We start from the raw sequence: 43,443 nt of genomic DNA, 5'->3' as shown, positions 1-43,443 counted from the left end.
CCGCTCCCGGCGCGCGTGGGTGGGCCCCCCCCGCGCGCCGTCGTCCCCCACACGACCGGGTCGTCATGACCGCTCGCTGTCCAGGAACGCCATCTGCGCCTCGTCGTACCGGCTGCCGGCCACCGCGTCGGCGGGGACGGCGGCCTCGATGGCGGCCAGGTCCGTCTCGGTAAGCGTGACCGCAGCGGCGCCGAGGGCCTCGGTGAGCCGGTCCCGGCGGCGGGCGCCGATCAGGGGTACGACGGTCTCGCCCCGGGCGAGCACCCAGGCGATGGCGATCTGCGCCACGGTGACGCCCCGCGCCTCGGCGATGGCGCGCAGCGCGTCCACGAGGGCGAGGTTGCGGTCCAGGTTCGCGCCGGCGAAGCGCGGCAGATGGCTGCGGAAGTCGGTGCCGGCGGTCTCCCGCCCCGCCGTCCAGTGGCCGCTGATCAGCCCTCGGGAGAGCACCCCGTACGCGGTGATCCCGACGCCCAGCTCACGCGCCGTCGGCAGGATCTCGGCCTCGGGGGCGCGGGAGATCAGCGAGTACTCGATCTGGAGGTCGCTGATGGGGTGCACGGCGTGCGCCCGGCGCAGCGTCTCGGCGCTCACCTCGGACAGGCCGATGTGCCGGACGTGACCCGCCTTGACCAGCTCAGCCAGGGTGCCCACGACCTCCTCCACCGGCACGTCCGGGGCGAGCCGGGCGGGGCGGTAGATGTCGACGTGGTCGGTGCCGAGCCGGCGCAGCGTGTACGCCAGGAAGTTCTTGATCGCGACGGGTCGGACGTCGTTGCCGTTCCAACCGCCGTCGACGTCGCGCAGCGCGCCGAACTTCACGCTGATCACCGCGTTGTCCCGGTTGCGGCCGCGCAGCGCCTCCCGCAGCAGCATCTCGTTGTGGCCCATCCCGTAGAAGTCGCCCGTGTCGAGCAGGGTGATGCCGGCGTCCAGTGCGGCGTGGATGGTGGCGACGCTCTCGGCCTCGTCGGCGGGGCCGTAGAGGTCCGACATGCCCATCAGGCCGAGCCCGAGCGCGGAGACGGTGGGGCCGGAGGTGCCGAGGGTGCGGGTGTCCATGAGGTCTTCCTCTCCTGGGTGACCTGCCGACCATACACACTTCGGCTGACAGATTCCAGATTCTGTCACTCGCCAGTCAGAGGGGTCACTCACGCTCGGTGACGATGACTACTCGCCGTCGACGCGGCGGTCGCGCTTGCGCTGCGACTGGCGCTTCTTCTCGGCCAGCCGACGTTCCTTGGCGCCCCGGGACGGCCTGGTCGCCCGACGCGGCGGCGGGGGCGGGGCGGCCGCCTCGCGCAACAGCGCAAGCATCCGCTCGCGGGCCGCCTCCCGGTTCGCAAGCTGCGCCCGGTGCTCGCTGGCCGCGATCGTCAACACACCGTCCACCAGTCGGTTGGCGAGCCGTGCCAGCGCCCGCGCCCGCAGCGACTCGGGCACGGCCGGAGAGTTGGCCAGGTCGTAGCTCAGCTCGACCCGGGAGTCGGCGGTGTTCACGCCCTGCCCGCCGGGGCCGGACGAGCGGGAGAAGCGCTCCCGCAGCTCCCCGGCGGGGACGACCCACCGATCGGTCACCCGCAGTCCGTCGTCCACGCCCCGAGGCTAGCCCGCCGCGGCCCGCCCCGGGTCACCGGCGCGGAGGCTCACTCTGCGTGGTGGACGGGCTCGGCGCCGGACCGGCGGTCTCGTCGTCCGAACCGACCGCGGCGTACGCCACGGCGCCGAACAGCAGCAACCCGATCACCGCGGCCTTCAGCGCGACCCCGCGGATCAGCACCCACGCGCCGCGGCGAGCGCCGGGCACCGATTTCTTCGCGGTCTGGTAATCGGTCCACCCGCGTCGCGCCCGGGCGTACGCCGACCCCACCGCACATCCGATGACCAGGCCCACCAGCAGGAGGACCGTGAGAAGAGGACGCTCCACCTCCGCCAGTATCCATATCGAGCGTCATATTTCCATGGCCCGATGACGTGTGGCCGGATATCCGACAATGGAGGCGACCCGACGGGCCGTCCGGGCAGCTCAGCCGCCCTTGCCGATGATCGTGTCGGCGGTCTGCTGCACCTGATCGATCGGGATGGCGAAGCCGATGCCGATCGACCCGTTGCCGTCGATGGTGGCGATCGCGGTGTTCACCCCGACCACCTCGCCTCGGGCGTTGACCAGCGGCCCGCCCGAGTTGCCGGGGTTGATCGACGCGTCGGTCTGCACCGCGCGGTGCCGGTTGTTGCCCAACCGCACCTGGCGGTCCAGCGCGCTGACGATGCCCGCGGTGACCGTCCCGGGCAGCCCCAGCGGTGAGCCGACCGCCAGCACCGGCTCACCGACCCGGGTGGCGCCCGGCTTGGCCAGCGGCAACGGGGCGAGGCCTGCCGACGGTGGCACCTTCAGCACCGCCAGGTCGCTGCGCGGCTCCCTGCCGATCACCTCGGCCTCGTACCGGCGGCCGTCGGGCAGCTCCACCGTGACCGGCCCACCACCGGCCTTGGCCAGGATGTGGTCGTTGGTGACCAGGTGCTGCTGGTCGTCGATGGCGAACCCGGAGCCGGTCGCGGACGCGCCGTTCGCGCCGCCGGCGAGCACCGACACCACACCGGGCACGGTCCGCTCGGCGGCGGTGACCAACTCCGCCGGCACCGGTGCGGCGGACGCCGCGGACGGCCCCGCGCCGTCCCGGCTGGCCACCACGCCGCCGGCCAGGGCGCCCGAGACGGCCGACACCGCCACGATCGCCAACGCGGCGAGCAGCCGGCCGGGGCGTCGCCCGCCGGGGTCCCGCCCCGAGCCGGGCGCGTCCCACCACCCGCGCCCGTCCGGGTCGAGCTCCGGCGAGATGAACCAGGGACCGCGCGGTTCGCCCAGTCCGGTCTGCACTGCCATGCGTACTCCTCACGGTCGACGTCGGCGCGGTGGATCAGGGCAGTCGGGAGAACCAGCGCATCGAGCCAGCGGCGGCACCCATCGCGAACACCAGTCCGAGGCCGATGAACCGGGCCGAGACGTCCTGACGTTCGGTGCGGTAGCCGACCGAGCTGCCGATGTCGTCGTAGACGGCGCGCAACTCGTCGACGGTGCTGGCCTCGTGGAACATTCCGCCGGTCTCGTCGGCGACTGCCTTGAGGGTCTGCCCGTCGACCGGCACCTGGATCGGCCGTCCGCCCCGGTCCACGAATCCCGACGGTGTGCCGAAGGAGATCGCGTGCACCGGCACCTTCGCCGCGACCGCCTCCGCCGCCGCCTCCATCGGGTCCATCCCCGACGTGTTGGCTCCGTCGGAGAGCAGGATGATCCGGGCCGGCGGTGGCTCCTTGGCGGCCTCGCTGTCCAGGCTCTTGACCGCGCCGAGCGAGGTGTTGATGGCCTCACCGATCGCGGTGCCCTGCACCCCGGTCACCCCCTCGGCGAGGCGACCGATGCCCTCGTCCAGGGCGTCCCGGTCGGTGCCGGGCGGCACCAGGACGGCGGCGCTGCCGGCGAACGCGACAAGCCCCACGTTGAACTCGTCGGGCAGACCCTCGACGAAACGTCGGGCCGCCTGCTTGGCCGCCGCCAGCCGGTCCGGCTCCACGTCGGTGGCCAGCATGGAGGTGGACACGTCGACGGCCACCATCACGGTGGCGCGTTCCCGGGGGACCCGGACCTCGGCGGTGGGCCGGGCGAAGCCGACCACGAGCAGCGCCAGCATGGCCAGGAACAGTCCGGCCGGAACGTGCCGGCGCCAGGCCGGACGAACGGGTGCCACCCGGTCCAGCAGCCGCAGGTTGGTGAAGCGGACGGCGTATTGGCTGCGTCTGCGCTGCATCACCAGGTACGCGCCGACCAGCGCGAGCACGCCGATCAGCAGCCAGAGCCGCAACGGGGACTCCCAGGTCACGCGGCACCTCCCCGGACGGCTCCGGCCGGCGCCGCGGCCATCCGCCGCTGGGCGTGCACGTGTCGGACGATGTCGGCGCTGAAGTCCCGATCGGTGCGCAGCGCCAGGTGTGTCGCCGCGCTCCGGCGCAACGCCTGGCGGACCTGGTCACGCTGGACGGCGGCGGCCGCGGCGTAGCGCTCCCGCAGGCGGCGGTCCGATGTGCACACCTCGCGGCGACGGCCGGTCTCCGGGTCGACAAGCGTGATCAGGCCGACGTCGGGAAGTTCCAGTTCGCGCGGGTCGGTCACCTCGATCGCCAGCACCTGGTGGCGGGCGGACAGCCGACGCAGGGTCCGCTCCCAGGGCGGCGGCTCGTCGGGGTCGTCGGGCAGGCCGTCGAGGAAGTCGGAGACCACCACGACCAGCCCGCGCTGGTTGGCGACCCGGTGCACCGCGTCCAGCCCGTCCGCCAACTCCGCCGCCGCGACCGGCTGCGGGGTCGCCAGCCGGGACCGGGGCCGGTCGTCGGGCTCGGTCGCGCGCGGCGCGGTCAGCAGCGCGCGGAGCAGACCGAGCAGATGGGTACGCCCGCTGCGGGCGGGAAAGCGTCGTACCCCGTCGGCGCCCAGCACCTGGGCGCCCAACCGGTTGCCGATGCCTGCGGTCAGGAAACCCACCGCCGCCACGGCGGCCACCGCCAGCTCCCGCTTGTCCAGCTCGGCGGTGCCGAACTCCATGCTGGCGCTGGCGTCGACGAGCAGCCAGGTGGTGAGTTCCCGGTCGGCGTCGACCTGTCGGACGTGCGGCACGGCGGTCCGGGCGGTCACCGCCCAGTCCATCCGGCGGACCTCGTCCTCCCCCGGCCGGTACTCGCGGCTGCCGGCGGGTTCGCTGCCCGGCCCGGGGAGCAGGCCACGGTACTGGCCGTGCAGCAGACCGTTGAGTCTCCGGGTGACGGTCAGTTCCAGTCGGCGCAGCCGCTGGTCGGGGGTCAGCTCGGCCAGGCCCGGGTCGGGCGGCGTGGCCACCGAGGTGCGGCCGGCGCGTCTCACGCCGCCGCCAGGTCGGGGGTCTGCTGGGGGTGCCCGGTGGCCACCCGGGGCGGCGGCACCGCCTCCACGAGCCGCCGGACCAGGCTCTCGGCCGAGACCCCGTCGGCCACGGCGTCGAAGGAGAGCACCAGCCGGTGGGAGAGGACGTCCACCGCCAATTCCCGGACGTCCTCGGGCAACACGTACTCCCGTCCCCGCAGCAGCGCCTGCGCGCGGGCGGCGGCGACCAGACCGAGCGTCGCCCGTGGGCTGGCGCCGTACGCCAGCAGCGGCGCGATCTCAGCCAGCCCGAACCGGCCCGGGTCGCGGGTGGCGAGGATCAGCCGGACCACGTACTCGGCCAGGGCGTGGTGGACGAAGACCCGCTCGGCGTGCGTCTGCAGGAGTCGCAGGCGTTGCGGGTCGAGCACCTGACGCGCGCTGGGCCGGTCGGTGCTCATCCGGTAGAGGATGGCCAGTTCGTCGGCGTCGCTGGGATAGTCGACGACCACCTTCATGAGGAACCGGTCGCGCTGCGCCTCGGGGAGCTGGTAGACCCCCTCGGACTCGATCGGGTTCTGGGTGGCCAGCACCAGGAACGGCGTCGGCACCGGCCAGCTGCGCCCGCCGATGGAGACCTGCCGTTCGGCCATCGCCTCCAGCAGCGCCGACTGGACCTTGGCCGGTGCCCGGTTGATCTCGTCGGCGAGCACCAGGTTGGCCATGATCGGGCCCAGCTCGATGTCGAAGGTCTCCTTGGAGGCCCGGTAGATCCGGGTGCCGACGATGTCGGAGGGGACCAGGTCCGGGGTGAACTGGATCCGGGAGAAGGTGCCGCCGACCACGGTGGCGAGAGTCTGCGCCGCGAGGGTCTTGGCCACGCCGGGCACGCCCTCCAGAAGGCAGTGCCCGTTGGCGATGAGTGCGGTGAGCAGACGTTCGACGAGCCGATCCTGCCCGACGATCACGCGTTTGACCTCGAAGAGGGTCTGTTCCAGCTCGGCGCCGGTCGGCTCGGGATCGACCGAGGTGGGCAGGCTGGCCAGGGTGTCCGAGATGTCCGTCACGGTGCTTGCTTCCCGGGCCGGGGCCCCGGCAAACGTGGGATTGTCGGGGCCGGACCGGGCCGTTGTGGTCCGCACGGGGATGGGTCGCCCGAAAGAGGAGCACCGGCACGAGCAGGCCGAAGCGGGACGCCCGGGCCGGGACGTGGACCGGCCCGCACGCGCGGGCATGGGGGCCGGTCCGGTCGGTTCGGTCAGAAGGTGTGCGTGAGCAGGGTGAAGCCCCGGTCGGCCGGGGTGCCGGACGAGTTGCGGGTCTGGATGAAGACCGAGTTGGGCGTGCCGAGGCGGGGCGCGACGGAGATCTCGCCAGCGGGCGGGATGCAGCAGGAGTCGGACCGCGAGATGGTCGCCAGGAAGGCGCCGGTCGAGACGTTCACGCCGAGTTGCACCTCGTACTGGCCGGGGCCGAACTTGATGACCGTGCCGTCGCCGCGGGCCTTGGTGCCGTTGGCGTTGACGACCGTGTAGAAGTTGGCGGTCGCCAGCGTGCTGGCCTTGCCGGCCTCCAGCGCCGCCTTGGCGCTGCGGGCCGACTGGGCCGTGACCGGCGGCTGCTGGGCGTCGCCCGTGGCGCGGGACGCCGGCTGGACGGCCTCCTGCGGTGCCTTCGCCGACGGCTGGGCGATGGCGATCCCGCCACCGGCCAGGGTGAGCGCCAGGACAGCGAACGTGACCGCCGCCGCCTTACGTCGGAAGGATGTGTTCATGACAGGTCCCCCTTGTGTGACCGGGTGAATTCGGCCGACCCGCGGGGCGGGACGGATAACTGCCGAAAATGAGATGTACGGCGGTGCTGAGAGCCCCGGGAGATTCGGTTTCTGGACGATCTATACCCATCTTGAACTGGGATTACTACTCAGCGTTGCGTCGTTTTGACCAGGTGGAACGTAGCACCGCAAAAAGCTTGACGTCAATAGTTGACCTCGCATTATGGCGGTGTCTTCCACCCGTCAGATAATTGTGAAAGGTGAGCCCATCGGCATTCACGAAATATGCGCGACGCCGACCGCTAGGCTGAGCGCCGTGATCATCGACGTGCCACCCGCACCCACCCGCCGTCGGCTGCCGATCGGCACGGCGCTCTGCTGGGCGGCCGTCGGGCCCACGGCCGCCTGGGCCACCGTGCGGCTGGCCGGGCTGGACCGGGGGCCGCTTGTGCAGGCGCTCGCCTTCACTCCGTACGTCGCCGGGTTCAGCGTGCTGGCCCTCGGCCTCACGGTCGCCCTGCGGCGCTGGTGGCCGGCGGCGGTCGCGGCCCTGGCCGCGGTGGCACTGCTCGGCGTGGTGGCGCCCCGGGCGCTGGCCGCGCCACAGCCGGCGGCGACCGGCCCGACGATCCGGCTGCTCACGGCCAACCTGCTCGCCGGGGCCGCCGACACGGGGGCGCTTGTCGAGCTGGTCCGGCAGCACCGGGTCGACGTGCTCACCGTGCAGGAGTTCACTCCGGAGGCGCAGGCGAGCCTGGACCGGCTCGGCCTCGACCGGCTGCTGCCCTACCGGCAGCTCAACGCGCACGTCGGCACGCCCGGGTCCGCGCTCTACTCGCGGTGGCCGATCAGCGACGCCGGCATCCGCAACAACCGCGGTGGCTGGGGGTTCACCCAGGCGTACGGCACGCTCGCCGTCCCCGGTGGCCCGCCGGTACGGGTCGAGTCGGCCCACCCCGCGGCGCCGTCCGCGCTGGACCAGGTCGGCGCCTGGCGTGCCGACCTGGTCGCCCAGCCACCGGCCACCCCCGGCGGCGGCCTGCGGATCCTCGCCGGGGACTTCAACTCCACCCTGGACCACGGGCCGCTGCGCGCACTGCTGCGCACCGGCTACGTCGACGCCGCGGACGCCACCGGCGAGGGCCTGACCGGCACGTGGGGCCCGTACGACGGTGACCTCATCCCCCCGGTCACGATCGACCACGTGCTTGTCGACCGCCGCATCGCCGCCGACAAGGTGACCGTGTTCGACCTGGCCGGCAGCGACCACCGCCCCGTCCTGGCCACCCTCCGCCTGCCCGCGGCCTGACCCCTACCGACCCGTCCCGACGTCCGGGGCACAAGCCGCAGACCGTCGACACACCGTGCAGGATCGCGGAGGTCAGGGAGTTGGCGTCGTGGCGGAGGCGGGGGCCAGGCCGTAGGTGAGGGCGTCGACCAGGGCATGCCAACTGGCCTCGACGACGTTGGGGTGCACGCCCACCGTCGTCCAGTCGCGGCCGCTGTCGTCGGCTGTCTCCAGGAGCACCCGGGTGACGGCGCCGGTGCCGTGGCTGCCCTCCAGGATGCGCACCTTGTAGTCGGCCAGCTCGAACTCGCGCAGCCGCGGATAGTGCCGCGCCAGCCCCACCCGCAGCGCCTCGTCCAGGGCGTTGACCGGGCCGTTGCCCTCCGCGGTGGCGATCACCCGCTCGCCGCGTACCCGGATCTTCACGGTCGCCTCGGAGACGACCGCGCCGTCCTCCCGGTGCTCGACCAGCACCCGGTACGACTCCAGGGTGAACGGCCGGGCCGGGCCGCCCTCCGGCAGCTCGGAGCGGACCAGCAGCTCGAAGGAGGCGTCCGCCGCCTCGAAGGACCAGCCGTCGGCCTCCAGCTCCTTGACCCGCTTGGTGACCCGGGTCAGCGCCTCCGGACGGTCGGTCAGGTCCAGGCCGAGCTCACGGCTCTTGAGCTCGACGCTGGCCCGACCGGCCATCTCGGTCACCAGGATCCGCATGTCGTTGCCCACCACCGACGGGTCCACGTGGTTGTAGAGCAACGGGTCGACCTTGATCGCGCTCGCGTGCAGCCCGGCCTTGTGGGCGAAGGCGGCGGCCCCGGCGTACGCCTGGTGGGTGTCGGGGGCGATGTTGGCGATCTCGGCGATGGCGTGCGAGACCCGCACCATCTGCGCCAGGCAGCCCTCCGGTAGGACGGGCATGCCGAGCTTGAGCTGGAGGTTGGCGACGACCGCGAAGATGTCGGCGTTGCCGGGGCGCTCGCCGTACCCGTTGGCGGTGCCCTGCACGTGGCGGACACCGGCCTCGACGGCGGCGATCGTGTTGGCCACGGCGCACGCGGTGTCGTTCTGCGCGTGCATGCCGAACAGCGCGGGGTCGACGCCGAGTCGGCTGGTCAGGTCGACGATCGCGGCGGTCACCTGGGACGGCAGCATGCCGCCGTTGGTGTCACAGAGGACCATCCGCTCGGCGCCCGCGGCGAGCGCGGTCTGCACCACTGCCGCGCCGTACGCCGGGTCGTGGCGGTAGCCGTCGAAGAAGTGCTCGCCGTCGACGAACACCCGGCGCCCCTCGGAGACAAGGTGGCTGACGGTGTCGTGGATCATCGCCAGGTTCTCCGCGCCGGTGGTGCGCAGCGCACGCTCGACGTGGCGGATGTCGGCCTTGGCAACCAGCGCGACGGCCGGGGTCTGCGCGTCCAGCAGAGCACGCACCTGGGGGTCGTCGGCGACCGCGAGGCCGGCCTTGCGGGTCGCGCCGAAGGCGACGAGCACCGCGTGCCGCAGAGTCAGTTCGGCGCGCGCCCGGCGGAAGAACTCGGTGTCCTTGGGCACCGCGCCCGGCCAGCCGCCCTCGATGAAGCCGACACCGAACTCGTCGAGCAGCCGGGCCACCGCCAGCTTGTCGACCACCGAGTAGGTGAGCCCCTCGCGCTGGGCGCCGTCGCGCAATGTCGTGTCGAAGACCTGGAACGTCATCAGGATCCTTTCTCGGAGCAACAAAAAGACCTCCCGCGGATGCGGGAGGTCTGCGCGCTCGGCGGAGGGAGAGCCGGCGCGCTAGGTCGCAATAATCAGGGTGGTGCTGGTCACGGCCTTTATTCTGCCACCGTCCCCTGGTTTTGGGAGAACCTATCCACATCGCGGGATGGTGACGGAACGTGGCCGTCCGCGCCGGTCGTGGCGCTCGTGATCGACTTCACAAGTCACCTGACCACTGACCGGCAGAAACACGCGTACGGGAGCATCTGGAACCGATCCAGTTACCGGCCCTCGTGCCGCTCTCAAGGAGGACATGTGCTCACTGTCGGTGACGGCTTCCCCGAGTACGAACTCACCGCCTGCGTGTCGCTCGACGCCGACAAGGCATTCGAGACGATCAACCACAAGTCCTACGAGGGCAAGTGGCGGGTGGTCTTCTTCTGGCCGAAGGACTTCACCTTCATCTGCCCGACGGAGATCGCCGAGTTCGGCCGGCTCAACGGCGAGTTCGCCGACCGGGACGCGCAGGTGCTCGGCGCGTCGGTGGACAACGAGTTCGTCCACTACGCGTGGCGCAAGGACCACCCGGACCTGCGGGAGCTGCCGTTCCCGATGCTCAGCGACATCAAGCGCGAGCTGTCCGAGGCGTGCGGCATCCTCGGCGCGGACGGCGTGGCCCAGCGCGCGACGTTCATCGTCGACCCCGACAACGAGATCCAGTTCGCCATGGTCACCGCCGGCTCGGTCGGCCGCAACGTCTCCGAGGTGCTGCGGGTGCTCGACGCCCTGCAGACCGACGAGCTGTGCCCGTGCAACTGGAACAAGGGCGGCGAGACCCTCGACGCCAACGCGCTGCTCGCCGGCGCCGGGGTCTGATCGTGGGCCTGGATGCGATCAAGGCGGCCCTGCCCGAGTACGCCAAGGACATCAAGCTCAACCTGGGCTCCACCGTCGGCACGTCGACGCTGACCCCGACGCAGGCGTGGGGCACGGCGCTGGCCTGCGCGGTCGCCGCCCGTAACCCGCTGGTGCTGCGCGAGATCGCCGCCGAGGCGGTCGAGCACCTCGGGCCCCAGGGCGTCGAGGCGGCCAAGGGCGCCGCGGCCATCATGGCGATGAACAACATCTACTACCGGGCCAAGCACCTGATCGGCGACGAGCAGTACGCCTCGATGCCGGCCCGACTGCGGATGCAGATCATCGCCCGACCGGGTGTCGACAAGGGCGACTTCGAGCTGTGGTGCCTCGCCGTCTCCGCGGTCACCGGCTGCGGGGTCTGCCTGGAGTCGCACGAGAAGGCGTTGCGCGGCAGCGGCTTCACCCGGGAGCAGGTGCACGAGGCACTGCGCATCTCCGCCGTGGTGCACGCCGCGGCGGTCACCCTGGACGCCGAGGCGGCACTGGCCTGAGCCAGGTACGCCCCGACGGGCCGACGCCGTGCCACGGCGTCGGCCCGTCGCCGTTTCCGGACCCCGACCGCCGGGTAGCTCCTGCGGGGACGCACCCAGCGACGCCGAGACGATCGGCGACAGTCAGGAGTGAACGGCATGGACAGGATCGACCCGCACGCCGCCCACGCCGGGCCCGACCCGCTGCACGGCGGTGATCAGGGCGCCGTGGCGGGCGGCGCACCGACCGGCACCTTCGACCCCTGGCGCTACCGGGATGCGGCCGGAGTGGCCGACGCCGACCTGGTCGGCTACAAGGTCGAGGCCACCGACGGCGGAGTCGGCAAGATCGACAGCGCCAGTCACGAGGTCGGCGGCAGCTACCTGGTCGTGGACACCGGGCCGTGGATCTTCGGCAAGAAGGTGATGCTGCCCGCCGGCACCGTCAACCAGGTCGACCACGACCAGCGCACCGTCTCCGTCGACCGCACCCGGGACCAGATCAAGGCCGCCCCGGAGTACGACGAGACCAGCCACAGCGACCCGACGTACCGGGACCAGCTGGGCGGTTACTACGACGAGACGTACGGCGCGCTTCCGCCGGGCACCGCGCGCTGACCGATCGGACCCAACGGCCGGTGGGGCGAAAAGCCCGCCGGCCGTTACCGTGTGAACGTGGACGCCATCGACGACACACGACCCATCCCGCTGCCCGCGACCTTCAACTTCCGCGACGTCGGCGGCTACCCCGGCCACGACGGCCGCACCGTACGCCGGGGTCGCCTCTACCGCTCCGACTCCCTGCACCGCCTCGACGAGCAGGACCGGGACGCGTTCGCCGCGATCGGCATCCGCACCGTCATCGACCTGCGCCGCCCCACCGAGGTGGAGCGCGACGGTCGGGTGCCGGCATACCAGGGGCTGACCTACCGGCACATCCACCCGGAGCACGAGGACTGGTCGGGTACGCCGCACGAGAAGGGCACCGACCTGGCCCGCTACCTCGCCGACCGGTACGCCGACCTGGCCCAGACCGGCACCGCGGGGCTGGCCGAGGCGATCGGACTGATCGCGGATTCCGCGAATGCCCCGGTGGTGGTGCACTGCGTGGCCGGCAAGGACCGCACCGGCATCGTCTGCGCCCTCACCCTCGCCGTCCTGGGCGTCGACGACGCCGACATCACCGCCGACTACGCGCTGAGCAGCGAGGCGTCGGCCCGGTTCAGTGCCTGGCTGGCCGCCACCATGCCGAACGCGGCGGAGGTGCCCGCGCCGTTCTTGGCGTCACCCGCCGAGGCCATGCAGATGTTCCTGGACGAGCTGCGCGAGGGGCACGGCTCGATCGAGGCGTACCTGCGCCACGCCGGGGTGACCGACGAGCAGCTCGCGGCCCTGCGCGACCACCTGCTCGACGAGGTCTAGCGGGCCGCGCTGACCGGCCCGTGGGAACGGGCCGGTCAGCGCCGGACGTCAGAGGACCCGGTGCACCCAGCCGTGCGGATCGGCGGCCTTGCCCCGTTGGATGTCGACCAGTTGCTGGCGCAGCGACATGGTGACCCGGCCGGGCTCGCCGCCCCCGATCAGGAACTCGCCGTCGGGGAAGCGCACCTGACCGATCGGGGTGATCACCGCGGCGGTGCCGCAGGCGAAGACCTCGCGGAGCCGGCCGCTGGCCGCGTCGGCCTGCCAGTCGGCGAACGTGACCGGCCGCTCCTCCACCCGGTGCCCGGCCTTGCCGGCCAGCGTCATGATCGCGTCCCGGGTGATGCCCGGCAGGATCGTGCCGGTCAGCGGCGGGGTGACCACCGAGTCGTCGTCGTAGACGAAGAAGACGTTCATGCCACCCAGCTCGTCGACGAAGCGGCGCTCCACCGCGTCGAGGAAGACCACCTGGTCGCAGCCGGCGTCGATGGCTTCGGCCTGGGCCGCCAGCGACGCGGCGTAGTTGCCGCCGCACTTGGCCGCGCCGGTGCCACCGGGCGCCGCCCGGGTGTAGTCCGGAGAGACCCAGACCGTGACCGGCTTGACCCCGCCGCTGAAGTACGCACCGACCGGCGAGGCGATCACCATGTAGAGGTATTCGTTGGCCGGGCGGACGCCGAGGAAGACCTCACTGGCGAACATGAACGGCCGCAGGTAGAGGCTGCCGTCCTCGCCGGTGGGGATCCACTCCCGGTCGATCTCGATGAGCTTGTGCAGCGAGTCGACGAACACCTCGGGCGGCAGCGCCGGCATCGCCATCCGCTGCGCCGATTCGACGAACCGGGCGGCGTTGGCGTCCGGCCGAAACATCGTCACGCCGCCGTCCGCGGTCCGGTACGCCTTCAGCCCCTCGAAGATTTCCTGCGCGTAGTGCAGCACCGCGCTGGCCGGGTCCATCGGGATCGGCCCACGCGCCTCCACCCGGGCGTCGTACCAGCCCTTGCCGTCGGCGTACCGCACGGTGACCATGTGGTCGGTGAAGACGCGGCCGAAACCCGGGTTGGCCAGCAGGGCGGCCCGGTCGGCGGCGGATACCGGCGCGGGATTCGGACGGATCTCGAAGTCGAGCTTGTCACCACCGCTCATCGCGCTGACCTCCCTGGGGAACAACGGCATGCGGGATCGCACACCGACATGGTTGTGCCAGAAACTTACCCCGAACGGTCGTTCAGCGGGTAGGGCCGCTCGGGACCGGGTGGACTGCCCGGACCGGCGGATGCCGCCGGTGACCCTGGCGGGTCGGAGGGGTCAGGCTACGGCGTGGGCGGCGAGCCGGTCGCCGACCTCGGCGGTGCGCAGCGCCGCGCCCGGGGTGCGGCCGGCCAGCTCGGCGGCGACCGCCGCGTTGACCCGGGCCGCCGCCTCGGCGTGCCCGAGCTGCTCCAGCAGCAGCGCGACGGAGAGCACCGCGGCCACCGGGTCGGCGACGCCCTGCCCGGCGATGTCCGGCGCCGAGCCGTGCACCGGCTCGAACATCGAGGGGTACGCGCCCTCGGGGTTGATGCAGCCGCTGGCGGCCAGCCCGATCCCGCCGGTGACCGCGGCGGCGATGTCGGTGAGGATGTCGCCGAACAGGTTGTCGGTGACCACCACGTCGTAGCGCTGCGGCTGGGTCACCAGGAACATCGCGGCCGCGTCGACGTGCTGGTATTCCGTCGTGACGTCCGGGTGCTCGGCGGCGACCGCCTCGAAGGCGCGCGCCCACAGCGACCCGGCGTGGGTCAGCACGTTGGTCTTGTGCACCAGGGTGACCTTGCGCCGCTCCCGGCGGTCGGCGCGGGCGAACGCATCACGGATGACCCGCTCCACGCCGTGTCGGGTGTTGAGGCTCTCCTCGGTGGCGACCTCGGCGGGCGTGTCGCGGTGCAAGGAGCCGCCGGCACCGGCGTAGAGCCCCTCGGTGCCCTCGCGCACCACCACCAGGTCGACCTCGCCGGGCTTCACGTTGCCCAGCGGACCGGCGACGCCGGGCCAGAGCCGCGACGGGCGCAGGTTGACGTACTGGTCGAAGGCGAACCGGAGCTTGAGCAGCAGGCCTCGTTCCAGGACACCCGGCGGAACCGTGGGGTCACCGACCGCGCCGAGCAGGATCGCGTCGTGCCCGGCCAGCTCGGTCAGCACCGAGTCGGGCAGCACTTCGCCGGTACGATGCCAGCGGGCGGCGCCGAGGTCGTACTCGGTGGCCTGCACGCCGGAAAGCACCGCGTCGAGGACCTTCCGAGCCTGCGCGACCACCTCGGGCCCGATGCCGTCCCCGGCCACCACAGCGATCCGCGCCACGCCCGTACTCCCCACGCTCGACTGCCCCGTCTCGGCAACGGTACGTCGGTGTCCCGCAACCCGGTACGATGCTTCCAACATTTGGGACAGCCGGATGCACAGCACCCTCTCAGCTGGGATTCATGGGGCGATCATCTCCGCTGCCTACGGTGGGGGCAGCGGGTCAGGGGGCCCGCGAACGGTGGTCGTGACGACGCGACGTCAACTGCGAGGGGGCAGGTGCCATGCGCATCGACGAGCAGCCGCGGACCCGCTGGCCGGATCCTTCGGCGTTCCGGAACCGCCGGCCGGACCTGCGGCTCGGCAGCCGCCGGCACCGGATCGACCCGACCGCCGCCACCGATGGCCGGATCGCCGTGCAGCACACCGTACGCACCGCGACCGCCGAGTACACCCTGCTGCTCAACGCCCCCGAGTGGCTCGGCCGTCGAGGCGTCGGCGAGGCGCTGCGGGACAGCGTCGCGGAGCTGCGCGCCGTCGACCTGACCTACGGCCCGAACCGCCCGGAGAGCCTGGTCTCCATGCTGCGGCGGGGAGAGGTCAACCCGGAGTCGTACCCCCCGCTGGCCGACCTGGTGGACCGCTGCACGGCCATGCGGGCCGCCACCGACGGCTGGTTCGACGCCTGGGCGGTGCCCGGCGGCTTCGACCCGGGCGGCCTGCTGGGCGGCTGGGCCGTGGAACGTGCCGCCGCCCGGCTGCGCGCCGCGGGCATCCACGACTACGCCGTACTCGCCGGCGCCGACCTGGTGGTCCGCGGCCGGGCGCCGCACGGCGGGCCGTGGCGGGTGGCGGTGCACCACCCGACGGCACCCGAGCGCGCGCCACTGGTGCTGGAGATGACCGCGGGGGCCGTCGGCACCTCTGGGGTGACCGGGCGTCAGGGGCACGTGGTCGACCCGCACACCGGCGAGCCGGCCAACCAGCTCGTCGCCGCGACGGTCGTCGGCCCGGACCTGACGGTCGCCGACGCGTACGCCACCGCGCTCTACGCCGCCGGGCCCACCGGCCTGGCCTGGTTCCGTGGCGGCTCCGACTATCGCGCGCTCTTCGCCCACCGGCGCTGAACCCGTCGCACGGAACTCCGGCTCGATTCGCACCTCGGCCGCCCGGATGGTCGGCTGGTCGGGCCGCTGCGATCGGCCCCCACGGCCTCGGCAACGGCCGTGGGGGCCGATCAGCGACGAGTGCGCGTGGCTCGCACAATCGAGGGGTGCGGACCGGTCGGGCCGGACGTCGGCCGCGCCACCCGAAGACGGGCCGGCGTCGCGACCTGCGGCCAGTAACCGCAGTCGTACGCTAGCGAATCGACGCAACTCGACGCAAGAGTCTCCACAGCGGACTCTCTTGACCGGAAAGCGGCGGGTCGGCGATTGGCCTGCGGCGAGGCAGTTTCGACATGGTGAACGACGGATGGCACGCTGTCCGCCGTGAGTTTCGATCTGAGTGTGTGGGCCCTGGAGGACGGGGCGACGCCCGAGGACGTGCGGGCAGCGGTCGACGGTTGCCGGCAGGGGCGGCACGTGGACCGTTACCCGGACCCGCGCGTTGTCGGCTTCTACCGGGCGATCACCGCGTCCTATCCGGACCGGCACCCCGGTCCGGACAGCCCGTGGGCCGTGGCGCCGCTGCACGCCGCCCACGACCACGTCGAGCTGAACCTGCACCCGACCTGCGCGGACCAGGTGCTGCTGGACATCGAGCGACTGGCCGGGGAGCACGGGCTGATGCTCTTCGACCCGCAGGACGGCTCGGTCTACCCGCCCCCGGCCCGACTGCCCCACTGACCCCGGGCGGGGCGGGCCGGGCATTCCGGCCGCGGGGCGCGCCGAGGGCCGGGCATCCCCCCGCCCCCGGGGTACGACAGAGGGGCCCGGCGCGTCGCCGGGCCCCCCGTGGTGCTGCCGTCTGTGCCGCCACGGCCGGTCGTGCGCGGCCGGTGGCGTGACCGCCGACTACTCGTCGCGCAGGTCCGCCGCGCTGGCGGCGGTCGCGCCGATCGAGTCGGCCGCCGAGGTGAGCAGGTCGGCGCCGAGCGCCTGGTCGACGGTGAGCGTCATCAGGGTCTCGCCGCCCGCCTCACGCCGGGCCACCTGCATCGCGGCGATGTTGATGCCCGACTCGCCGAGCAGGGTGCCGACGGTGCCGACGACGCCCGGCCGGTCGGCGTACCGCAGGAAGAGCAGGATGCCCTCCGCGGCGATCTCCACGTCGAAACCGTCCACCTCGGTCAGCCGGGGGACGTCGCGGGCGCCCGAGTGGGTGACCGTACCGGAGACGCTTACCGTCCGGCCGTCCGGCAGAGCGCCGCGCACCGTCACGAGGGTGGGCTGGTCGGCCGTCTCGGCCAGGCTGTCCAGCGTGACCTCGACGCCGCGCTCGGCGGCCAGGTGCGGGGCGTTGACGTAGGTGACCTGCTCCTCGACCACGGAGCTGAACAGGCCCTTCGTCGCGGCGAGCTTGAGCACCGACACGTCGTGGCTGACGATCTCGCCGCGCACCTCGACGGCGACGCTGGCGGCGACCCCACCGGCGACGGCGGTGAACGCGCGGCCCAGCTTCTCGGCCAGCGGAAGCAGCGGCCGGACGTCCTCGGCGACCACGCCGCCGGCCTGGACGTTGACCGCGTCCGGGACGAACTCGCCCTGCAGCGCCAGCTTCACGCTCTTGGCCACCGCCAGGCCCGCCTTGTCCTGCGCCTCGTGCGTCGAGGCCCCCAGGTGCGGGGTGGCCACCACGTTGTCGAAGGCGAACAGCGGCGAGGAGGTGCAGGGCTCCTTGGAGTACACGTCCACGCCGGCGCCGGCGACCCGGCCTTCGGCGATGGCGTTCGCGAGCGCCTGCTCGTCCACCAGGCCACCGCGGGCGGCGTTCACGATGCGGACGCCGGGCTTGACGATCGCCAGCTCCTTCTCACCGATCAGGCCCACCGTCTCCGGCGTCTTGGGCAGGTGGATGGAGATGAAGTCGCTCTCGCGCAGCAGCTCGTCCAACCCGACCAGACGGACGCCGAGCTGCGCCGCGCGGGCCGGCTGGATGTAGGGGTCGTACGCGATCAGCCGGGTGCCGAAGGCGGCGATGCGAGACGCGAAGAGCACCCCGATACGACCGAGCCCGACCACGCCGACGGTCTTGCCCTGCACCTCGACACCGGTGTACTTCGACCGCTTCCACTCCCCCGCCTTGAGCGCGGAGCTGGCGCTCGCGGTGTTACGGGCCACGGCGAGCAGCAGTGCGACGGCCTGCTCGGCGGCGGACACGATGTTGGAGGTGGGCGCGTTGACGACCATGACGCCCCGGGCGGTGGCGGCCGGCACCTCGACGTTGTCCAGCCCGACGCCGGCCCGGGCGACCACCTTGAGTCGCGGCGCGGCGGCGATCGCCTCGGCGTCGATCTGGGTCGCGCTGCGCACGATGACGGCGTCGGCCTCGGAGAGCGCCGCGAGCAGGGCCGGACGGTCGGTGCCGTCGACGTGCCGGACGTCGAAGTCGTGGGCGAGCACCTCGATGGCGGCGGGGGCGAGTTCTTCGGCGATCAGTACGACAGGATTCATCGGTCCTCGTAGAGGTCGTGTTTGCGATCGGCCCGGGCGGCGGGGCGCCGCACTGCGCCCCACGCTGATCCGTGCCGTGGCCGTCAGGTGCCGGCTCAGCGCACCTACCCGCGATCGTAGGGGCCGCGCTGGCCGGCGTGTTCGGGTCTTCAGGGTGAGTGCCCTCACACGCGCGGTCGAGCGATGGACATCACCCGTTCACCACAGCGAAACCGCTGTCGCGCGCCGTGCGCACGGGTCGGGCTTACCACTGCGGTGAGCGACATACCTCAGAGGTATGAATATGACTCTCAGGTATACGGCTCACCAGCGACACTCCCACCCGAGCACGTGCCGAGGCCGCTACCGGCGTCGGCGCATTGCCGACGGCCCCGGGTCGCGCTGGGGAGAGCGCGGCCCGGGGCCGTCGGAGACTGTCGTCTGGCCGAGCGATCAGGCGGTCTCGGTGATCGGGCGGTCGACCCAGCTCATCATGCCGCGCAGCTTCTTGCCGGTCTCCTCGATCGGGTGCGCCGCACCCTCGGCCTGCCACTTCTTGAAGTTCGGCCGGCCGGCCTCGTCCTCGGCGACCCACTCGCGAGCGAACTCGCCGGACTGGATCTCGCCCAGGATCTTGCGCATCTCGTCCTTGACCCGGGAGTCGATGATGCGCGGGCCACGGGACAGGTCGCCGTACTCGGCGGTGTCGGAGATGCTGTACCGCATTTTCGCGATGCCGCCCTCGTACATGAGGTCGACGATCAGCTTCAGCTCGTGCAGGCACTCGAAGTAGGCCACCTCGGAGGCGTAACCCGCCTCGGTGAGCACCTCGAAGCCGGTCTGCACCAGGGCCGCCGCACCGCCGCAGAGCACCGCCTGCTCGCCGAAGAGGTCGGTCTCGGTCTCCTCGGTGAAGGTGGTCTTGATCGCGCCGGCCCGGGTGCCGCCGATCCCCTTGGCGTACGCGAGGGCGAGCGCGAGCGCGTTGCCGCTGGCGTCCTGCTCGACGGCGACGAGGCAGGGCACGCCCTTGCCGTCGGCGTACTGGCGGCGGACCAGGTGACCCGGGCCCTTCGGTGCGACCATCGCCACGTCCACCTCGGCCGGGGGCTTGATCAGGCCGTACCGGATGTTGAAGCCGTGACCGAAGAAGAGCGCCTTGCCCGGGGCGAGGTGCGGCTCGATCGACTCGGTGTAGAGCTTGCGCTGGGCGGTGTCCGGCGCCAGCACCATGATCACGTCGGCCTCGGCGGCGGCCTGTGCCGGCGTGAGCACCCGCAGGCCCTGCTCCTCGGCCTTGGGACGGCTCTTCGAGCCCTCCGGCAGACCGATCACCACGTCGACGCCCGAGTCCCGCAGCGACAGCGCGTGGGCGTGACCCTGGCTGCCGTAGCCGATCACCGCGACCTTCCTGGCCTGGATCAGGCCGAGGTCGGCATCATCGTCGTAGTACACCTCAACGCTCATGAGAAACTTCCCTTTCGTACGACGGCCTGAGTGGCCCGTCGTGGTCTGTGCGGATGGGTCAGGCGGCGCGCAGCGCGGGGCCGGCGGTGATCGAACGCGAGCCGCGCCCGATGGCCACCAGCCCGGACTGGACCATTTCCTTGATGCCGAAGGCCTCGAGGTCGCGCAGCAGCGCGTCGAGCTTGTCCGGTGTGCCGGTGGCCTCGATGGTCAGCGTGTCCGGTGCGACGTCGACCACCCGGGCACGGAACAGGTTGACCGTCTCCAGCACCTGCGACCGCGCGGACCGGTCGGCGCGAACCTTCACCAGCAGCAGCTCGCGGGCAACCGAGACCTGCGGATCCAGCTCAACGATCTTGAGCACGTTGACCAGCTTGTTGAGCTGCTTGGTGACCTGCTCCAGCGGGGACGACTCCGCGTTGACCACGATGGTGATCCGGGAGACGTCCGGGTTCTCGGTCTCGCCGACGGCGAGGCTGTCGATGTTGAACCCGCGCCGGGAGAACAGGCCGGAGACCCGGGCGAGCACGCCGGGCTTGTTCTCCACCAGCACGGACAGGGTGTGCATCGTCATTAAATGTCATCCTCGTCGAAGACCGGGCGGACGCCACGGGCGAACATGATCTCGTCGTTGCTGGTGCCGGCGGCGACCATCGGCCAGACCATCGCGTCCTTGCCGACCACGAAGTCGATCACCACGGGCGCGTCGTTGATCTCCATGGCGGCGGCGATGGTCTTGTCCACGTCAGCCGCGCTCTCGCAGCGCAGCCCGACGCAGCCCAGGGCCTCGGCGAGCTTGACGAAGTCCGGAATGCGGTGCTTGTGGGTGCCGAGCTCGGTGTTGGAGTAGCGCTCGTTGTAGAAGAGCGTCTGCCACTGTCGGACCATGCCGAGATTGCCGTTGTTGATGACGGCGATCTTGACCGGGATGCCCTCCAACGCGCAGGTGGCCAACTCCTGGTTGGTCATCTGGAAGCAGCCGTCCCCGTCCACCGCCCAGACCACCGTGTCCGGCTTGCCGACCTTGGCGCCCATCGCCGCCGGAACCGCGTAGCCCATCGTGCCGAGACCGCCGGAATTCAACCAGGTGTACGGCTTCTCGTAGGAGATGAACTGCGACGCCCACATCTGGTGCTGGCCCACCCCGGCCACGAAGATCGCGTCCGAGCCGACGATCTCGCCCAGCCGCTTGATCACGTACTGCGGGGACAGGGTCCCGTCGACCGGCTCGTCGTAGCCCAGCGGGTAACGGTTGCGCAGGTCGTCCAGCTGCGTCCACCAGTCACCGAGGTCGGCGGTGTGCCCCGCCGACCGTTCAGCGGTGACCGCAGCGATCAGCTCGTCGATGACGTGCTTGGCGTCGCCGACGATCGGCACGTCCACGTGCCGGTTCTTGCCGATCTCGGCGGGGTCGATGTCCGCGTGCACCACCGCCGCGTCCGGGGCGAACGAGTCCAGTTTGCCGGTGACCCGGTCGTCGAAGCGTGCGCCCAGCGCGACGATCAGATCCGCCTTCTGCAGGCCGTAGACCGCAGCGACCGTGCCGTGCATGCCGGGCATCCCCAGGTGCTGCTGATGCGAGTCGGGGAACGCGCCGAGCGCCATCAGCGTGGTGACCACCGGGATGCCGGTCAGCTCGGCCAGCCGGCGCAGCCCGTCGGTCGCGCCGGCCTTGAGCACCCCGCCGCCGACGTAGAGCACCGGCCGCCGGGCCGCGGCCATCAACCGCGCCGCCTCCCGGATCTGCTTACCGTGCGGGTGCAGGGTGGGCCGGTAGCCGGGCAGGTCCAGGGTGGGCGGCCAGGAGAAGGTGGTCGACGCCTGGAGCACGTCCTTGGGGATGTCGACCAGCACCGGGCCGGGCCGGCCGGTGCTGGCCAGGTGGAACGCCTCGGCCAGCACCTGCGGGATCTCCTCGGCGGTCTGCACGAGGAAGTTGTGCTTGGTGATCGGCAGCGTGATGCCCTGGATGTCCGCCTCCTGGAAGGCGTCGGTGCCGATCGACGGGCGGGCCACCTGGCCGGTGATCGCCACCATCGCCACCGAGTCCATGTACGCGTCGGCGATCGGCGTGACCAGGTTGGTCGCACCCGGGCCGGAGGTCGCGATGCAGACGCCGACCTTGCCGGTGGCCTGCGCGTAGCCGGTGGCCGCGTGCCCGGCGCCCTGCTCGTGGCGGACCAGGATGTGCCGGACGGTGGAGTCGTAGAGCGGGTCGTACGCCGGCAGGATCGCGCCGCCCGGGATGCCGAAGACGACGTCGACGCCGAGCGCCTCCAGGGACCGCACCAGCGAGCTGGCGCCGGAGACCTGGGCCGGGGCGGCTGTCCGTACGGCCGGGACAGCCGGGGTGGCCGCGGCGCGCGCGGCGGCGGGGTCGACGGTGCCGGCCGGGTCGGCGGTCGCGCGGGCCCGCCGGGCGGTGTGGGCGAGGGTCTCGGGCGTGGGTCTCGTCATGGTGGTTCTGGCCTTCGGCTGGAGTGGCTGGGGCTTGTTCAGCGATGCGAGGCGGGCGTGGGCCCGTCGCGACAGGTTCCGACGGCAATAAAAACGGCCCTCGTGCAGATGCACGGGGCCAGCGCACTCTCGATGAGGGAGAGTGCGCTCAGGTAAGTACTCGCAGCGACCGGTACGACGACATGCGGCTAAGCCTGACGCATCTCACGCGATGAGTCAACTGATCCCACATGTTGGTTGACGGAGGGCGGCGAGTCGGCTGACACCGCGCCACCACCAGACGGCGTGACCTGCCCGGACCCGCCGGCAACCCGGCGCGGAGCGGGCAGCGGGGAGGGCCGCGCACCCGGCGAGGTGGCCGCCTCCAGCATCGCCTCCAGGTGCTCGGCCGGCACTCCCCAGCCGAACAGCGCGCCCTGCCCGAACCGGCAGCCCGCGGCGACCACCGCGGCCAACTCGGTAGGCGTGGTGACCCCCTCGGCGATGACCTCCAGGCCCAACTGGTGGCCCAGCCGCATCACGATGTCGACCATGGGCGCGAACGCCGGACCGTCCTGGCCCACCGGGCGGACCGGCTCGTGCTCGGCGACCAGGCTGTGGTCGATCTTCAGAATGTCGATCGGCAGTCGGCGCAGCTGCCCCAGGGACGAGTAGCCGGCACCGAAGTCGTCCAGCGCGATCCGTACGCCGGTCAGCCGCAGCGCGGTCAGCCGCCGGATCAGCTCGTCCAGGTCGGTGGCGACCGCGTGCTCGGTGACCTCCAGCACCAGCCGCTGCGGCGGCACGTGGTGGGCGCGCAGGGCCTCGGCGACCTGGACCACGTACTCCGGGGCGTGCAGCTCGCGCGGCGAGACGTTCACCGAGACCCAGACGTCATGCCCGTCGGTCAGCCAACGGGAGAGCTGGTAGCAGGCCTGGTGCAGCACCCAGGCGCCGAGTGTGGCGATCATCCCGCACTCCTCGGCGAGCGGGATGAACTCGTCCGGGCGGATGTTGCCCAGCTCGGGGTGGTGCCAGCGCAGCAGCGCCTCGGCGCCGACCGGCCGCACCGACGGCAGCGAGGCCACCGGCTGGAAGGCCAGCCGCAGCTCGTCGCGCTCGATCGCGCCCCGCAGCTCGTGCTCCAGCGTGGTGCGGCGGCGCAGCAACTGGTCGTACGCGGCGTCGTAGCGCTCGATCCGGTTCTTGCCGCGTTGCTTGGCGTAGCGCAGCGCCAGATCGGCGTGGCGCAGCAGCAGCTCCACGTCGGGTTCGCCGGCCCACCCGGCCACGCCGATGCTCACGGACAGGAAGACCGGGCCCTCCGGCTGGTCGTACGGCCGGTTGAGCACGCCGAGCAGCCGCTCGGCCACCCGGTCCGCCTCGGTCGGTCGGGCCGGCATGAGTACGGCGAACTCGTCGCCGCCGAGCCGGGCCGCCACGTCACCCGGGCGCAGGTTGCCGCGCAGCCGGCGGCCCACCTCGGCCAACACGGCGTCGCCCACGTCGTGGCCCCGCATGTCGTTGACGTTCTTGAAGCCGTCCAGATCCAGACCGAGCAGTACGCACGGGGTGCCGGCCGCCGCGCCGTCGTGCAGCGCCCGCAGCAGCCCTCGCCGGTTGGCCAGCGACGTCAGGGGGTCGGTGTGCGCCAGCTCACGGAAGTGCGCCTCCCGCTCGGCCAGCCGGCCGGCGTAGTCCCGGACGTCCTTGAGGGTGAGGTACTGCCGGGCCACCAGGGCGAAGCCCTCGACGCTGCCGGCGACGATGCCGGGCGCCGTGAACCGCCCGTCCTGCAGGAGGTGGTACATCGCCGAGGCCGCCATGGCCAGCATCGGGGCGACGGCGTACTCGCCGTCGCGACCGATCAGGTCCAGCTCGACGTGCCCGGGCCGGTCGGCCTGGTGGACGGCGAGCGCGACGGTCAGCAGACCGGCGGCCAGCACCGCCGCGCCGGCGAGTGCCATGGTCGGCCCCGCCTGGCAGAGCCCGGCGCTGAGGCCCAGCCCGCCGCAGCTCACCGCGCTGATCCCGGCCGCGAGCACGGCCAGCCGCTGACGCGGGGCGGCGGCCCGGAAGACGACGATCACGGCGAGGCCGGCGCCGAGCGCCGCGCTCACCGTCGCCACCAGGATCGCCGGGCAGGCCATCGGCGTGGCGGCGCCGAGCAGCCGGGTCGGCTCGGAGAAGAGCACCCAGCCGACGAACCACAGCGCCGCCGCCATGGTCAGACCGTCCAGGGCGAGCCGGGCGGTCCCCGCGGCGGTGGCGGCGACCCCCGGCAGCCGGAGCAGCCCGGCCGCGAAGGCCAGCCCGCTCACCGCCGTACCGATCGCCGCCACGGTGGCCCAGCCGGTGCGCTGGCTCTGCTCGTGGGCCCAGTGCTCGTTGGTGGAGAGCACGGCCACCAGACCGACCAACAGGCTGGCCAGGGACGTCCCGGCGGCCGCCGCGAGCAGCAGGTGCGCCGGCCGGCGCGGCCCGCTGCGCCGCCGCGCGACCATGGTCAGCAGCACGGTGGCCGCGGCTGCGACCACGCCGCTCAGCGCCGCGACGGCGACCATGCCCGGGGGGAGATGCACGCCATCAAGAGTGCCGGATGAGTGCACGCCGTGGGAGACCGGATGTGCATCTGTTGGGACACGGCGGATACTCCGGATGCCTGACGCGGCGGCGGTGTCATGCTGGTACACATGCCTGAGCTGCGATCGAGGACTTCCACACACGGTCGGACGATGGCCGGCGCCCGGGCCCTCTGGCGGGCCACCGGGATGACCGACGACGATTTCGGAAAGCCGATCGTCGCCATCGCCAACAGTTTCACCCAGTTCGTGCCCGGTCACGTCCACCTGAAGGACATGGGCGGTCTGGTCGCCGACGCGGTGGCCGAGGCCGGCGGCGTCGGGCGGGAGTTCAACACGATCGCGGTCGACGACGGCATCGCGATGGGCCACGGCGGCATGCTCTACTCCCTGCCCAGCCGCGAGTTGATCGCCGACGCGGTGGAGTACATGGTCAACGCGCACTGCGCGGACGCCCTGGTCTGCATCTCGAACTGCGACAAGATCACCCCGGGCATGCTGCTGGCCGCGCTGCGGCTCAACATCCCGACCGTCTTCGTCTCCGGCGGCCCGATGGAGGCCGGCAAGACGACGGCGATCGAGGGCGTCGTGCACAGCAAGATCGACCTGATCGACGCGATGATCGCCTCCTCGAACGAGGCGGTGACCGACGAGCAGCTCGGCGAGATCGAGCGCTCCGCCTGCCCCACCTGCGGCTCCTGCTCCGGGATGTTCACCGCCAACTCGATGAACTGCCTCACCGAGGCCATCGGGCTCGCGCTGCCCGGCAACGGCTCGACGCTGGCCACCCACGCCGCGCGCCGGTCGCTCTTCGTCGAGGCCGGCCGCACCGTCGTGAACATCGCCAAGCGGTGGTACGACGGCGACGACGACTCCGTGCTCCCCCGTACGGTCGCCTCCAAGGCCGCCTTCGAGAACGCGGTCGCCCTGGACGTGGCGATGGGCGGCTCCACCAACACCGTGCTGCACCTGCTCGCCGCCGCCCGCGAGGCGGAACTGGACTTCGGCGTCGCCGACATCGACGCCATCTCCCGGCGGGTTCCGTGCCTGGCCAAGGTCGCCCCGAACTCGCCGAAGTACCACATGGAGGACGTGCACCGGGCCGGTGGCATCCCGGCGATCCTCGGCGAGCTGGACCGGGCCGGGCAGCTCAACCGGAACGTGCACGCCGTGCACTCCCCTTCGCTGGCGCAGTGGCTCTCCGACTGGGACGTGCGCGGCGGCTCGCCGACGCCGACGGCGGTCGAGCTGTTCCACGCCGCTCCCGGCGGGGTCCGCACCGTCGAGCCCTTCTCCACCACCAACCGCTGGTCGACGCTGGACACCGACGCGACCGAGGGCTGCATCCGCGACCGTGAGCACGCGTACTCCGCCGATGGCGGCCTCGCCATCCTGCACGGCAACCTGGCCCCGGACGGCTGCGTCGTGAAGACCGCCGGCGTGCCGGACGACTGTCTGACCTTCCGCGGCCCGGCGAAGGTCTACGAGTCGCAGGACGACGCGGTGACGGCGATCCTCGCCAAGGAGGTCGTCGCCGGCGACGTCGTGGTGATCCGCTACGAGGGCCCGAAGGGTGGCCCCGGCATGCAGGAGATGCTCTACCCCACCTCGTTCCTCAAGGGCCGCGGGTTGGGCCGCTCGTGCGCGCTGCTCACCGACGGCCGCTTCTCCGGCGGCACGTCCGGCCTCTCCATCGGGCACGCCTCCCCCGAGGCCGCGTCCGGAGGGCTGATCGCCCTGGTCCGCGAGGGCGACGAGATCGTCATCGACATCCCGGGCCGGTCGATCTCCCTCAACGTGGCCGAGGACGAACTGGAGGCGCGACGGGTGGCCGAGGAGAAGCGCGACAAGCCGTACACCCCGACCAACCGGCAGCGGCCGGTGTCGGCGGCACTGCGCGCGTACGCCTCGATGGCCACCTCAGCCAGCGACGGCGCCTACCGCCGCGTCCCGGAGTGAAGGCGAGGAATTTCCGAACGCCGCAGGAACATTCACATAGTGACATCGGTACCATCTCCCGGTGCCTCTAGACGTCACGCCTCGCGATCTCAGGAGCAGCTGCTCGCGCCTTCGTGAAGCCGCCCAGGCAACCAACGCTGAGGTCTCTTACCTGCTGCTGTTTTATGCCGTTGAGTGCGGTTTGAAGGCCGCAGCACTGCGACGCCGCAACTTGAAATCGATCGCGGGGTTACCGAAAGATCTTGTAACACACGACCTCAGGCGACTGGCGAAGGAGTTGCACCTGAACCAGGCGACTTATCAGAAGCTGCTTGCCTGCAAACGGAGGGCTCACGGAGACTCGTCAACAGCTCCGGTCTCAGTCCCTCAACTGCACGAGGCATGGAGGTATGGTGCGTCGTTGGACGTTCAGGACGAGCAGAACTCTGTGGCAGGCTTGACCGTGCTGAGTCAATGGGTCCAGAAGGAGCTGGGGCAATGAACCATCAGCCAGACACATCCCCATCTACCCACCCGGACCATCTCTTCACTTGGCTGGACGTCAACCAGTACTTCGCTGACCTCGCCCGCCAGAAGGCGTGGCCCACGTGGCTGAGGGAAGTAGACGCTTACTGGGACGGCGTGCGTCTTGCAGTGGATCCAGGGATGCCGGCGGAGCCAGTCTGGGTCTGGCTACGCTCTGTTCTTGGCCCACTTACAGTTGAGCCCGACCGCAGCCTAATACTTCTGGACGACGCTGGGAATGAGCGACCACTACCAGTTGAAATAGATTCTTTCGATCAGGCTCCGCCAGCCGACCGTCGGCCAAGATGGGGCGACCGCAGGATCGTGGCTGAACTGGGCGAGCCGCTACCGGCACCTCGCCCCTCACTTCCTCATGAAGTTTCAATTATAGCCTTTCACTCCTTCAAGGGAGGGGTCGGTCGCACGCTGCATTGTGTTGCTGCCGCCCGCCGACTGGTCGAGGAAGGCCGCCGGGTCCTGCTCGTCGACGCCGACTTGGAAGCACCAGGGATAACCTGGATGGCTTCGGAAGTGACTCGAATCGACTTTGCATATGAGGACTTTCTCGCTTTGGTGCACGGCGCCATGGACGAAAAGTATATTGACGCGGTTCGCCTTGGTCAAAAGTTTCTCACGAACCAAACGCTGGATGGGGTAGTGGTCATGCCCGCACGCCGTGACCACACTCGCGTAACGCCCAGTCCTATCGAGCCAATCGACCTGCTAACGTCCGAGCGCGACCCTTACGTCTTGACGGAAGCGCTTGCGGAACTCGGCCACGCCCTTCAGGTTGACGCGGTATTAATAGATTTGCGGGCTGGCGCGAGCGAACTAAGCGCTCCGCTGTTGCTCGACCCTAGAGTTCATCGGGTGTTTGTCACGACGATAAGCGATCAATCCGTGAGAGGAACAGCACAGATTCTCCGAGACCTGGCGCTACGAGCTCCCGCCACGCGGGCGACGGATCCGGACTGCGCATTGCTGTTGACGCAATTCAGCGATCAGGATCACAGTGAGCGGCTACTCGAAGTTGCGGCTGAACTACGCAGTGCCGCCCTTGCTGTTTCTCGCCGAAGTGACGAGGCGGCCATTTCCAATCAGGACACCACGGACTCGGACGTGGCAATCGCCGTCATGACCAGCCCTTTCGACTCACGCCTTCTAAATCTTCCGGCATCTTGGAATAGCGTAGTGACCCTTACAGCGCGAGCAGGACTTAGCCAGGTCCTCACACCCCTTATCGAGGCTATGCCTGGCCAACCCACGCAGGTGGCCACGCTCGTAGCCGCAGCAACACCAGGAACCATCGACGACACGAGGAACCGACTGGCCAGAGTCGCCGCTGATTTGGTGTTTGCAGACAGCTCCGAAGAGGCGGATTTCCTAGCGACCGAAGCGCTTCGCAACCTCGCCGAGGCGCACAGGACCGAGCTACCCATCGAGATCGTCATCGGCAGCAAAGGTGCCGGGAAGACCTTCACCTACCTGCAGCTCTGCCGACGTCCTGATTGGTCCTCGTTTATCGACGCGACGGGCATCCGAGCGTCCTCATTGCAAGTTCCTACCGTGCCGGTGCTCGCCTCGAGCAATTTGGCCGATCCTGCCCTGATAAATGAACGGCGAGCCGCAGCAGCCCATCGCCTGACCGGCCAAGAGCCTGCCAACTCACAGGCAATCCGGGATATGGTTACAGAAGCGCTAGCCCTCGAGCTGACACCAGTAGGATGGCGTAGGGTTTGGCTGGCGTGCTTTGCCCGGGCGATAGGAATACCGGCTACATCTGAAACAGCGGAAGATGAACTGACCAGCTTCGCCCGCAGACAATCGGCGATATTTGTGCTCGATGGACTTGAAGACCTGTTCCAGGAGTTCGTGGAAAGCCAGCATGAACAACGGGCCCTTCGCGCATTACTAGTCGAATGCCCTGAGTGGCTGCGCACTCTACGCGGCCGACCCCTGGGCATGGTGGCTTTCGTTCGTCGCGACCTCGCGCAAGCCGCACTTAGGCAAAACTTCGCTCAGTTCGAGAAACGATACGAGAAGTACTCTCTGCGCTGGAATAGGGAAGAGGCACTTCGCTTAGCTGCCTGGGTATGCCAGCGAGGCGGCGCTCTTGATGTGGCAAACAATGAGGTGCGATCGGCCAGCGAAGACCACTTGTCCGAGCTCATGCTCGCAGCCTGGGGCGAGAAGATGGGGACCCTCAAATCAAAAGAAGCCAGGTCAGAAGTGTGGTTTTTTGCTGCACTTTCTGATTTCCGGCAACAGGTCCAGGCTAGAGACATCGTCTCCTTCCTAGCAACTGCAGCCGACGAATCAGTAGGGTCGGATAGCCGCTGGTCAGACCGCGTACTCACCCCGACAGCCATGCGGAACGCATTGCCTGTTTGCAGTCAACAGAAAATTGAAGCCATACGGCTGGAGAACCGCCCGGTCGGAGTGCTGCTCGACCGGCTTCAAGCTTTAGATATCGAGCAGAAGAAGCTGCCTTTTCAGCTTGACGCAGTCGGTTTAGACAGCGAGCAGGCGCAACTTCTCGACGCGAACGGAGTTCTATTCCGCGAGGACAACCAATACTGGATTCCAGAAATTTTCCGACACGGCCTAGGTTTCACCGTGCCAGGCGGCCGTAGGCCGCGGGTCATCGCAGTGGCCAATCTCGTACGTCGGCGCAACAATCTGGCTGGCTGAAACGGGCAGGTCATACAAGGTAAAGCTGGTAAACTGGGCGCCACTCTGGAACTCTGTCCCTCAGTGCGTGTTTGAGACGGCGTGATCAGGTCCAGTTGAAGGTGCCCCGGGCTTGTTGGCGGGCGGGCTCGCCGTGGGCGATACGGCGGACCATGCCGACGATGGAGGCCCACCGAATGAGCGCTTCGGAGAGGTCGGTTGGCGTTCATAGCCGCCGACAAGCCGCCGGTGAGTAGGAGCCAGGCTAGGGAACGCTCCACCACCCGCCGGCAGGGATGCACGGCGAAGCTCTGGTCGGGTCGGTGAAGACGTGCCGGATCGGGGTGGCCAGATATGCGCTGAGCAGGGCCCTCTTCGCGCCGTCACGGTCCTGCCAGCTCGCAGCGAGGACGTCACAGTGACCAGCAGACCCCGTGTGTCGGTAACGATGAACCGCTTCCGTCCGTTCATTTTCTTGCCCGCGTCGTAGCCGCGACCGTCCCGCCCTACGGTGTCGGTGCCCTTGACGATCTGCGAGTCGATGATCCGCACTGACGGCTCCGGCTCTCGGCCCTGCTGCACCCGCGCCTTGACACGCAGCACGGCCATGAGCTTCTCGGTCCGCCGCCCTCCTTCTACCGGATGAAGTACCAGTACACCGTCTGCCACGGTTGCAGGTCAGCCGCCTGGTACCACCACGGGCAAATCTGACCACACGACATGCAGGATCGCGTGCGCAATCTTCCGCCGCGGGTGCCTCTCCCGCCGCCCGTTGGTGCTCGGCTCCGGCAGCACTTGCTTGATCAGCGCCCACTGGGCATCGGCCAAGCAAGGGGGCATAGCCACGACGAGAAGACATCCCGCGCCCCACTGCCCACCACCGCAACCATCGACGTCGGGTCGCCGCGCCATCCACATCAGACCATTGAGGCCGCTCTCAGGAGACTCGTCCGCTTTGGCTTTGAGCAAGCAGAACTAATGCGCGGCCGGATCGACCAAGACTAGCCAGATATCCCCTCCCAGATGGTTGACGGGCTTGCCTGCGCCAAACTCCAGCAGCTGGCCTCAGCCTCGCCCAGGTCCTCCACCGCGAAGTCGAGGCGGATCTGCTGAGGAACCATTTGGTAGGGCCAGTGCGGCTTCCGGTAATCGTCGACCCGTTGGAAGCCGATGAACATCCCGTCCTCACAATCGAGGGCCATCGCGCTCAACTTCATCTGCAAGGCACGGCGCCTTCAGGCCGATCGATGGATGTTTACGAGGTACCCCCACCAGACCCACCGCGCGCTCCCAGCCTGCAGGCCATGCTCAACGACAGTTACACCGACCTCCTCAAACACGCTCTCAGATGTCGTTGACGCAGCGCAGCACCGGACGATTGGTCAGGGCCGCGTCGTCCAGCGGCCCGGCCGCCTGCACGGTGAAAGTCGCCGACTCACCCGGCAGCAGGGTGATCAGGGACCTGTCCACAGTGGCGGAGGCGTCCAGTCGGTCCGGGAAGAGGGTCAGGTCGCGCAGCACCGTGCGGGCGGTTACGCGCACCCGCTGACCGCCGTACACCGGTTCGACGGTCGCGTCCCAGGCCGCAGCCGGCCAGTCGACGTCCCGGTCCTCGGCGAAGAACCACAGCGCCCGTTCGGCGGTCTCCCCCGCCTCGGCCACCAGCAGTTCCCGCCGGGCGTCCTCCGGCCGGGTTAGGTCCGCCGGCAGCGCCAGGGTGACCGCCGCGTACGCGGGGACGTCCAGCTCCACCGTCGTCTTCGCCCGGGGCTCCCCGTCGAGGGTCAGCCGGGTCACCGAGGCCGACGACCGCCACGGCTGGCCGGTCTCGTTCACCGCGACCAGGGCCAGCCCGCCGTCGCGGGGCTGCACGGTGAGCAACCGGTCGGCGTACGCGTGACGCAGCGCGTACCACAGGGGTTTGCGGCGGCCGTCGCCGTCGACGGCCGACCAGGAGGTGACCGGCCAGCAGTCGTTGAGCTGCCAGACGATGGTGCCCGCGCAGACGTCCCGGTGCGACCGGAAGTGCTCGACCCCCAGTTGGATGGCCCGCGCCTGGTTGAGTTGGGTCAGGTAGTGCCAGTCGTCGAAGTCCGCCGGGGCGGGCAGATGCGCGTCCAGGCCCCGCCGGAGCTTGGTGTCACCGTCGGCGGCCTTCTGGTGGTGGGCCATGCCGGGCGAGTCGGAGGCAAGGGGTTCGTCGCTCAGCGCCCGGCGCAGGGTGGCGTACGCCGGTGGGGCCTGGTAGCCGAACTCGGCGACGAAGCGCGGGACGTACTCCCGGTATTTCGTGTAGTCGTCGGTGTTCCACACGTCCCAGATGTGGGTGGTGCCGTGCGCCGGGTCGTTGGGGTGGATCGTCTCGGTGCCCGACCAGGGGCTACCCGGCCAGTACGGGCGGGTCGGGTCCAGCTCGCCGACGATGCGGGGCAGGACGTCGAGGTAGTAGCCCCGGCCCCAGGTGCGGCCCGCCAGGGGTTCCTGCCAGTCCCAGTCGTGCCAGCCCCAGATGTTCTCGTTGTTGCCGGTCCACAGGACCAGCGACGGGTGGGGCGTCAGCCGGGTCACCTGCTCGGCGGCCTCGGCGGCGACCTCGCTGGCGAACGGCTCCTCCTCGGGGTACGCGGCGCAGGCGAAGAGGAAGTCCTGCTGGACGAGCAGCCCGCGTTCGTCGGCGAGGTCGTAGAAGTCCTCCGACTCGTACCGGCCGCCGCCCCAGACGCGCAGCAGGTTGACGTTGGCCCCGATCGCCTGGTCGAACCGCCCGGCCAGCCGATCCCGCGTGATCCGGGTGGGGAACACGTCGTCGGGGATCCAGTTCACGCCGCGCACGACGATCGGAACGTCGTTGACCGACAGCACGAACGGGGTGCCGTGTTCGTCGGGGGTGGTGTCCAGTCGCACCGAGCGGAAGCCGACCCGCCGCGACCAGCCATCCAGGGTCTCGCCGTCCGGCGCGTGCAGGGTCACCTCCAGCAGGTGGCGGGCCTGTTCGCCGTACCCCCGTGGCCACCACAGCGCGGGCTCGCGGACGGTGAGGCTCAGCACGGCCGTGCGCTGCCCGGCCGGGACGACCACGTCCGCGCTGACGCCGGCGACGGTGGCGCGGACGGTCAGCGGGACGTCCGCGACGCGCTCGACCTCGACGTGCACGTCGACCCGGCCGTCACTGCCGGCGAGGGTGACCAGCGGGCGGACGGTGGCCAGCCGGGCGGTGGACCAGGCGTGCAGGCCGATGTCCTGCCAGATGCCGGCGGTCACCAGCGTGGGCCCCCAGTCCCAGCCGAAGTTGCAGGCCATCTTGCGGACGAACTGGAAGGGCTCCGGATACGCGTTGGGGCGGTCGCCGAGGCGGTCACGCTGCGCCTCGGCGTAGCGGTAGGCGGAGTCGAACGCGACGGCCAGGTCGTTGTCGCCGTCGCGCAGCAGCGAGGAGACGTCGAAGCGGTGGCCGCGGTGCATGTTCTCGGTACGGCCGACCTCGACCCCGTTGACGCTGATGGTGGCGACCGTGTCCAGGCCGGCGCAGACCAGGTCGACCCGGTCGTGGTCGCCGGGTGGGCGGCGGAAGGTCGTTCGGTAGTGCCAGTCGGTGCGCCCGATCCAGGCCAGGGACAGCTCGTTGTCGTCGAGGTACGGATCGGGGATCAGCCCGGCGTCGAGCAGGTCGGTGTGCACGCAACCGGGCACGGTCGCCGGCACGGCCTGCCCGGCGATCGCGGCCGGCACCTGCGCTCCGGGTGCCGCCCGCAGGGTCCAGCCGTCGTGGAGTGCCTGTCGACTCAAGACTTCACCGCGCCTTCCATGATTCCGCGGACGATCTGTCGTCCACCGAGAAACAGCATGATCAGTAGGGGGATGGTCGCCACGAACGCCCCGGCGAGCACCCGACGGTAGATGACGTAGTTGCCGCTGGCCAGGTCGGAGATGGCCACCATCGAGGTCGGGAAGTCGGTGCCGCTCAGGGTGATCAGCGGCCACTGGAAGTCGTTCCAGGTTGCCACGAAGGTGAGCAGGCCGAGCACCGCGAGGGCCGGTCGGATCGCCGGCAGGACGATGGAGCGGTAGACCCGCATGGTGGTGGCCCCGTCCATCCGCGCCGACTCAATCAGCTCGTCGGGCACGGTGTTGAGGATGAACTGCCGCATGTAGAAGACGCCGAAGGCGGTGACCAGGCCCGGCGCGATCACGGCCAGCAGGGTGCCGTTCCAGCCCAGCTTGCCCATGACGATGTAGAGCGCGACGACGCCGAGCTGATTGGGCACGGTGAGGGTGAGCACCACGAACAGCATCAGCCACCGGCTGCCGGCGAAGCGCAGTTTGGCGAACGCGAACCCGGCGAGCGAGCAGAAGAACAGCATCGAGGCGGTCACCACGGTCGCGACGATGACGCTGTTGACCAGCGACGCGGCGAAGTACACGTCCTGCAGGGAGAAGACCTCGTCGAGGTTGACGAGGAAACGGTCACCGGGGATCACCGTCGGCGGGAGCTGCGCCAGCGCCTCGTCGTCGCTGGTGGCGATGACGAACATCCAGTACAGCGGGAACGCCGCGAACAGCATGGTGGTGGCGAGCAGCAGGTACGTGCCGAGGCCGGCCGGGGTCTCCTGCGGGGCGCGGCCCATCAGGGCGGCCCGTCGGCGGCTCTTCGCGGCCGTCGGGCGGGGCGGTGCGGTGTCGACGGCGCTCACCTGGATCGCCCTCCGGAGAGTCGGTTGGTCAGCAGGGTGTTGATCCCGGCCACGACCAGGATGATCAGGAAGAGTGCCCAGCTCATCGCGGCCGCGTACCCGAGATTCAGGTCCTTCCAGCCGACCTTGTAGATCAGCTGGGCGATGGTCTGCCACTCGCCGTTCGGCCCGCCGGTGGCGGCCTGAGCCTGGAGGTCGAACAGCATGGGCTCGACGAAGAGCTGGAACCCGCCGATGGTGGACAGGATGACGGTGAACACGACGACCGGCTGGATCATCGGCACGGTGATCCGCCAGAGCTGCCGCCACGGGCCGGCGCCGTCGACCGCCGCGGCCTCGTAGACGTCACGCGGGATGGACTGCATGGCGGCCAGGTAGAGCAGCGCGTTGTAGCCGATCCACTTCCAGTTGACCATCGTGGCGATGGCGATCCAGGAGTGCACCTTGTCGGCCCGCCAGTCGATCGGGTCGTCACCGCCGACACCGAACAGGCCGAGCGCCCAGTTGGCCATCCCGAAGTCGCGGGAGAAGAAGACGCTGAACACCATCGTCGAGGCGACGATCGGTGTGACGTACGGCAGCAGCACGCCCACCCGCCACCAGGTCTGCGCCCGCAGCCGCCGGTTGAGCAGGGACGCCACGATCAGCGCGAGCAGCAGCTGGGGCACCGAGGACAGCAGGAAGATGCCGAAGGTGTTGTAGAGGGCGTTCCAGAAGTCCTCGTCGCCGAGGAGCTGCTGGAAGTTGCCCAGCCCCGCCCAGCCGGTCGCGTCGGGGTCGTCCAGCCGGTAGTTCCGTAGGGCCACCACGCCGTTGAAGATCAGCGGGAACAGCCCGAACGCCAGGAAGAGCAGGAAGAAGGGCGCGATCAGCACGTACGGCATGTAGCGCGAGTCGAACCGGTGCAGCCGGTCGCGCCAGGCGAGTCGGGGGCGGGCCGGGCCGGTGTCGTGGCCGTGCCGCCCGGCGGCTGGTCGGGCCGACGGCTCGGGCGCGGCGCGGGTCGTGGACATCGGGGCACTCCAGGGCCGAAGAGACAGGGGTACGACTGCGCGGAGGCGGGCCGTGTCCGGCCCGCCTCCGCAGCGGGCTCAGGAGCTGCTGGCCTTCTCGGCCTCCTTGACCGCCTCCGCCCAGGCGGCGTCGGACCTGAGGGACTTGTTCTCCACCCGGCGGATCACGTTCTCCACCGCGACCCGGGTCGGGCCGTTCTTCCTGCCCAGGTACTGCGGGGTCAGGCCCTGCGCCATCTTCGGGAAGATCTGCCCGACCGGCGCGTTGGTGAAGAACGGGTTCTTGAACTCGGCGATGGCCGGGTCGCTGTAGAGGGCCGGCTGCGAGGGCAGGTTGCCGACCTTCTTGAAGATCTCGATCTGCTGCTCCGGCTGGACCAGCCACTCCACCAGCTTGTACGCCTCGTCGACGTGCTTGCCCTGCTTGGGGACGGTCAGGAACGAGCCGCCCCAGTTGCCGCCACCGCCGGGCACCGCGGCGATGTCCCACTTGCCCTGGGTGCCGGGAGCGGTGTCCTTGATGTGGCCGAGCATCCACGCGGGGCAGGCGAGGACGGCGAAGGCGCCGCTGGTGAAGCCCTTGTCCCAGTCGGCCTGGAAGCTGACCAGGTTGGCCGAGAGCCCGGCGTCGATGGCCTTGGTGGTGTAGTCGAACGCGACCTTCGGGCCCTGCTCCATCTGGAGCTGATCCTGCTCGTTGTAGAAGCCGACGGGCTGCTGGCCGAGGATCGGGTTGAACAGGTTGGTGCCGGCGTCGATGAACTTCTTCCTGGTCTTTCCGGTGTACTGCTGGCCGACCTCGATGAACCTGTCCCAGGTGGGCCAGAGGGCGGATACCTGGTCGCGGTCGGTGGGCAGGCCGGCGGCCTTGAACAGGTCGGTGCGGTAGCACATGGCCAGGCCGCCGGTATCGGTGCCGAGGCCGATCTGGGTCTTGCCGTCGGCCGACAGCGACTGCTTCCACTTCCAGGGCAGGTACTTGCTCTCGTACGAACCGGCACCCTTGTCGAGCAGGTTGACGAACTTGTCCGACTGGCCGCGGAACTGGACCATGAAGCCCTCGTCGATGGCCGCGATGTCCGGTGCGCCGGAGCCGGCGACGAGCTTCTTCTGCAGGTCCTCGTGCTGGGCGTTGTACTCGCCGGAGTTGAGCTGGATCTTGACGTTGGGGTTGGCGGCCTCGTACTTCGTCTTGAGGTCCTGAAGGCCGAAGTCACCCCAGAAGTTGATTTTCAGGGTGACCTGCCCGTCGGCCGCGTCGGATTCCTGCCCGCTCCTGCCGCTGCACGCGGCGACCAGGGCGAGGCCGACGGCACCTGCGACGACCGTGCGGGCCCACCGGGTCCAGGACCGTTTCATGTCATCCCTCCGAAGGTGTGGAAACGCTCCCGACATCGAGAGACGTTGACTGAACCGGATAAGTTCCGTCACCGTACGGTCCGGTTCCAGGAGTGTCAACGGGTGGTGAACCGCGACGAGCGTGGATGCGCAATGCGGCGTGTGGGAGCGCGAACATGCGTGGTGGAGCGCGTTCTCCCACAGTTTCCGGCGGGCTCGGGACAGCCCAGCGCCCTCCCGCACGGGTACGCTGAACCGGGCAAGCTTCCGCCGGCCGCAGCCGTTTCGGGACGATGCGCGGTCGCCGTCGGTCGCCGACGCCGGCTGCGCTAGGTTGAGGCCGCCAACGGGGGCCACGGGCCGGCCCCGGCCGTGGCAGTCAGCCGACCCCCGACCCGGGGCGAGAGTGGAGGAGCACGCCGGTGAAGCGGCCGACAATCGCCGACGTCGCCCGTCGCGCGGGCGTGTCCAAGGGTGCCGTGTCGTACGCGCTGAACGGGCAGCCCGGGGTGTCGGAGGCCACCCGGCAGCGCATCCTCGCCATCGCGACCGAGATCGGGTTCAGCCCGAGCAGCGCCGCGCGGGCGCTCTCCGCCGCCACCGCCGGCGCCGTCGGCCTGGCCCTGTGCCGGCCGGCCCGGACGCTGGGCGTCGAGCCGTTCTTCATGGCGCTGATCAGTGGCGTGGAGGCCGAACTTTCGGCCCGCTCGTACGCGCTGACCCTCCAGGTGGTGGCCGACCACGACGCCGAGATCGCGGTGTACCGGCGTTGGTGGGGCGAGCGCCGGGTGGACGGGGTGCTCGTCTGCGACCTGCACACCGACGACCGCCGCATCGCCGCCCTGCAACAGCTCCAACTGCCGGCCGTGGTGATCGGCGGGCCGGGCGGCACCGGCGAGCTGGCCAGCCTCTGGTCCGATGACGCGGTCGCGCTGACCGAGGCGGTGGAGTATCTGGTGGCGCTCGGCCACCGCCGCATCGCCCGCGTCGGCGGCCTGCCCGACCTGCGACACACCGAGATCCGTACCGACGCCTTCGCGGCGGTGTGCCAGCGCCTCGGCCTGGCCGAGGCGGTCACCGTCTTCTCCGACTACAGCGGCGAGGAGGGTGGGCGGGTCACCCGCCGACTCCTCAGCTCCGCCGCGCGGCCCACGGCGGTCATCTACGACAACGACGTGATGGCCGTCGCCGGGCTCTCGGTCGCCCAGGAGATGGGCCTCACCGTGCCGGACGACCTGTCCATCGTGGCCTGGGACGACTCGCCACTGTGCCGGCTGGTGCACCCGCCCCTGACGGCGCTGGGCCGCGACATCCCCGCGTACGGCGCGCACGCCGCCCGCCACCTGCTCGCCGTCATCGGGGGGCAGCCGGCGACGCGCGTGCAGGACGAGAGCCCCCAGCTGACCCCGCGCGGCAGCACGGCGCCGCCACGCGGGAAGTGAACCGGTTCAGTGATTCAGCGGGAAGCCGAGGGGAACTCCTCGAAGTACGCCTCGACCCGTTCGGCGGTGGCCGGACGGGCCAGCGCGAAGCCCTGCCCGTAGCGGCAGCCGGCCCGACGCGCCCCCTCGACCTGGGTCGGTGACTCCAACTCCTCGGCGACGATCTCCACACCCAACCGCTCGCCCACGCTGACCACCACGTCGATCAGCGGCGGCTGCCCCGCCGGCTGCGCCCCCACCAGCTCGGGGCCCACCTTCAGCAGGTCGATCGGCAGGCGGCGCAGCTGCGCCAGGGACGCATGCTCGGCCCGGAAGTCGTCAAGCGCGGTGCGGACGCCCAGCGACCGGAGCCCCGCCAGCCGGGCCACCACGGTCGACAGGTCAGCGCCGATCCTCGGCTCGGCCACCTCCACCACCAGCCGCTCCGGCGACACCCCGTACGCGGCCAGCACCGCGGCGGTGCGCTGCACGAAGTCGGGGACGGTCAGCTCCCGGGTGGTCACGTTGACCGCCATCCACAGCTCACGGGGGCCCGCCGACCAGTCGGCCAGCTGCCGGCAGGCCCGGTCCAGCACCCACCACTCGAACTCGCCGACCAGATCCAGATCCTCGGCGACCGGCAGCAACTCGGCCGGAAGCACAGTGCCCAGCACCGGGCTGCGCCAGCGCAGAAGCGCCTCGGCGCCCACCGGCTGCCGGTCGGTCAGGTCGAGCACCGGCTGGTAGACCAGGTCCAGCTCGCCCCGCGCCACCGCGCCGGGCAGCTCACGTTCCAGGTCGAGCCGGCGCACCAACTGCTCCTCCAGGAACGCGTCGTACCACTCGACCCGGTCCCGGCCGAGCTGCACCGCCCGCCGCCGGGCCAGCTCGGCCTGACGGAGCACGTCGGCCGGTCCGGATCCACTCACCTCGGCCAGCCCGATGCTCGCCTGCACGCGCAGCACCGACCCGGCCGGTTGGTACGGCGGCGTGAGCGCGGTCAGCAGCCGGGTGCCCAGCGCGTACGCCAGCACCGGCCCGGCGCCGGTGACCACCGCGAAGCCGGTGCCGGTGCAGCCGGTCACCAGGTCGTCGGGCCCGACCACCGCGCGGGCCCGCAGGACCGCCTCGGCCAGCACGTCCTCGCGCGCCACCGGGCCGAGCCCGTCCGCGCCGTGCAGCTCCACCAGCAGCAGCGCACCGGCCGGCGCGGGCACGTCGCCGATGGCGGCGAGGGCGTCCAGCAGCGCCGCCCGCTCCCCGGCCGATCCGGACCGTTGGTCGAACGTCGACCAGGCGACACCCGCGTCGAGGCCGGTCGGCGCGGCGGCACCACCGTCGGGGGGCCAGGCTTCGTCGACGCCGGAGGCGGCGGTCGCGCCCCCGTCGGACGGCCACGGCGCGGCGTCGGGGCACCTGTCGTGCGCGGGCGCACCCTCGGTCGTACCGGGAAAGGGCGGTTGCGCCGACCGGCGGCGCCGGACCGCGTGGTCGGCGCGTCGGCGGTGCGCGGCGTGTCGCTCCCCGGCGCCCGCGTCGCCGCCGCGCAGCAGCTCCCGCAGGACCAGTGGTGGCACCGCCGCCAGGGCGAGCAGCACACTCGTCCGGTCCGGAGTGCGGCCGGAAACAACCTGCAGGCCCGCCGCCAGCAGCAGCACCGACGCCGGGAGCACCACCCGTGGCCAGGTCGCGGCGGGCGGGCCGGTCACCGGCTGCGCGCTGGCCGTCGCCACCGCGGACTTCGCACCGAGCGCGGTCAGCAGCATCCCGAGCACCAGCGGCGGCACCGCCAGCAGCGCCGCCCGGCCCGTCGGGACGGGTGGCAGGACCGTCAGCAGCGCCAGCCCGACCAGGGTGAGCAGGACTCCGCCCCGGCAGACCGCGCCGCCCGAGCGCCGCCCGGACCCGGTGAACGCGCTGAGCGCGGCCATGCCCAGCCCTCCGAGCACCAGCGCCGCGACCAGCCGGGCCGGCGCCGGCAGGGTGTCGAAAGGGAGCAGCAACCAGCCGGCGAGGGTCACAACGAGCGTCGGGCCGGTCGCCTCGACCAGCCCTCGCAGCCGCGCCGCCCCCGGCGGACGAGCCGGAAGCCGAAGCAGCCCGGCCACGGACAGGACCGCCACGGTCAGCGATCCGAGCAGCGCGGCAGCGCGGTGCCCGGCGTCGACCAGCGGCAGCGCGGCGGCGACGCACCCGGCCGCCACCACCGCCGCGTCGAGCAGTACGGCGGCCGCCCGCCACGAGGGGCCGGTGGACGTCTGCTCGCTGGGTCGGTGGCTGGCGAGCCGGGACAGTCGTACGCCGGCGAGGGTGGCGCCCGCGCCGCCGGACAACGCGATCACCACCGGGGTCGGGACCAGATCGGCGGCCCCGGCGAGGACGAGCAGCGCCACGGCCGTGGACACGGCGACCTCCGGGGCCGCCCGGCGGGAGACGAGAACATGGAACGGGTACGCGAGGAGCACGGCGGTCGCCTTCGTGAGGGGGCACGGGGCGGTGCGGCGGTGCGGGGCGGCGGACGTTGCGGGTCCGCTGCCCAACAGTGGGGAACGACCGGCGACCAGATTGGTTACGCGTCGGTCACCGGCCTGAAGCAGTGACCCGTGTCACTGTACGGCGTCCGGGGCTCCGTGCGCCGCCCGCCGCGACCCGCGTCGACCAGGGGTGGGATCATCGCAGGGTGAGTACGCCCGACACGGTCCGCTTCCGGTACAACCAAGCCATCCTGGCCGCCGCCGTCATCGCCTTCATCGGCGCCCTGCCGCTGGCCAACGCCCGGGCGTACCTGCTGCCGGTGCTGCTCGTCCCGCTCGCCGTCGGGGTGTGGGCCTGGCGGGCCGGCACCGACGCCGACTCCCGGGAACTGCGCCTGCGGGCGCTGTTCGGGCAACGTCGGATCGACTGGGACCGGGTCGTCGAGCTGGCCACCGACGCGCGCGGGCGGGTCGTCGCCCGCCTCGACGACGGCCAGCAGGTCGGTCTGCCGGCGGTCCGCGGCACCGACCTGCCCCGACTGGTCTCGGCCACCGGCCAGACACTGCGGGACGAGGCCGCCGAAACACCCGGCCCGTGAGCCCGGCCCGGACCGCGCGGCCCGATCAGTAGCCGTCGACCACCGTGTTGATCAGCGGCTGACCGGCGGCGAACCGCCGCACCTGGTCGCCGACCAGCCGGTACGCGCGCGGCAGCAGCCCTCGCACCGACCCGGCCACGTGCGGGGTGAGCAGCACGTTCGGCATCGTCCACAGCGGGGAGTCGGCGGGGAGCGGCTCCGGGTCGGTGACGTCCAGCGCGGCCGAGATCCGACCGGTGGCCAGTTCGGCGACGAGCGCCTCGGTACGGGCCACCGGACCGCGGGCCGCGTTGACGAGCAACGCCCCGTCGGGCATCGCGGCCAGGAAGTCCTCGTCGATCAGGCCGCGGGTCTGGTCGGTGAGCGGCACCAGCACGACCACCACGTCGGCGTCGGGCAGCAGTCGGGGCAGCTCCGCGACGGCGTGCACCCCCTGCTCGGGCCGGGCCGTCCGGGCGACCAGGGTGAAGCTCACCTCGAACGGCGCGAGCCGGTCCCGCACCGCCGTGCCGATCGAGCCGGCCCCGACGATCAGCACCCGCTTGCCGGTCAGCTCGTCGGTCGGCGCGTTGCCGTCGTACGCCCACCGCCGCTCGGCCTGCGCGCGGGCGAAGGCTCCGAAGGCCCGCAGCTGGGCGAGGATCGCGGTGACCACCCACTCGGCGGTGGACGGGTCGTGCACCCCCCGGGCGTCGCACAGCGTGACCCCCTCCGGCATCCGGCCGACCCAGGCGTCCGCCCCGGCGGAGAGCAGCTGCACCGCCTCCAGGTCGGGGAGCTGGTGCAGCAGCGCGGTCGCGTCCGACCCGCTCAGGAACGGCGGTACCCAGAAACGGACGTCGGCCGGGGCGGACGGCAACCGGTCGGCGGTTTCGGCGACCTCCACCGTCACGTCCGGGGGCAGCTCGCCGACGAGGTTCAGGCCGGCCGGATGCGGGATCCATACCTTCACGTCCGCCGACGATAGCCTCCAGCGCGACGGCCGGTGCGGGCACGGCGGCGATCCGGCGTCACGGGGGATGGCGCGCGGCGGCGGGGCGGGCGAGACTCGGCACACCGATGTTCGGTCCCGGCCATGACGAGGTATAACCAAGGGTCGGAGGGCCGGTCGGCCCCCGCCCCGGCAGACAGGTGCTCGATGACCGACGGCTCCCCCGCCAGCCCGCGACGTTCGACCGCCCCACCCCCGGCGCTCGGCGACGCGGCGCGGCTGCGTGCGCTGGCCGACACGGGCCTGGACGCCGTACCGGACGAGGCGTTCGACCGGTTCGCCCGGCTGGTCAGTGACCTGCTGGAGGTTCCGGTCGCGCTGGTCTCCCTGGTCTCCGCCGACCGGCAGTTCTTCCCGGGCGCGGTGGGTCTGCCGGAGCCGTGGTCGCAGCGGCGGCAGACCCCGTTGAGCCACTCGTTCTGCCAGCACGTGGTGGACATCGAGGTGCCGATGGTGTTGCCGGACGCCCGGCTCTACCCCCGCGTACGCGACAACCTGGCCATCGACGACCTCGGCGTCGTCGCGTACGCCGGGATGCCGTTGACCGACCTCTCCGGCCGGGTGCTCGGCTCGCTGTGCGCCATCGACAACAAGCCCCGGGCGTGGACCGCCGGGCAGCTGCGGACGCTTGCCGACCTCGCCGCCGCCTGCTCGTCGGAGCTGCGACTGCGGATCGCGCTGGACGGCGCGCAGGAGGCGCGGCGGCGGGTCGTCCGGGCGCATGAGCGGCTGGAGCTGCTGGCCGGGGTGAGCGAGACGCTCGCCGGCACGCTGGACGTGGGCACGTCGCTGCGCCGGCTCGCCGCCACCATGGTGCCGCTGCTCGCCGACTGGTGCCTGCTCACGCTGGTCGGGCCATCCGGACAGCCCCGGGAGGTGGTCGCGGTGCGCCGCGACCCCGCCCCGACCGCGGACCACGCCCGGTTGGCCGAGCTGCTGCCGCCGGGGGTTCGGGTCTGGCCACCTC

At 71.1% G+C, this 43,443-nt stretch carries 35 protein-coding genes and 1 pseudogene; 12 read left to right on the top strand and 24 right to left on the bottom strand.

Annotation, left to right across the window (positions count from 1 at the left end; genetic code table 11):
* Positions 1-63 precede the first annotated feature (63 nt).
* The 8 genes from ABZU46_RS17255 to ABZU46_RS17220 form a co-directional block, all read right to left on the bottom strand.
* Positions 64-1,062, bottom strand: a complete 999-nt coding sequence (locus ABZU46_RS17255; protein WP_354858735.1) for an aldo/keto reductase — start codon at positions 1,060-1,062, stop codon at positions 64-66.
* Between the two features lie 108 nt (positions 1,063-1,170).
* The gene (gene arfB / locus ABZU46_RS17250; protein WP_354858732.1) at positions 1,171-1,596 is read right to left on the bottom strand and encodes an alternative ribosome rescue aminoacyl-tRNA hydrolase ArfB; all 426 of its coding nucleotides are present in this window, start codon (positions 1,594-1,596) and stop codon (positions 1,171-1,173) included.
* Positions 1,597-1,630: 34 nt separating this feature from the next.
* Positions 1,631-1,927 carry a hypothetical protein gene (locus ABZU46_RS17245; protein WP_354858729.1) on the bottom strand — a complete coding sequence of 99 codons (297 nt, stop codon included), beginning with the start codon at positions 1,925-1,927 and terminating at the stop codon, positions 1,631-1,633.
* 99 nt (positions 1,928-2,026) lie between these two features.
* Complete coding sequence (locus tag ABZU46_RS17240; protein WP_354858726.1) at positions 2,027-2,884, bottom strand: trypsin-like peptidase domain-containing protein; 858 nt, start codon at positions 2,882-2,884, stop codon at positions 2,027-2,029.
* Between the two features lie 34 nt (positions 2,885-2,918).
* Positions 2,919-3,878, bottom strand: a complete 960-nt coding sequence (locus ABZU46_RS17235) for a VWA domain-containing protein (RefSeq protein WP_354858724.1) — start codon at positions 3,876-3,878, stop codon at positions 2,919-2,921.
* Positions 3,875-4,912, bottom strand: a complete 1,038-nt coding sequence (locus ABZU46_RS17230; protein ID WP_354858722.1) for a DUF58 domain-containing protein — start codon at positions 4,910-4,912, stop codon at positions 3,875-3,877. Before ABZU46_RS17230 ends, ABZU46_RS17235 begins: the two co-directional genes overlap by 4 nt.
* Positions 4,909-5,958: a MoxR family ATPase gene (locus ABZU46_RS17225; RefSeq protein ID WP_354858720.1), complete on the bottom strand. Its 1,050-nt coding sequence runs from the start codon at positions 5,956-5,958 to the stop codon at positions 4,909-4,911. Before ABZU46_RS17225 ends, ABZU46_RS17230 begins: the two co-directional genes overlap by 4 nt.
* A gap of 191 nt (positions 5,959-6,149) precedes the next feature.
* Positions 6,150-6,665 (bottom strand): hypothetical protein, encoded by a 516-nt coding sequence (locus ABZU46_RS17220; RefSeq protein WP_354858719.1) that lies wholly within the window; start codon positions 6,663-6,665, stop codon positions 6,150-6,152.
* A gap of 322 nt (positions 6,666-6,987) precedes the next feature.
* Here ABZU46_RS17220 and ABZU46_RS17215 point away from each other — a divergent pair, with 322 nt between their 5' ends.
* Entirely contained in the window at positions 6,988-7,974 is a 987-nt protein-coding gene (locus ABZU46_RS17215; RefSeq protein ID WP_354858740.1) for an endonuclease/exonuclease/phosphatase family protein, read from the top strand.
* A 72-nt stretch (positions 7,975-8,046) separates the two neighbouring features.
* Here the strand turns inward: ABZU46_RS17215 and cimA are convergent, their stop codons facing one another.
* Positions 8,047-9,645 (bottom strand): citramalate synthase, encoded by a 1,599-nt coding sequence (gene cimA, locus ABZU46_RS17210; RefSeq protein ID WP_354858716.1) that lies wholly within the window; start codon positions 9,643-9,645, stop codon positions 8,047-8,049.
* Positions 9,646-9,963: 318 nt separating this feature from the next.
* On the opposite strand from cimA, the gene ABZU46_RS17205 reads away from it, so the two are divergent.
* The 4 genes from ABZU46_RS17205 (at position 9,964) to ABZU46_RS17190 (ending at position 12,458) form a co-directional block, all read left to right on the top strand.
* Positions 9,964-10,524: a peroxiredoxin gene (locus tag ABZU46_RS17205; RefSeq protein ID WP_354858713.1), complete on the top strand. Its 561-nt coding sequence runs from the start codon at positions 9,964-9,966 to the stop codon at positions 10,522-10,524.
* A gap of 2 nt (positions 10,525-10,526) precedes the next feature.
* Positions 10,527-11,057: a carboxymuconolactone decarboxylase family protein gene (locus tag ABZU46_RS17200; protein WP_354858710.1), complete on the top strand. Its 531-nt coding sequence runs from the start codon at positions 10,527-10,529 to the stop codon at positions 11,055-11,057.
* A 138-nt stretch (positions 11,058-11,195) separates the two neighbouring features.
* Positions 11,196-11,654 carry a PRC-barrel domain containing protein gene (locus ABZU46_RS17195; protein WP_234581286.1) on the top strand — a complete coding sequence of 153 codons (459 nt, stop codon included), beginning with the start codon at positions 11,196-11,198 and terminating at the stop codon, positions 11,652-11,654.
* Positions 11,655-11,711: 57 nt separating this feature from the next.
* On the top strand, positions 11,712-12,458 hold the full coding sequence (locus ABZU46_RS17190) for a tyrosine-protein phosphatase (protein WP_354858708.1): 747 nt from the start codon (positions 11,712-11,714) through the stop codon (positions 12,456-12,458).
* Between the two features lie 48 nt (positions 12,459-12,506).
* Here ABZU46_RS17190 and ABZU46_RS17185 read toward each other — a convergent pair whose 3' ends face one another.
* A complete protein-coding gene (locus ABZU46_RS17185; RefSeq protein WP_354858705.1) occupies positions 12,507-13,604 on the bottom strand; it encodes a branched-chain amino acid aminotransferase in 1,098 nt (365 codons plus the stop codon).
* Positions 13,605-13,766: 162 nt separating this feature from the next.
* Complete coding sequence (locus ABZU46_RS17180) at positions 13,767-14,798, bottom strand: 3-isopropylmalate dehydrogenase (RefSeq protein WP_354858703.1); 1,032 nt, start codon at positions 14,796-14,798, stop codon at positions 13,767-13,769.
* 224 nt (positions 14,799-15,022) lie between these two features.
* Between ABZU46_RS17180 and ABZU46_RS17175 the strand changes: the two genes are divergently transcribed.
* Positions 15,023-15,865, top strand: coding sequence for an FAD:protein FMN transferase (locus ABZU46_RS17175; RefSeq protein ID WP_354858702.1), 843 nt, complete (start codon positions 15,023-15,025; stop codon positions 15,863-15,865).
* A 363-nt stretch (positions 15,866-16,228) separates the two neighbouring features.
* Positions 16,229-16,585 (top strand): hypothetical protein, encoded by a 357-nt coding sequence (locus tag ABZU46_RS17170; protein WP_234581292.1) that lies wholly within the window; start codon positions 16,229-16,231, stop codon positions 16,583-16,585.
* Between the two features lie 168 nt (positions 16,586-16,753).
* On the opposite strand, the gene serA is transcribed toward ABZU46_RS17170, so the two are convergent.
* The 5 genes from serA to ABZU46_RS17145 form a co-directional block, all read right to left on the bottom strand.
* A complete protein-coding gene (gene serA / locus ABZU46_RS17165; RefSeq protein ID WP_354858700.1) occupies positions 16,754-18,352 on the bottom strand; it encodes a phosphoglycerate dehydrogenase in 1,599 nt (532 codons plus the stop codon).
* Positions 18,353-18,784: 432 nt separating this feature from the next.
* Positions 18,785-19,798: a ketol-acid reductoisomerase gene (ilvC, locus tag ABZU46_RS17160; protein WP_354858698.1), complete on the bottom strand. Its 1,014-nt coding sequence runs from the start codon at positions 19,796-19,798 to the stop codon at positions 18,785-18,787.
* A gap of 58 nt (positions 19,799-19,856) precedes the next feature.
* On the bottom strand, positions 19,857-20,372 hold the full coding sequence (gene ilvN / locus ABZU46_RS17155; protein WP_088946549.1) for an acetolactate synthase small subunit: 516 nt from the start codon (positions 20,370-20,372) through the stop codon (positions 19,857-19,859).
* Positions 20,372-22,255 (bottom strand): acetolactate synthase large subunit, encoded by a 1,884-nt coding sequence (locus ABZU46_RS17150; protein WP_354858697.1) that lies wholly within the window; start codon positions 22,253-22,255, stop codon positions 20,372-20,374. The genes ilvN and ABZU46_RS17150 overlap by 1 nt, the downstream gene beginning before the upstream one ends.
* Positions 22,256-22,443: 188 nt before the next feature.
* A complete protein-coding gene (locus ABZU46_RS17145; protein ID WP_354858695.1) occupies positions 22,444-24,816 on the bottom strand; it encodes an EAL domain-containing protein in 2,373 nt (790 codons plus the stop codon).
* A gap of 111 nt (positions 24,817-24,927) precedes the next feature.
* Between ABZU46_RS17145 and ilvD the strand changes: the two genes are divergently transcribed.
* Both ilvD and ABZU46_RS17135 read left to right on the top strand, forming a co-directional pair.
* Positions 24,928-26,775, top strand: coding sequence for a dihydroxy-acid dehydratase (gene ilvD, locus ABZU46_RS17140; protein WP_354858694.1), 1,848 nt, complete (start codon positions 24,928-24,930; stop codon positions 26,773-26,775).
* Between the two features lie 828 nt (positions 26,776-27,603).
* Positions 27,604-29,970, top strand: coding sequence for an AAA family ATPase (locus ABZU46_RS17135; protein ID WP_354858691.1), 2,367 nt, complete (start codon positions 27,604-27,606; stop codon positions 29,968-29,970).
* A 355-nt stretch (positions 29,971-30,325) separates the two neighbouring features.
* Here ABZU46_RS17135 and ABZU46_RS17130 read toward each other — a convergent pair.
* The 6 genes and pseudogenes from ABZU46_RS17130 to ABZU46_RS17105 all read right to left on the bottom strand — a co-directional run.
* Positions 30,326-30,525: pseudogene (locus ABZU46_RS17130) on the bottom strand (transposase); the annotation flags it as partial.
* 425 nt (positions 30,526-30,950) lie between these two features.
* Positions 30,951-31,172, bottom strand: a complete 222-nt coding sequence (locus tag ABZU46_RS17125; protein WP_354858690.1) for a hypothetical protein — start codon at positions 31,170-31,172, stop codon at positions 30,951-30,953.
* A gap of 121 nt (positions 31,173-31,293) precedes the next feature.
* Positions 31,294-33,735 (bottom strand): glycoside hydrolase family 2 protein, encoded by a 2,442-nt coding sequence (locus ABZU46_RS17120; protein ID WP_354858689.1) that lies wholly within the window; start codon positions 33,733-33,735, stop codon positions 31,294-31,296.
* A complete protein-coding gene (locus ABZU46_RS17115) occupies positions 33,732-34,574 on the bottom strand; it encodes a carbohydrate ABC transporter permease (RefSeq protein ID WP_354858738.1) in 843 nt (280 codons plus the stop codon). Before ABZU46_RS17115 ends, ABZU46_RS17120 begins: the two co-directional genes overlap by 4 nt.
* 62 nt (positions 34,575-34,636) lie before the next feature.
* Positions 34,637-35,653, bottom strand: coding sequence for a sugar ABC transporter permease (locus ABZU46_RS17110; protein ID WP_354858687.1), 1,017 nt, complete (start codon positions 35,651-35,653; stop codon positions 34,637-34,639).
* A gap of 78 nt (positions 35,654-35,731) precedes the next feature.
* Positions 35,732-37,012: an extracellular solute-binding protein gene (locus ABZU46_RS17105; RefSeq protein ID WP_354858686.1), complete on the bottom strand. Its 1,281-nt coding sequence runs from the start codon at positions 37,010-37,012 to the stop codon at positions 35,732-35,734.
* Positions 37,013-37,413: 401 nt separating this feature from the next.
* Here ABZU46_RS17105 and ABZU46_RS17100 point away from each other — a divergent pair, with 401 nt between their 5' ends.
* Positions 37,414-38,433 carry a LacI family DNA-binding transcriptional regulator gene (locus ABZU46_RS17100; RefSeq protein ID WP_354858684.1) on the top strand — a complete coding sequence of 340 codons (1,020 nt, stop codon included), beginning with the start codon at positions 37,414-37,416 and terminating at the stop codon, positions 38,431-38,433.
* 14 nt (positions 38,434-38,447) lie between these two features.
* On the opposite strand, the gene ABZU46_RS17095 is transcribed toward ABZU46_RS17100, so the two are convergent.
* Entirely contained in the window at positions 38,448-40,877 is a 2,430-nt protein-coding gene (locus tag ABZU46_RS17095) for a GGDEF domain-containing phosphodiesterase (RefSeq protein WP_354858682.1), read from the bottom strand.
* A gap of 215 nt (positions 40,878-41,092) precedes the next feature.
* Here ABZU46_RS17095 and ABZU46_RS17090 point away from each other — a divergent pair, with 215 nt between their 5' ends.
* Complete coding sequence (locus ABZU46_RS17090; RefSeq protein ID WP_354858679.1) at positions 41,093-41,485, top strand: PH domain-containing protein; 393 nt, start codon at positions 41,093-41,095, stop codon at positions 41,483-41,485.
* Between the two features lie 25 nt (positions 41,486-41,510).
* On the opposite strand, the gene ABZU46_RS17085 is transcribed toward ABZU46_RS17090, so the two are convergent.
* The gene (locus ABZU46_RS17085; RefSeq protein WP_354858676.1) at positions 41,511-42,437 is read right to left on the bottom strand and encodes a 2-hydroxyacid dehydrogenase; all 927 of its coding nucleotides are present in this window, start codon (positions 42,435-42,437) and stop codon (positions 41,511-41,513) included.
* Between the two features lie 186 nt (positions 42,438-42,623).
* On the opposite strand from ABZU46_RS17085, the gene ABZU46_RS17080 reads away from it, so the two are divergent.
* The coding region (locus ABZU46_RS17080; protein ID WP_354858673.1) for a GAF domain-containing protein at positions 42,624-43,443 on the top strand (820 nt) is incomplete at its 3' end.

This window comes from Micromonospora sp. NPDC005197 (assembly GCF_040608295.1).
Lineage (GTDB): Bacteria > Actinomycetota > Actinomycetes > Mycobacteriales > Micromonosporaceae > Micromonospora.
This window is presented reverse-complemented; position numbering and strand designations above follow the sequence as displayed.

Bases quoted from the DNA above. Each gene is read 5' to 3' on its own strand.
- ABZU46_RS17255 (WP_354858735.1), bottom strand. From the start codon at position 1,062: ATGGACACCCGCACCCTCGGCACCTCCGGCCCCACCGTCTCCGCGCTC.
- ABZU46_RS17240 (WP_354858726.1), bottom strand. From the start codon at position 2,884: ATGGCAGTGCAGACCGGACTGGGCGAACCGCGCGGTCCCTGGTTCATC.
- ABZU46_RS17220 (WP_354858719.1), bottom strand. From the start codon at position 6,665: ATGAACACATCCTTCCGACGTAAGGCGGCGGCGGTCACGTTCGCTGTC.
- cimA (WP_354858716.1), bottom strand. From the start codon at position 9,645: ATGACGTTCCAGGTCTTCGACACGACATTGCGCGACGGCGCCCAGCGC.
- ABZU46_RS17195 (WP_234581286.1), top strand. From the start codon at position 11,196: ATGGACAGGATCGACCCGCACGCCGCCCACGCCGGGCCCGACCCGCTG.
- ABZU46_RS17185 (WP_354858705.1), bottom strand. From the start codon at position 13,604: ATGAGCGGTGGTGACAAGCTCGACTTCGAGATCCGTCCGAATCCCGCG.
- ABZU46_RS17175 (WP_354858702.1), top strand. From the start codon at position 15,023: ATGCGCATCGACGAGCAGCCGCGGACCCGCTGGCCGGATCCTTCGGCG.
- serA (WP_354858700.1), bottom strand. From the start codon at position 18,352: ATGAATCCTGTCGTACTGATCGCCGAAGAACTCGCCCCCGCCGCCATC.
- ilvC (WP_354858698.1), bottom strand. From the start codon at position 19,798: ATGAGCGTTGAGGTGTACTACGACGATGATGCCGACCTCGGCCTGATC.
- ilvN (WP_088946549.1), bottom strand. From the start codon at position 20,372: ATGACGATGCACACCCTGTCCGTGCTGGTGGAGAACAAGCCCGGCGTG.
- ABZU46_RS17150 (WP_354858697.1), bottom strand. From the start codon at position 22,255: ATGACGAGACCCACGCCCGAGACCCTCGCCCACACCGCCCGGCGGGCC.
- ilvD (WP_354858694.1), top strand. From the start codon at position 24,928: ATGCCTGAGCTGCGATCGAGGACTTCCACACACGGTCGGACGATGGCC.
- ABZU46_RS17115 (WP_354858738.1), bottom strand. From the start codon at position 34,574: ATGGGCCGCGCCCCGCAGGAGACCCCGGCCGGCCTCGGCACGTACCTG.
- ABZU46_RS17110 (WP_354858687.1), bottom strand. From the start codon at position 35,653: ATGTCCACGACCCGCGCCGCGCCCGAGCCGTCGGCCCGACCAGCCGCC.
- ABZU46_RS17105 (WP_354858686.1), bottom strand. From the start codon at position 37,012: ATGAAACGGTCCTGGACCCGGTGGGCCCGCACGGTCGTCGCAGGTGCC.